This window comes from Azospirillum griseum (genome assembly GCF_003966125.1).
Classification (GTDB): domain Bacteria; phylum Pseudomonadota; class Alphaproteobacteria; order Azospirillales; family Azospirillaceae; genus Azospirillum; species Azospirillum griseum.
The window spans coordinates 1-49,911 of the sequence record NZ_RXMA01000031.1; the positions used below are offsets into that span (position 1 = coordinate 1).

At 65.4% G+C, this 49,911-nt stretch carries 36 protein-coding genes; 18 read left to right on the forward strand and 18 right to left on the reverse strand.

The genetic code is table 11. The features are described 5' to 3' along the window. Together EJ903_RS22295 and EJ903_RS22300 are read right to left on the reverse strand one after the other, a co-directional pair. On the reverse strand, positions 1–7,345 hold a 7,345-nt coding region (locus tag EJ903_RS22295; protein ID WP_148105297.1), incomplete at its 3' end, for a calcium-binding protein. A 6-nt stretch (positions 7,346–7,351) separates the two neighbouring features. After that, positions 7,352–8,416 carry a TIGR03032 family protein gene (locus EJ903_RS22300; protein ID WP_158627982.1) on the reverse strand — a complete coding sequence of 355 codons (1,065 nt, stop codon included), beginning with the start codon at positions 8,414–8,416 and terminating at the stop codon, positions 7,352–7,354. A 311-nt stretch (positions 8,417–8,727) separates the two neighbouring features. On the opposite strand from EJ903_RS22300, the gene EJ903_RS22305 reads away from it, so the two are divergent. Next, positions 8,728–10,548: a tetratricopeptide repeat protein gene (locus EJ903_RS22305; RefSeq protein WP_126619625.1), complete on the forward strand. Its 1,821-nt coding sequence runs from the start codon at positions 8,728–8,730 to the stop codon at positions 10,546–10,548. Between the two features lie 228 nt (positions 10,549–10,776). On the opposite strand, the gene EJ903_RS28115 is transcribed toward EJ903_RS22305, so the two are convergent. The 3 genes from EJ903_RS28115 to EJ903_RS22320 all read right to left on the reverse strand — a co-directional run bounded on the left by EJ903_RS28115 (position 10,777) and on the right by EJ903_RS22320 (position 13,451). Next, positions 10,777–10,971, reverse strand: coding sequence for a hypothetical protein (locus EJ903_RS28115; protein WP_210211510.1), 195 nt, complete (start codon positions 10,969–10,971; stop codon positions 10,777–10,779). A gap of 38 nt (positions 10,972–11,009) precedes the next feature. Continuing rightward, positions 11,010–12,347 carry a class-II fumarase/aspartase family protein gene (locus tag EJ903_RS22315; RefSeq protein ID WP_210211511.1) on the reverse strand — a complete coding sequence of 446 codons (1,338 nt, stop codon included), beginning with the start codon at positions 12,345–12,347 and terminating at the stop codon, positions 11,010–11,012. A 132-nt stretch (positions 12,348–12,479) separates the two neighbouring features. Continuing rightward, complete coding sequence (locus EJ903_RS22320; RefSeq protein WP_126619629.1) at positions 12,480–13,451, reverse strand: Bug family tripartite tricarboxylate transporter substrate binding protein; 972 nt, start codon at positions 13,449–13,451, stop codon at positions 12,480–12,482. Positions 13,452–13,592: 141 nt separating this feature from the next. Between EJ903_RS22320 and EJ903_RS22325 the strand changes: the two genes are divergently transcribed. The 3 genes from EJ903_RS22325 to EJ903_RS22335 all read left to right on the forward strand — a co-directional run bounded on the left by EJ903_RS22325 (position 13,593) and on the right by EJ903_RS22335 (position 16,787). Next, positions 13,593–14,699, forward strand: a complete 1,107-nt coding sequence (locus EJ903_RS22325; protein ID WP_126619631.1) for a GntR family transcriptional regulator — start codon at positions 13,593–13,595, stop codon at positions 14,697–14,699. Between the two features lie 102 nt (positions 14,700–14,801). Further along, the gene (locus EJ903_RS22330; protein WP_158627983.1) at positions 14,802–15,272 is read left to right on the forward strand and encodes a tripartite tricarboxylate transporter TctB family protein; all 471 of its coding nucleotides are present in this window, start codon (positions 14,802–14,804) and stop codon (positions 15,270–15,272) included. 12 nt (positions 15,273–15,284) lie between these two features. Further along, positions 15,285–16,787: a tripartite tricarboxylate transporter permease gene (locus EJ903_RS22335; protein ID WP_126619635.1), complete on the forward strand. Its 1,503-nt coding sequence runs from the start codon at positions 15,285–15,287 to the stop codon at positions 16,785–16,787. 601 nt (positions 16,788–17,388) lie between these two features. Here the strand turns inward: EJ903_RS22335 and EJ903_RS22345 are convergent. Together EJ903_RS22345 and EJ903_RS22350 are read right to left on the reverse strand one after the other, a co-directional pair. Beyond that, the gene (locus tag EJ903_RS22345) at positions 17,389–17,742 is read right to left on the reverse strand and encodes a hypothetical protein (protein WP_126619639.1); all 354 of its coding nucleotides are present in this window, start codon (positions 17,740–17,742) and stop codon (positions 17,389–17,391) included. Positions 17,743–17,881: 139 nt separating this feature from the next. After that, complete coding sequence (locus EJ903_RS22350; protein WP_126619641.1) at positions 17,882–18,145, reverse strand: hypothetical protein; 264 nt, start codon at positions 18,143–18,145, stop codon at positions 17,882–17,884. A 328-nt stretch (positions 18,146–18,473) separates the two neighbouring features. Here EJ903_RS22350 and EJ903_RS22355 point away from each other — a divergent pair, with 328 nt between their 5' ends. After that, the gene (locus EJ903_RS22355) at positions 18,474–19,253 is read left to right on the forward strand and encodes an SDR family NAD(P)-dependent oxidoreductase (protein WP_174237347.1); all 780 of its coding nucleotides are present in this window, start codon (positions 18,474–18,476) and stop codon (positions 19,251–19,253) included. 234 nt (positions 19,254–19,487) lie between these two features. Continuing rightward, entirely contained in the window at positions 19,488–21,536 is a 2,049-nt protein-coding gene (locus tag EJ903_RS22360; protein WP_126619645.1) for a methyl-accepting chemotaxis protein, read from the forward strand. 81 nt (positions 21,537–21,617) lie between these two features. Here the strand turns inward: EJ903_RS22360 and EJ903_RS22365 are convergent, their stop codons facing one another. Next, positions 21,618–22,049 carry an Lrp/AsnC family transcriptional regulator gene (locus EJ903_RS22365; RefSeq protein ID WP_126619647.1) on the reverse strand — a complete coding sequence of 144 codons (432 nt, stop codon included), beginning with the start codon at positions 22,047–22,049 and terminating at the stop codon, positions 21,618–21,620. 154 nt (positions 22,050–22,203) lie between these two features. Between EJ903_RS22365 and rocF the strand changes: the two genes are divergently transcribed. From rocF to EJ903_RS22380, 3 genes are all read left to right on the forward strand, one after another. Next, a complete protein-coding gene (rocF, locus tag EJ903_RS22370) occupies positions 22,204–23,142 on the forward strand; it encodes an arginase (protein ID WP_174237348.1) in 939 nt (312 codons plus the stop codon). Between the two features lie 3 nt (positions 23,143–23,145). Next, positions 23,146–24,207, forward strand: a complete 1,062-nt coding sequence (locus tag EJ903_RS22375; protein ID WP_126619649.1) for an ornithine cyclodeaminase — start codon at positions 23,146–23,148, stop codon at positions 24,205–24,207. Between the two features lie 172 nt (positions 24,208–24,379). Beyond that, positions 24,380–26,113 (forward strand): caspase family protein, encoded by a 1,734-nt coding sequence (locus tag EJ903_RS22380; RefSeq protein WP_210211512.1) that lies wholly within the window; start codon positions 24,380–24,382, stop codon positions 26,111–26,113. Positions 26,114–26,139: 26 nt separating this feature from the next. Here EJ903_RS22380 and EJ903_RS22385 read toward each other — a convergent pair whose 3' ends face one another. Beyond that, entirely contained in the window at positions 26,140–27,681 is a 1,542-nt protein-coding gene (locus tag EJ903_RS22385; RefSeq protein ID WP_126619651.1) for a sigma 54-interacting transcriptional regulator, read from the reverse strand. Between the two features lie 206 nt (positions 27,682–27,887). On the opposite strand from EJ903_RS22385, the gene EJ903_RS22390 reads away from it, so the two are divergent. Together EJ903_RS22390 and EJ903_RS22395 are read left to right on the forward strand one after the other, a co-directional pair. After that, positions 27,888–29,114, forward strand: a complete 1,227-nt coding sequence (locus EJ903_RS22390) for a methionine gamma-lyase (RefSeq protein WP_126619653.1) — start codon at positions 27,888–27,890, stop codon at positions 29,112–29,114. A 415-nt stretch (positions 29,115–29,529) separates the two neighbouring features. After that, positions 29,530–30,021 (forward strand): RT0821/Lpp0805 family surface protein, encoded by a 492-nt coding sequence (locus tag EJ903_RS22395; RefSeq protein WP_126619655.1) that lies wholly within the window; start codon positions 29,530–29,532, stop codon positions 30,019–30,021. 31 nt (positions 30,022–30,052) lie between these two features. On the opposite strand, the gene EJ903_RS22400 is transcribed toward EJ903_RS22395, so the two are convergent. The 8 genes from EJ903_RS22400 to EJ903_RS22435 form a co-directional block, all read right to left on the reverse strand. After that, complete coding sequence (locus tag EJ903_RS22400) at positions 30,053–31,438, reverse strand: MmgE/PrpD family protein (RefSeq protein ID WP_126619657.1); 1,386 nt, start codon at positions 31,436–31,438, stop codon at positions 30,053–30,055. A 15-nt stretch (positions 31,439–31,453) separates the two neighbouring features. Next, a complete protein-coding gene (locus EJ903_RS22405; RefSeq protein WP_246015849.1) occupies positions 31,454–33,397 on the reverse strand; it encodes a CocE/NonD family hydrolase in 1,944 nt (647 codons plus the stop codon). Positions 33,398–33,482: 85 nt separating this feature from the next. Beyond that, on the reverse strand, positions 33,483–35,231 hold the full coding sequence (locus tag EJ903_RS22410; RefSeq protein ID WP_246015851.1) for a M28 family peptidase: 1,749 nt from the start codon (positions 35,229–35,231) through the stop codon (positions 33,483–33,485). 23 nt (positions 35,232–35,254) lie between these two features. Further along, entirely contained in the window at positions 35,255–36,277 is a 1,023-nt protein-coding gene (locus EJ903_RS22415; protein WP_126619659.1) for an ABC transporter ATP-binding protein, read from the reverse strand. 65 nt (positions 36,278–36,342) lie between these two features. After that, entirely contained in the window at positions 36,343–37,314 is a 972-nt protein-coding gene (locus EJ903_RS22420; RefSeq protein ID WP_246015852.1) for an ABC transporter ATP-binding protein, read from the reverse strand. Continuing rightward, a complete protein-coding gene (locus tag EJ903_RS27790; protein WP_126619662.1) occupies positions 37,311–38,243 on the reverse strand; it encodes an ABC transporter permease in 933 nt (310 codons plus the stop codon). The genes EJ903_RS22420 and EJ903_RS27790 overlap by 4 nt, the downstream gene beginning before the upstream one ends. A gap of 3 nt (positions 38,244–38,246) precedes the next feature. Next, positions 38,247–39,221: an ABC transporter permease gene (locus EJ903_RS22430; RefSeq protein ID WP_126619664.1), complete on the reverse strand. Its 975-nt coding sequence runs from the start codon at positions 39,219–39,221 to the stop codon at positions 38,247–38,249. Continuing rightward, the gene (locus EJ903_RS22435; RefSeq protein ID WP_246015854.1) at positions 39,218–40,189 is read right to left on the reverse strand and encodes an alpha/beta hydrolase family protein; all 972 of its coding nucleotides are present in this window, start codon (positions 40,187–40,189) and stop codon (positions 39,218–39,220) included. Before EJ903_RS22435 ends, EJ903_RS22430 begins: the two co-directional genes overlap by 4 nt. A gap of 315 nt (positions 40,190–40,504) precedes the next feature. On the opposite strand from EJ903_RS22435, the gene EJ903_RS22440 reads away from it, so the two are divergent. From EJ903_RS22440 to EJ903_RS22455, 4 genes are all read left to right on the forward strand, one after another. Beyond that, positions 40,505–41,332, forward strand: coding sequence for an IclR family transcriptional regulator (locus tag EJ903_RS22440; protein ID WP_126619666.1), 828 nt, complete (start codon positions 40,505–40,507; stop codon positions 41,330–41,332). 220 nt (positions 41,333–41,552) lie between these two features. Further along, a complete protein-coding gene (locus tag EJ903_RS22445; RefSeq protein WP_126619668.1) occupies positions 41,553–43,154 on the forward strand; it encodes an ABC transporter substrate-binding protein in 1,602 nt (533 codons plus the stop codon). A gap of 65 nt (positions 43,155–43,219) precedes the next feature. After that, positions 43,220–44,509 carry an MFS transporter gene (locus EJ903_RS22450; protein ID WP_126619670.1) on the forward strand — a complete coding sequence of 430 codons (1,290 nt, stop codon included), beginning with the start codon at positions 43,220–43,222 and terminating at the stop codon, positions 44,507–44,509. A gap of 332 nt (positions 44,510–44,841) precedes the next feature. Beyond that, complete coding sequence (locus EJ903_RS22455) at positions 44,842–46,032, forward strand: porin (RefSeq protein ID WP_126619672.1); 1,191 nt, start codon at positions 44,842–44,844, stop codon at positions 46,030–46,032. Positions 46,033–46,117: 85 nt separating this feature from the next. Here the strand turns inward: EJ903_RS22455 and EJ903_RS22460 are convergent, their stop codons facing one another. Then, on the reverse strand, positions 46,118–47,032 hold the full coding sequence (locus EJ903_RS22460) for a LysR family transcriptional regulator (RefSeq protein ID WP_126619674.1): 915 nt from the start codon (positions 47,030–47,032) through the stop codon (positions 46,118–46,120). A 184-nt stretch (positions 47,033–47,216) separates the two neighbouring features. On the opposite strand from EJ903_RS22460, the gene EJ903_RS22465 reads away from it, so the two are divergent. The 3 genes from EJ903_RS22465 to EJ903_RS22475 all read left to right on the forward strand — a co-directional run. Beyond that, the gene (locus tag EJ903_RS22465; protein ID WP_246015856.1) at positions 47,217–48,455 is read left to right on the forward strand and encodes an alpha-hydroxy acid oxidase; all 1,239 of its coding nucleotides are present in this window, start codon (positions 47,217–47,219) and stop codon (positions 48,453–48,455) included. Between the two features lie 95 nt (positions 48,456–48,550). Continuing rightward, positions 48,551–49,525 (forward strand): ABC transporter substrate-binding protein, encoded by a 975-nt coding sequence (locus EJ903_RS22470; RefSeq protein ID WP_126619678.1) that lies wholly within the window; start codon positions 48,551–48,553, stop codon positions 49,523–49,525. A gap of 19 nt (positions 49,526–49,544) precedes the next feature. Beyond that, positions 49,545–49,911: ABC transporter permease (locus EJ903_RS22475; protein WP_425455515.1), on the forward strand; the 367-nt coding region annotated here is incomplete at its 3' end.

Genomic DNA, 49,911 nt, shown 5'->3' on the forward strand with positions numbered 1-49,911 from the left:
ACGACCCCAGGAACACCGTGTCAAAGCCGCTGGACCCCACCAGCGTCTCCAGCCCGGACGCCAGCAGCGTGTTCCCGGACGACCCGCCGAGCGTCATCGCATCGATCCCGGCGGCGCCGGTCACGGTCTCCACCAACGACATCCGCAGGGTGGTCCCGCCGGTTCCCAGCGTCACCACATCGGTTCCGGTGCCGCCGGTGAGCGTCTCCAACAGCACCGCCAGCAGCGTGGCACCCGCCGATCCGAGTGTTGCCACGTCCGTGCCTGTTCCGCCGATGAGCGTTTCCAACAGCGCCGCTGCAAGCGTGTTGCCCGTCGATCCCAACGACACCACGTCGGTGCCAGCGTCTCCGGTCACTGTTTCGAAGAGGGTGACGGACACCGTGCTGCCGCCGCTGTCCAGTCGGAGAGCATCGGTCCCGGCCCCACCGATCAGCGTTTCCAGCGCCAGCAGAGTGACCGTGTTGCCCTGAGGGTTGGCGAGCGTCACCACATCGGTGCCAGCGCCGCCGGTGAGCGTCTCCAGACCGCTGACCTGCAGCGTGTTGCCGGTTGTCCCGAGCGTCACCACGTCGGTGCCGCTGCCGCCGGTGAGCGTTTCCAGCAACGTGGCCAGCAGGGTGCTGCCTGCCGTGCCGAGCGTCACGGCGTCGGTTCCGGTCCCGCCGGTGAGCGTTTCCAACAACGATGCCGATAGCGTGTTGCCGGTCGTGCCGAGCGCCACCACATCGACGCCATCCCCACCGGTCAGCGTTTCGAAAAGGGCGACGGACACCGTGGCGCCAGCGGTGCCGAGCTGAAGAACGTCGGTTCCGGCATCGCCGAAGAGCGTCTCCAACCCTTGCAGCGTGACCGTGTTGCCTTGGGTGTTGGCGAGCGTCACCACATCGGTGCCAGTTCCGCCGGTCAGCGTCTCCAGACCGCTGACGTTCAGCGTGTTGCCCGCCGTGCCGAGCGTCACCACGTCGGTTCCGCTGCCGCCGACCAGCGTTTCCAAACCGCCGACCAACAGCGTGGTGCCCGCCGTACCGAGCGTCACCATGTCGGTTCCGCTGCCGCCGACCAGCGTTTCCAAACCGCCGACCAGCAACGTGTTGCCCGCCGTGCCGAGCGTCACCGCGTCGGTGCCGGTGCCACCGGTCAGCGTTTCCAGGCCGCTGACCAGCAGCGTGTTGCCCGCCGTGCCGAGCGTCACCGCGTCGGTGCCGGTGCTGCCGGTGAGCGTCTCCAACAGCGATGCCAGCAGCGTGTTGCCGGTCGTGCCGAGCGTCACCACGTCGGTCCCAACACCACCGGTCAGCGTTTCGAAGAGGGAAATCGACACCGTGCCGCCAGCGGTGCCGAGTTGAAGAACATCGGTTCCGGCATCGCCGATGAGTGTTTCCAGACCTTGCAGCGTGACTGTGTTGCCCTGGGTGTTGGCGAGCGTCACCACATCGGTGCCAACGCCGCCCGTCAGCGTTTCCAAACCGCTGACCAACAGCGTGTTGCCGGTCGTGCCGAGCGTCACAACATCGGTCCCGGTGCCGCCGGTGAGGGTTTCCAGGCCGCTGACCAGCAGCGTGTTCCCCGCCGTGTCGAGCGTCACCACATCGGTGCCAGCCGCGCCGGTCAAGGTTTCCAGACCGCTGACCTGCAGCGTGCTGCCGGTCGTGCCAAGCGTCACAACGTCGGTGCCAACGCCGCCGGAGAGCGTCTCCAGCAGCGACACGATCATGGTTGTGCCAGCCGCTCCAAACATCACCACGTCGGTCGCGGTGCCACCGATCAATGTCTCCACACCGGCAATGGCCAGTGTTCCGCCGGTCGTGCCAAGCGTCACCACATCGGTGCCGACCCCACCGGTCAGCGTTTCGAAGAGGGAAATCGACACCGTGCCGCCAGCGGTGCCGAGTTGAAGAACGTCGGTTCCGGCATCGCCGATGAGTGTTTCCAGACCTTGCAGCGTGACCGTGTTGCCCTGGGTGTTGGCGAGCGTCACCACATCGGTGCCAACGCCGCCCGTCAGCGTTTCCAAACCGCTGACCAACAGCGTGGTGCCCGCCGTGCCGAGCGTCACAACGTCGGTTCCGCTGCCGCCGACCACCGTTTCCAGGCCACTGACCAGCAACGTGTTGCCCGCAGTGCCGAGCGTCACCGCGTCGGTGCCGGTGCCACCGGTCAGCGTTTCCAGGCCACTGACCAGCAGCGTGGTGCCCGCCGTGCCGAGCGTCACCGCGTCGGTGCCGTTGCCGCCGGTGAGCGTCTCCAACAGCGATGCCAGCAGCGTGTTGCCGGTCGTGCCGAGCGTCACCACGTCGGTGCCAACGCCCCCGGTCAGCGTTTCAAAAAGGGCGACGGACACCGTGCCGCCAGCGGTGCCGAGCTGAAGAACATCGGTTCCGGCATCGCCGATGAGTGTTTCCAGACCTTGCAGCGTGACCGTGTTGCCCTGGGTGTTGGCGAGCGTCACCACATCGGTGCCAACGCCGCCCGTCAGCGTTTCCAAACCGCTGACCAACAGCGTGTTGCCCGCCGTGCCGAGCGTCACCACGTCGGTTCCGCTGCCACCGGTCAACGTCTCAAGGCCGCTGACCTGCAGCGTGCTGCCCACCGTGCCGAGCGTCACCACGTCGGTCCCGGTGCCGCCGGTGAGGGTTTCCAGGCCGCTGACCAACAGCGTGCTGCCCACCGTGCCGAGCGTCACCACGTCGGTTCCACTGCCACCGGTCAGCGTCTCCAGGCCGCTGACCTGCAACGTGTTGCCCAATGTGCCGAGCGTCACGACATCGGTGCCGCTGCCACCGGTCAGCGTCTCCAAGCCGCTGACCAACAGCGTGCTGCCCACCGTGCCGAGCGTCACGACGTCGGTGCCGCTGCCACCGGTCAGTGTTTCCAGGCCGCTGACCTGCAGCGTGCTGCCCACCGTGCCGAGCGTCACGACGTCGGTGCCGGTGCCACCGGTCAGCGTCTCCAGGCCGCTGACCTGCAGCGTGCTGCCCACCGTGCCGAGCGTCACGATGTCAGTGCCAGCGCCACCGGTCAGCGTTTCCAGGCCGGACAGCAGCAGGGTGCTGCCGGTCGCGCTGAACGTTGCAACGTCGGTGCCAACGCCGCCGGTCAGCGTTTCTAGGCCGGACAGCAGCAGGGTGCTGCCGGTCGTGCTGAACGTTACAACGTCGGTGCCAGCATCGCCAGAGAGCGTTTCCAGGCCGGACAGCAGCAGGGTGTTGCCCACCGTGCCGAGCGTCACCACATCGGTGCCAACACCCCCGGTCAGCGTTTCCAGGCCGCTGACCTGCAGCGTGTTCCCCGCCGTGCTGAGCGTCACCACATCGGTGCCAACACCCCCGGTCAGCGTTTCAAAAAGGGCGATGGACACCGTGCCGCCAGCGGTGCCGAGCTGAAGAACATCGGTTCCGGCATCGCCGATGAGTGTTTCCAGACCTTGCAGCGTGACCGTGTTGCCCTGGGTGTTGGCGAACGTCACCACATCGGTGCCAGCGCCGCCCGTCAGGGTTTCCAGACCGCTGACCTGCAGCGTGTTGCCGGTCGTGCCGAGCGTCACAACGTCGGTCCCGGTGCCGCCGGTGAGGGTTTCCAGGCCGCTGACCTGCAGCGTGTTGCCCGCCGTGCCGAGCGTCACCGCATCGGTGCCAGCCGCGCCGGTCAAGGTTTCCAGACCACTGACCTGCAGCGTGCTGCCGGTCGTGCCAAGCGTCACAACGTCGGTCCCGGTGCCGCCGGTGAGGGTTTCCAGGCCGCTGACCAGCAGCGTGTTCCCCGCTGTGCCGAGCGCCACCGCATCGGTGCCGGTGCCGCCGGTCAAGGTTTCCAGCCCGTTGACCTGCAGCGTGTTGCCCGCGCCGAGTGTCACAACGTCGGTGCCGCTGCCGCCGGTGAGGGTTTCCAGGCCGCTGACCTGCAGCGTGTTGCCCGCCGTGCCAAGCGTCACGGTGTCGGTGCCTGCGCCGCCGGTCAGAGTCTCCAGGCCACTGACCAGCATCGTGTTGCCGGTCGTGCCGAGCGTCACCACATCGGTGCCAGCTGCGCCGGTCAGCGTTTCCAGCAACGACACCATCGTCGTCGCGCCGGTCGTACCGAGCGTCACCACATCCGTACCGCTGGCACCCGCCAGAGTCTCCAGCCCGCTCACCAGCAGCGTCGCGCCGACTGACCCCAGCGTCACCACATCGGTGCCGCTCCCGCCGATCAGCGTCTCAAGCAACGACGCCATCATCGTCGCGCCGGTTGTGGCGAGCGTCACCACATCCGTACCACTGGCACCCGTCAGGGTCTCCAGCCCGCTCACCAGCAGCGTCGCGCCGGCTGACCCCAGTTTCACCACATCGGTGCCAATGCCGCCGGTCAGCGTCTCCAGCAGCGACAGCACCATTGTCGACCCGCTGGAACCACTGGTGATCACGTCAGTGCCGATGCCACCGATCAGCGTCTCCATTGCGGCAACCAGCATCGTGTTGCCGTTGGTTCCAAGGACGACCGAGTGATCGACGGAGTTCGTGCCGATCAGGGTTTCGACATCGGAAACGCCGATGATGTAAGTCCCTGAAAGCGTGATGACGTCGGTGCCGGTCGAACCGGTCACATAATCAAGATTACCAACCGACAGGGTCCCGCCGGCCGTTCCGATCTGGACGGTGAGCGTTCCGCTTCCCGACGCGGTGATCGATTCAATGTTGTTGACCGTGATGGTTTCGGTGCTGGTCAACACATCCACGATGACGTCGGAACCTGAGCCGCCAAACAGCGTGTCAACCTGTTTGATCGACAGGGTGTTGCCCGCGTCGTGCAGGGTGATGACGTCGGTGCCGGACGCGTCGCCGAACAGGGTTTCCAGCAGCGATACCGTCATGGACGTGCCGCCGGTCCCGACGGTGATGACGTCGGTGCCGGCCCCGCCGGTCAGGGATTCCAGAAACCGCACCGCCATGGTTCCGCCGGCGCTTCCCAGGGTGACGACGTCGGTCCCGACCCCACCGGTCAGCGACTCCACGTGCGACACCGTCATCGTTCCGCCAGCGGTGTCGAAGGTGATGACATCGGTGCCGGTCGCGTTCCCGAACAGGGTTTCCACCAGCGACACCATCATGGTTGTGCCGCCGGTACCGATGGTGATGACGTCGGTGCCGATCCCGCCGGTCAAGGTCTCCACCAATCGCACCGACATGGTGGAACCGGCGGAGTTGATCGTGACAACGTCCTTGCCGGATCCACCAACCAGCGTTTCCGCCAGCGACACCATGATCGACGCGCCGCCGCTGCCAAGGGTGGTGACGTCGGTGGCGTCACTGCCGATCAAGGTCTCCAGCAGCCGAACCCACAAGGTGCTGCCTGCGGTTCCCACAGAGATGACGTCGGTGCCGACACCGCCGATCACGCTTTCGATCTGGGACACCAGCATGGTCGTGCCGGTGGAGAAAATCGTCACGACGTCTTTGCTGACGCTGCCGGTCAGCGTCTCAAAACCCGACACTGAGGCGGTGGTGCCGCCCGAAGCCAGCGTGATGATGTCGGTGCCGACACCGCCAATCAAACTCGAAAACAGCGACACTGTGGTGGTGTTGCCCTGGGTCCCGAATTGGGCGACCGAGGTGCCGCCAGCGCCCCCCGCCGTGAGGCTTTCGACACCCCAGACAGAGAACCGCACGCCATTGGAGCCGAAGACCACCCTGTCGGTTCCGGCCCCGCCGATGATGGTTTCGGTTGAGTAAATCGCGATCGTGTTGCCCGCGTCATGCAGGGTGACGACGTCGGTGGCGGTCCCCCCCAAGAGGGTTTCCAGACCGATCACGGCAACCGTGTTGCCGCCGGTGCCCAACGTGAGGACTTCCGTTCCAGCGCCGCCGATCAGGGTTTCAACCAGCACCAGCGTCATGGTGCTGCCCCCCGTCCCGAATGCGATGACGTCGGTCCCGACGTTGCCGGTCAGCGTCCGCAGCGACGACACGGTGATGGTGTTGCCGGAGGTGCCCCCCAACGTGATGATGTTGGTGCCGCCGCTGCCGATCAGCGTTTCCAGCGCGGTCGCCCGCATGGTCGATCCGCCGGTGCCAAGCGTAACGACGTCGGTGCCGACATCGCCGGTCAGCGTCTCCAGCAGGCGCACCAGTGTCGTTGATCCGCCGCTCCCCAGCGCAATGATATCCGTGCCGCTGGCACCGATCAGCGTTTCCAACGCGTTGACCTGCATCGTCGTCCCGCCGGAGGCCAACGTAACGACGTCGGTGCCGACGTTGCCGGTCAGCGTCTCCAGCAGTCGCGTCACCATCGTCGATCCGCCGGTGCCCAGCGTGACAACGTCGGTGCCGACGTTGCCGATCAGCGTCTCGACCTGGGAGATGGTCAGCGTGGTCCCCGCCGCTGCAATTGTGAGCATGTCGGTACCGAGACCGCCAACCAGCGTTTCGACCGCGCTGGCGGTGAAGGTCGCCCCGATGTCGCCCAACGTGACGACGTCGGTGCCCGCGCCCCCCGTCAGCGTGTTGATTTGCGACAGAGTCAGCGTGTTGCCGGCATCGCTCAACGTCCGGATGACCGGGGTGACGTTCCGGAAGACCTCGATGTTGCCATCGCTGTTGCCGAACAGCAGGTCAATGTCGCCGTCGCCGTCAAGGTCGCCCAGGGCTGGCCTGGGATACCCACCGTTCGGGGTGAATCCGAACACGCTTGTCCCAACCAGCGAAAAGGTCGGCGAGTCGGTCGTGCCGGTGTTGATGAAGGCGATGTTCTTGTTCACCAGATCCAGATCGCCGTCACCGTCGAGATCCACCAGGACCGGCGCGCTCATTCGGTCGGCCGCCGTCATGCCGAAGGCGTTGGTCCCCGTCAGCGTGAAGGTGGGGGACGTGGATGTTCCGGTGTTGAGGTAGAATTGCAGGTTGCCGTTCGAGCCGCCGATCAGGGCATCGACATCGCCATCACCATCGATGTCCGCAAAGGTCGGGCTTGAATAGGTTGCGGCGTTGGACAGGCCGAAAAGATTGGTGCCCTGCAGGGAAAAGGCTGGAGCCGTGGACGTGCCGGTGTTTTGGAAAATGAGCAGATCACTGGACTGGGTGCCGATGACCAGATCGTAGTCACCATCGCCGTCAAGGTCGACCAGGCTGGGGGCCGCATAGCCATTGACGTTGCTGAGGCCGAACGAATTGCTGCCCTGCAGCGAATAGGTTGGTGCCAGCGTTGTCCCGATGTTCATGAAGAACAGGGTGTCGCCAGCGGCATTGCCGACCAGCAAATCCAGATCGCCGTCGCCGTCCAGATCCTGGAGAACCGGCGAGGCGTAGGAGCCGACATCGGAAAGATCGTAGCTGTTGGTGCCGACCGACGTGAAGGTGGGATTTGCCATGATCGTTCAGTCCTTCAGGTCCTTCGGCGTGGCCACCGCGTCGGCCAACGCGCGCGCATCGAGCAAGCCAAGCGCTTCAACCCGGCGCGCGCCGGGAAGAATGGCGACGTCATACAGTTCGTTCACCGTGTGGTGCAGCCACAACATGTGGGCGAGTGTGCCGGTTTCAATGTCCACCACAGCCAGCCCGCAACGGGCGACGGTCCCGGCGCGCTCCAGCGCAGCGTCCAGTGGCAACGCGCCCAGGGTCCCGTGCCCCTCGCGCGGCCGCGACAACCCGACAACCGCCCATTTCCCGTGAAAGGCCAAGCCACGGGCGAAACCCGGGCAGAAGCAGACCGGCTCGAACCGACCGGTGGGGAGATCCACCGTCCCCAACTCCCCCGTGCCGGAATTGAGCAGCCACAGCCGCCCGCGATGCCAGCGCGGGGAGTGCGGCATCGACAGGCCACCGCAGGCCACATTTCCGGATGGAACGTCAATCAGCACGCCGCCGCCGACCCGGTGCTCGCGCCATCCCTCGATGACGTCGCTGCGTCCCAACGCCGTCACCACGCTTGGCCGCCCCGCCGAATCGAGCGCCAACCCATTCAGATGGCAGCGGTCCTCGTTTCGCAGGGCCGAGATGAAGCCGGGCCGCCAGATCGGGCGGAATCCACGGTCGGCGTCGGGAACAGCCAGACAACTGAACCGGGTGTTGACGAAGACCGGCACCCCGTCCGGCCCGACAGCGATGTCGTGAATGTCGATGTCACCGGTCAGATAGCTCAGGCGCGGTACATAGAAGCGATCGGCCCCCGAAGGGGTGCGTTCGTCGGGCGTCAGCCCGTTGACAAACCGCCAGAGATGCGATTGCGCGCCAACCCACAGGGCGGCCCCGTCGGCGCAGAGGCCCTGACAACGGGGAACCATGCGTTCATGGGCCTTGAGCCGTCCGCCGTCTCCGAGACCAAGAAAGAAAAGCCTATGCGTTTCATAGGTGGAAAAGGCGATGGCGCAGCCCGTCGCCTCCAGCCAGTCCGGAAGATTCGGCGTCCCTTCCAGCAACGAACGGGACTGCTCTGTTGGCATCAACCACCGCTCCGGCATGAACGCATTGACGATCAGGCGTTGTATAGCCGACCCTGTGGACACACTCACAATGACTGTGTTCCAAACATTAAGAGTAAATACGAAATCGTAGGAATCCCAAATGTTTTCGTGAACTTTAGATATTTCTTATGAAGTGAAGAATTGTTGCTGACGCTGGGGGTGATGGTGCGTTGTGCCATGACGCCGTCGTTGACACATGCCTTCCAATTTTCCCGCTTGCCGATGGTTGAGACCAGGGCGATCTTTCCGCTGCCTGATTGTTTCTGGAAGGGAATACGGATGGACAGAGCATGACGGCCACGCCGTCCACCGGGGGCACCGATATGGCCATCGCCCTCAACCACCGTGGCGTTGCGGCGTTGCAGGACGGGCGGGCGGCCCCGGCGGCTGTCTGCTTCGCCATGGCGGCCGTGCTCGCCCCGCACCGGGCAAGCGTCTGGCACAACAGCGGCGAGGCGCAGCGCGCGCTGGGACGGACGGTTGTTGCCGAACGCGCCTATCGTCGGGCACTGCGGCTGCGTCCGTCCTATCCCAAGGCGCTGGTGGGCTTGGCCGTTCTGCTGCGCGCAACCCATCGCCCCAAAATGGCGGCGCGGGCGCTGGCGCGGGCATTGGTGGTCGATCCGGCTTTTGCCGAAGGTTGGTCCATTCTGGCACCCCTCCTGCGGGAACGGCGGGCGATGAGCCGCTTGACCACCGTGCTGCGCCGGGTTGTCCGTCTGACCCCCACGAACGCGGCGGCGTGGAGCGCCCTGGCCAGTGGCCTCGACGAAACCGGGGAACCGCAGGAAGCCGTGGCCTGTCTGCACCGCGCGCTGGCGCTTTCTCCCGACCAGCCAATCTGCCATGTCAGCCACGCCGGTGTTCTCATCCGTCAGGGCAACCTTGACACAGCCCGGAGAATCCACGCGCGTTTGCGCTGTCTGGTCCCGCTGGACGGCGACGCGGACGCCGGTGACAGCGTCATCGCCACCCTGTGCGGAGACGTTCGGCAGGCCCTCGCTCTCGCACGCCGGGCGCTGGCCTTGCAACCGAACGCGGCGTCCGGTCACATCAACCTGGCGCTGGCCGAGCATGATGACGGTCAATCGGCGCGTGCGCGGCGCAGCAACGAACGGGCGCTGGCGCTCCAACCCGGCAGCGACGTGGCCCGCTTCAACCTCTCCATGGTGCTCCTCGCGCTTGGTGACTACGTGGAGGGGTGGCGGCTCTACGAGGCGCGCTGGCGGATGGAGGGTGCGGCGTATCCCACCCACGCCCCACCCTGGTCGGGAGGCGATCCGGCTGGACGGTCCTTCCTGCTGGTCGCTGAACAGGGGCAGGGCGACACGCTGCAGTTCGTCCGCTATGCCCCGCTGCTGGCGGCGCTTGGTGCGCGCGTCCACCTGATGGTGCAACCCTCGCTGGTTCGCCTGCTGTCGGGGCTTCCCGGCGTCGCCTCGGTCCGTTCGCCCGCCGACCCTCCGCCCGCCTGCGACGCCTGCGTGCCGTTGCTCAGCCTGCCGCGCCTGTTCGGCACCTCGCTCGCCACCGTTCCGGCGTCGGTTCCCTATCTCCGGGCCACCGAGGCGGATCGCCGCGCCTGGGGCGGGCGGTTGGCGGGCGAGCGGCGTCTGAAGGTTGGCTTGACCTGGGCGGGGTCTCCGCACGACGACCAGATCATCGCGCACATGGTCGACCGCCGCCGCAGCCTGCCGCTGTCCGCCTTCGCTCCGCTGGCAGATCTTCCAGGAGTGGTGTTTTACAGCCTTCAGAAGGGACCACCAGCGGCCGAGGCCGCATCACCCCCGCCGAATCTGACCCTGATCGATTGGATGGACGAGGTTCGGGATTTCGCCGGCACGGCGGCACTGATCGAACAGCTCGATCTTGTCATCAGTGTCGACACCGCCGTGTGCCATCTGGCCGGTGCCCTGGCCCGACCGGTTTGGGTGCTGTCGCGGTCTGACGCCTGCTGGCGCTGGCTGCGCAACCGGTCTGACAGCCCATGGTACCCGACACTGCGCCTGTTCCGACAGGAGTCGCCCGGTGACTGGGGGCCCGTGATGCACGCCGTGAAGCACGCTCTGCAAGAAGAGTTCGGCTCGAAACGAGGAAGAAGTGTTGGTTGAGTAGCCGTGCTGCATGGATGTGGCCGGTGGGCATCGTCAACGTGTCGACAGGCTGGCAGAGCCAGGTCACAGCGGACGGTAGCGGTCTTCGGATCACGCGGCCAACGGCGCGCCAACGACCGGCCGCAGACCGAGATCGGCGTCGCCGTCCTGGTCCTGAACCGCATGCTCGACCTCGGACGCCTGGACTCCGCCCGCATCGCGCAATCAACAGCGTCGGCCACGCCGTCAGAAGTTCCACCGCCTCGATGCAACAACGTCCCCGCGATCTCCGCCGCCGCCGCGATGATCGCGTTGCTTCTGCACCGCCAAGGCCCGGATGAGCGCGTCCGGCATCCGTTCGTCGCCGATGCGGAAGTTGCGGCGGGATCGTTCCATCTGCGCCCCCCACCAACGATCGGCGGGCACGTCGACCGGGTCCATGCTGTCGGTTTCCAGACGGGGCGATCGCGGGGCATCCATCACGCGACCTCCGGGGATGGGGTCGGACGCGCGGCGTCCTCGGCCAAGGCGGCGGAATCACCCAGATAGCCAGCGGGATCGAGCGGCAGATCCACGTCCTTGAAGTCCCGCATCGCCGCGTGCTCGCGGATCGCGCGGGCGAAGGGCACCCCCTCCATCACCGAGCGTTGGGCGGCGTCGTAGAGCAGATGGTGGGCGTGATGCCGCCCCATGGCGTTGGACAGGCGCATCATCACCGCTTCCGACACGATGAGACCGTTGGTGAGGTCGAGATTGCGCCGCATGGCGTCGGCGTGGACGACCAAGCCCGTGACCAAAGCCTCCAGCGTCTGGGCGACCGAGACGCCCAACACGCCCAAGGTGGGGTACAGCGCGTCGGCGACATTGGTGGCGGAGGAGTCGCCCTCGTCCATCCGAACCATCGAGTCCAACGCCAGGCCCACATGGGCGTTCGTCATCCGGCACAGGCTGATCAACGTCAGCGCGGTCGAGGGGTTGCGTTTTTGGGCCATGGTGGAACTGCCCACCTTGCCCATGTGGAACGCCTCCTCCACCTCCGCGATCTCCGTTCGTTGCATGAACACGACGTCGCCGGCGATCTTTCGCGCCGTTCCCGCCAGCAACCCCAGCGCGGTCATGTAGTCGGCGGCTCGGTCGAACGAGCCGCGCATCGGCAGACCGGATGGCTCCAGACCCAGGATGCGCGCGGCCAACGCCTCAACCTCCCGGCCCCTGCCCTCCATCGCGGCGAAGGTGCCGACCGCGCCGCCGAAACAGGCGACGAAGGATCCGGCGATCCGTTCCTCCAACCGGGCGCGGTCGCGGCGCGTCTCCTCCAGCCACCCGGCGACCTTGAAGCCGAAGGTGATGGGCAGAGCGTGCTGACCGTGGGTGCGCCCCGCCTGCGGCGTGTCGCGGTGATCGTGGGCCAGACGGGCCAACGCCGTCTCTGCCCGGTTCAGGCGTTCGACGATCATGGCGTGCGTGCGCCGCATCTGAAGCGCCGCCGCCGTGTCGAAGATGTTTTGCGTCGTGGCGCCCCAATGAATGAAACCCGCCGCCGGATCGCCGCACATCTCCTCGAACTGGCGCAGCACCGGCACGAAGGGATGCTGCGCGTGAAGGACGTCGCGCGCCAGACGATCGAGATCGAGACGGTCGGCGTCGGCGGCCTCGGCTACGCGTCGCGCGGCCTCGGTTGGGATCATGCCCAACTCGGCCTGCGCCCGCGCCAACGCCGCCTCGACGTCGAGCCAAGCCTGAAGCGTCGCCCGGTCGCTCCAGACGCCGCGCGCCTCGGCGCTGAACCAATGGCGCGTGACCAGGGATTCGAACATGCCCACGGACATTTTCAACCTGTCTGTTGATTGTGTTGAAGCCCCGTCGTCGGGAAAGCGGCGGGACGCGCGGACCCGATCGGGGAACCCCAAGGCCCCTCGTCGCGTCGCTGGTCGCGAAGACGTCAACCGTCACTCAAGTTTGATGGCGGCCGTCTCGATGATGTAACGATAGGTCTTGGCCTGGGTCTTGATGAAGTCGGTGAAGGGTTTGGAATCCATCGGCGCCGCGTTGAAGCCCGCGTCCTCGAAACGCTTCTTGACCGCCGGATCGGCCAGACCGTCGCGAATGGCGGTCTCCAGCTTTTGCGTGAAGGCGGCGGAGGTGCCCGCCTTGACGAAGATGCCCTGCCAAATCGGCAGCGACAGCCCGTCGAAGCCCGCCAACTCGGACAAGGTGGGAACGTCGGGCATCAGCGGCGAACGCTGGGTGTCGGTGGTCAGGATCGCGCGCAGCTTGCCGTCCTTCACGAAGGGAAGCGCGGTCGACAAGGTGAGCGCGGCGGTGTCGAGAACCCCGCCCAGAATATCGTTCGACACCTGCGCCCCGCCGCGATAGGGCGTGTGGACGAACTTCACCCCACCCTTGGCCGACAGCACCTCGCACAGGAAATGCTGAATGGTGCCGATGCCGGGGGAACCGAACGTCACCTGCCCGGAATTGTTCTTCGCCATGCTCATCAAGGCCGCGATGTCGCGGTTGGGCGACGCCTCCGGTACCACGAGCGCCATGGAGGTGACCGCGGTCCGGCCGACGGCGATCGTGTCCTTTTCCCAATCGACCTTCACCTTGGGATTGGCCATGGGCACCACGACGGTGTCGAAGCCGCCGTAGTAGATGGTGGAGGTGTCGGGCGCGCTGTTGGTCAGCTTCATCAACGCGATCATGCCGGAAGCGCCCGTCGCGTTCTCCACCACCACCGGGCGGCCGAGACGGGAGGAAATCTCCGGCGCCATGACGCGAGCCGCGAAATCCGCGCTTCCACCCGCCGAATAGCCGACCAGCAGGGTGATCGGACCGTTTGAGTCGGCGGCGGCCGCCGCCGACACCATGAGAGTGGACGCCAGAAGGCCGACGGCCAAACGCCCGAGAGTCTTCGTCATTTTGGTTTCCTCCGCGTCGCGCGGTCGCTGCCGCGCGGGGTATTTCGGGATCTCGTTCGAAAACAACGTCTTGCACCGATACAATCATATAATACAAAAAATACATTGCTGATACAATGAGTATATTGTATTGTACGGCACATGAGCGAGACCACCCCCCTCCACAAGCACCTGCGGGACCTGGCGGCGCGGTCGCGCCCCGGCGATCGCCTGCCCCCGATCCGCAAGCTGATGAGCGACTTCGGCGTGTCCCAGGTCGCGGTGCAGCGGGCGATGGAGGAGCTGAAGGCGGAGGGGTTGGTCGATGCGCATGTCGGTCGGGGAACCTTCTTTCGCGGGGCCTTGAACGAGACGGCGGCGGATGATCCCACCGAGACGCGGGGCAAACCCCGCAGCGTTTTGATTTTGCACCGCGACTCCCCCGGTCCCAGACGGCGCGCGCGCGTGGTGTTGGATAACGTGCTGGCGGCGTTTCGCGACAACGGCGGGCGGACGATGGAAATTTCCTATTCCGATCCCGAGCACGCGCGTCAGGTGCTGCACGGCTTGCCCAAGTTCGACGCCTGCGTGGTTCAGAACGCCTTTCAGGAGATGCCGATAGAGATGCTGGCGGCCATCCGCCGCAAGACCGACAACATCATCGTCGACGGCACATGGTTGGTCGGCTCGGATGTCGACGCCGTGGGCTTCGAGTGGGGGGAGCCGCTGGAACGCGCGATCGACGCCTTGGTCGAGGCCGGGCACGAGCGCGTGGTCTATGTCGCGACGACGCACCCGTTCCTCGCCAACGAGCTGGGGCGGCGGCGCTACGCCGCGATGGGCGAACGACCGAGATACGCCGGGAAACTCGCCCCTCCGGTCCTGCTGCCCGAACCGGCCCTGATCGATTATGAGCGGCGTGTGGTGGATCAACTGTGTCGGCTGCGGGAGGCGAACGGTCGGCTTCCCTTCACCGGCGCCGCCGTGTGGGGGATCGAGTCCGGTTCGCTGTTCCTGGACACCCTGGAGCGAGCCGGGATCAAGGTTCCGGACACGCTGTCGATCATCCTGTTGGGGCGGACCGATATCGAAACGGAACACGAAGGGTTTTTTGAAACGATCGGGTACGCTGCGGCGGAACAATCCGCAGCGTTGCGAGAGATGATCCGCTCGCGCTGGCGCGAACCCGACGCCCCGCACGGCTTGGTGCTGACACCCACGCGGCATCTGGTCGGGCGTTCGATCGGAAGGCCGACGGAAAGCGTTTGACGACGGGCGGAAGCTCGCCGGTTGCTAAAAATCACAATGAACACAACGGTGTCGCCCGCGAAGCGGCGGCGAACGCCGGGACACGCCCAGGAGGGAGCGCAGATGTCGACACGTATGTTGGAGTCGAAAGACTTCTGGATCGGCTGCGTCTATTTCGCGGCCGGTGCCGCCGGTTGGTGGATCGCGCGGGAATACTCGTCGGGTACGGCGGGCCGCATGGGGCCGGGATACTTCCCCAACGTCGTCTCCTTCGCCTTGATGTTTTTCGGCTGCGCGTCCTGGGTCGCTGCGGCGCGACGCGACGGCGCGCGCGTCGAACGGCTCAACCTCAAGGGGTTGGTTCTGGTCGCGGGATCGGTGGCGGCCTTCGCCTTCCTGCTTCCCTTGGCGGGGTTCGTGCCCGCGACGGCGGCGATGGCGCTGATGAGCGCCGCCGCCTCGGCCAAGTTCAAGTTGGGTGTTCTTCCGGTCGCGGCGCTGGCGGCGTTGATCGCCTTTTGCGCCTTGATCTTCATCTTCGGGTTGGGGATCCCCATGCCGATGATGGGATCCCTGTTCACCCCCGTGGAATGAGGGCTGGGCGTCATGGACATGATCAACCATCTGGCGCTCGGCTTCTCCGTCGCGCTGTCGCTGCAAAACCTGGGATACTGTTTCATCGGCGTGCTTTTGGGCACCGCGATCGGCGTTCTGCCCGGATTGGGGCCGGTGGCGACCATCGCCATGCTTTTGCCGATCACCTTCGGATTGCCCCCGGAAAGCGCACTCATCATGCTGGCCGGCATCTATTACGGCGCGCAGTACGGCGGTTCGACGACGGCCATTCTCGTCAACCTGCCGGGCGAACCGTCCTCGGTCGTCACCTCGCTCGACGGTCACCAAATGGCGCGTCAGGGCAAGGCCGGGCGCGCGTTGGCGACGGCGGCCATCGGATCCTTCGCGGCGGGCAGCGCCTCCACGCTGCTCATCGCCATGTTCGCGCCGATTCTGGCGGCGGTGGCGCTGAAGTTCGGGCCGGCCGAGTATTTCTCTTTGATGGTGTTGGGCCTCGTCGCCTCGATCGTCATGGCGTCGGGATCCTTGCTTCACGCGCTCGGCATGATCTTCATCGGATTGCTGTTGGGTTTGATCGGAACCGATGTGAATTCCGCCGTGCCCCGCTACACTTTCGACAGTCCCCAATTGTCGGACGGAATCAACTTCGTGGTTCTGGCCATGGGCGTGTTCGGCGTGGGCGAGATCGTCGCAGATCTGGAAAAGGAAACCTCACGGTCGGCGATGTCGATGCGGATCACCGGCCTGATGCCGACCAGGGAGGATTGGCGCCGCATCATCGGTCCCATCATCCGCGGCACCATCCTGGGTTCGGTGATCGGGGTGTTGCCCGGCGGCGGCGCGGCCTTGGCCTCCTTCGGCTCCTACACGCTGGAAAAGAAGATCTCCAAGACGCCGGAAGAGTTCGGCAAGGGCGCCATCGAGGGCGTGGCCGGACCGGAATCCGCCAACAACGCGGGCGCGCAAACCTCCTTCGTGCCGATGCTGACCCTGGGCATTCCGTCCAACTCGGTCATGGCGTTGATGATCGGGGCGATGATCATGCAGGGCGTTCAGCCCGGTCCGTCGGTGATGACCACGCAGCCCGCGCTGTTCTGGGGCCTGATCGCGTCGATGTGGATCGGCAATCTGATGCTGCTGGTGCTTAATCTTCCGTTGGTCGGGCTGTGGGTCAAAATGATCTCCATCCCCTACCACTATCTATTCCCGATCATCGTGACCTTCTGTGTGATCGGCGTGTTCAGCGTCAACAACTCCACCTTCGACATTTACCTGATGGCGATCTTCGGTGTCTTCGGTTACGTCATGCGAAAGCTGGACGGCGAACCGACGCCGATGTTGTTGGCCTTTATCCTTGGCCCGATGATGGAGGAGTTCCTGCGGCGTTCGCTGTTGCTGTCGCGCGGTGATCCCCTTGTGTTGTTAAGCCGTCCCATCAGCGCCGTGTTGCTGGCGGTCGCGGCCGGGTTGCTGGTGATGGTTCTCCTGCCCAACGTGCGCAAAACGCGCGAGGTCGCCTTCCAAGAGGACTGACGAGGCCTCCACTCGACGCCGGAGCCGGGTCGCCCGGTCCCGGCGTTTTTTCCATTCTGCAGGGACGACGATGAACGACACCCGCCCCCGCCGTGACGGACGAGGACGCGCTGGCCCTGCACGCGGGCGGACGCCCCGGCAAATGCGAGATCCACGCGACCAAGCCCCTGGAGACGGCGCGCGGTGACGTTGTTGCAGCGAGGCGGGGATTGCGGATGGCGAGGCGGCATCGTAGGGGAGGCGCCGTTGATCATTCCCTGTTCTGATCCAGCCGATGCCGTTCAAAGTCAACGCCGCCATCACATCCCCAAGCAACGATACAGGGTTCGCAACTGGCAAGAGTATGATGCCGCGCTGCTGGTGCGTGGCAGCCTGACCGTGTGGTTCAGCGACGAGGCGGTGGAGCGCTGGCGGGGGCATCGTCAACTTGTCGACAGGCTGGCAGAGCCAGGGCACAGTGGATGGTAGCGGTCTTCTGATCAGGCGGCCAACGGCGCGCCGACGACCTCGGCCCAGGGGCGTTCGAGGGCAAACCGCGCACGTCGGGTGTGAGCGTGCGCGGTTGACCTCAGCCGATGCTGTGACTTCGGCGTCTGTGACCTCAGCGGGTGGTGCCGTCGCCGATCACCGCGCTGACCTCGAAAGAGGCCGGGCCGCTGTCCGTGCGGCCGACCACCTCCACGCCCGTCGGCGCGGACAGGCCCAGCTTGGCGCGGGCAAAGGTCAGAAAGGACAAGGCCTTGGCTTCATCGCCCTGCGCGGCGATGGACTGGGCCATGGCGATGTAGTTGTTGACCAGATCGCGGTCGGTGCGATCCACCTGCGCCGACGCGGTGGCAGCGGCGGTTTTGGTGTCGGTCAACAGGCTGTCGAACCCGGCGGCGGAGGCCGACGCGGCAACGGCGGTCAGGAGGGCAGCCGACAGGGTGGCGGCGGAGATGATGCGCGCAAACATGGTGATGTCCTTTTCAAAGAAACGGCGTGTCACGCCGAAGAGGGAAGGGTCAAAGACGGAAGGGTTGTGGCGCGGTGCGCCGGTGAAACGCGACGGATCGGTCCGCCGTGATGGGACGGCCTGAAGACACAGGCCGGTGTCAGCGCAGCAGGCCCAGCTTGCCGCGCGCAAAGGTCAGAAGATCAAGCGCCTTGGCGCGGTCGCCCTGGCGGTTCAACGAGTCCGCCATGACAATGTATTGGTTGGCGAGGTCGCGCTCGCTGCGGTCGGCCTGGGTGGCGCTGACGGTCCGAGCGGCGGCCTTGGTTTCGGCCAGAAGGCTGTCAAAGCTCTGGGCCGACGCGCCGCCGCCGACCAAAGCGGCAAGCGACAGGGTGGCCGCGAAGAGCGTGCGAACGAACATGATGCTATCCTTTGCAACACAACGCTCCAATCGGTGGAGCGGTTTTCTTGCCCGCCGGTGGGGAAGGCGCGGGCCGTTCACCGTGGCGATGAATGCAGATTTAGGTGTTGATCCCGCAGGAATAACCCCGCGTTCATCGATAAGACTGTTCTGTTTTGAGCAATAATTCCGGCGCGCGTTGACGGAAGGGAGGCGCCCCCTCTATGATCGTCAGCGAACACAATGCGACGCACTGAATGTTTGATTTGGAACATAACACATCGATCATCACAGATCGTCTGCGATTCGTTTCGGCCCCCGCACTCCACTGTTGAGGATGTTCCCGACCATGACCGAACCGACTTGGCCCGCCGACGCGCTGGCGCAGGACTTCTCCGGCAAACGCGTGCTGGTGACGGGCAGCAGCCGGGGCATTGGCGCGGCGGTGGCCGGGGCCTTTGCCGATCTGGGCGCAACGGTGGTGGTGCACGGTCGCGACGACGCGGCGGTGACGGCCACCGCCCGGCGCATCGGCGGCAACGTCATCCCGCTCACCGCCGATTTCGCCGATCGCGCCCAGGTGCGCGGGCTGGTGGAACGCGCGGTCGCTGCGCTGGGCGGGCTGGACATCCTGATCAACAACGCCGGGACCATGCTCGGGCGGGTCACGTTGGCCGACATCGACGATGATTTCCTGCAAACCCAGTTCGATCTGAACGCGGCCTCGGCCTTGATCGCCAGCCGCACGGCATTGCCCGCCCTGATCGCGTCGCGCGGCAGCATCGTCAACACCGGCTCGATTTCCGGGCGGACGGGCGGCAGCCCCGGTTCGTCGCTCTACAGCGCGGCGAAGGCGTTCCAGGCCAGCCTCGCCCGCTCGCTGGCGACCGAACTGGCCCCGCACGGCATCCGCGTCAACGCGGTGTCGCCGGGAACCATCGCCACCGACTTCCACGACCGCTATTCCACCCCGGAAAAGCTGGCGCAGACGGCGGCGCGCATCCCGTTGAAGCGGTTGGGCAGCGCCGAGGATTGCGTCGGAGCCTATCTCTTTCTCGCCTCCAACCGTTTGGCGGGCTACATCACCGGGCAGGTGATCGAGGTGAATGGCGGGCAGTTTTTCGGCTGATTTCCCGGCTTGTGCCGGGTGCGCCCGCCCGTGCGCGCCTTGCAGATTGCGAATCCACCCAACGCCGCCGTCGCATTTCGCCACGGGCGAAGGGCGCGCCCGTTCCCAAATTGCGACTCCCAACCATTGCGGTGACGGATTTTGTGGTGTCCGACGGTGGCATCAATCTTGAACAGTAGCCTTCAATGATATGAGCAGACCGACCGTCCAGGGTCGGCGTGAAAGGCCGCGACCATGACCACAACCGCCCCATCCTCCACCGCAAGCCCGTTCGGTTTCCGCAATCTGCGGACGGCGACCAAGATTTACATCGGCTTCGGCACCACCCTGTGCCTTCTGGTCGGTTTGGGGGCCGTATCATGGAACGGTCTGCAAAACAGCGACGTGGCCTTGAAGCAATTTGCCGTTCAATCACAGATCACCACCGTGCTGGGTGAGGCCGACACCCACATGTCGGACGCCATGGCGGGCGCGCAGGATTTCACCGGCACAGGCGACCAGCAGGCCGCCGCCAACGCGAAAAAACACCTTGGCGGCTTTCTCGACCGTCTGAAGGCGGCGCAAAACCTGATGCAATTGCCGGAAAATCGTCAGCTGACGGCCGAACTGATCGAGTTGGAAGGGCAGTTTGAGCGCAGCTTTGAGGAATTGATCGCGACCCGGAACGAACGGTCGGCTCTGGTCGCCTCCCATGTCAACGGCAAGGGCGCGGAGATCCGCACCCTGTTCAGCGAGGCGGTGCAGCAGGAAAAGCGCGGCGGCAATCTGGAACGCACCATCGTGATCGCCGGAATGAGCGAACAGTTCCTGTTGAGCCGGGTTCTGGTCGCCCGCTTCGTTGCGGAAAACAAACCGGAGGATTTGGCACGTCTTCGCTCCGACCTCAACAGCCTGCGCACGCGCGTCAACACGCTGATGACGGGTGTTGATGATTCGCCAGCCAAGGCCAAATTGACCGAGGCCGCCGCCGGGTTGCCCGATTTCATCGCGGCGATGGAAAAGATCGCGGCGCTGAACGACAAACTGCGCCAACTGAACGACAGTGTGCTGGAGGGCTTGGGCCGGACCGTGACGGAGAAGATCGGAGCCATCCGCCAGAACGCCACGACCGCCCAAAAGGCGCTGGAAGCATCGGCGGATGAAGCGGTGTCCTCGGCCAAACGCGCGGGGTTGCTGTTGTCGGTGGCAGCGCTGGTTTTGGCCTCCCTGTTCGCCTGGGTGATCGCCCGCGCCATCACCCAACCGCTGAAGGGCATCACCCACGCCATGGGCCGCCTGTCGCAAGGCGACCTGACCATCGACGTCACCGGCACGGACCGCCGCGACGAAATCGGCGAACTGGCCAACGCCCTGGCAATCTTCAAGACCAACGCGCAGGAGATGAAGCGTTTGGAAGCGGAGCAGGCCGCCGCCGAACAGCGCGCAAGCGCCGACCGCAAACAGGCGATGCTGCGCTTGGCCGACAATTTCGAGGGGGCGGTCCAGGGCATCGTCGAAACGGTGGCGACCGCCGCCACCGGGATGCAGCGCGCCGCCACCGCCCTGTCCACCACCGCCACCCAGGCCAGCGAGCGGTCGACCATCGTTGCGGCGGCGTCGGAACAGGCGTCGGTCAACGTGCAGACGGTCGCGTCGGCCACCGAAGAGCTGTCGGCGTCGATCAGCGAAATCGGCCATCAGGTCGAATCCTCCACCCGCATCGCCCAACAGGCGGTTGGCGACGCCGAACGCGCCAACAGCACCATCCAGGGGCTGGTTGTGGCCGCCGAACAGATCGGCCAGGTGGTGGATCTCATCAGCGGCATCGCCGCGCAAACCAACCTGCTGGCCCTGAACGCCACCATCGAGGCCGCAAGGGCCGGGGAAGCGGGCAAGGGCTTCGCCGTCGTCGCCAGCGAGGTGAAGGCGCTGGCCACGCAAACCTCGCGCGCCACCGACGAGATCCAAACCAAGGTGCAGGAAATCCAATCGGCCACCGGCGGTGCCCGCACCGCGATCGGCAACATCGGCCAGACCATCGGGCGGATGAACGAAATCGCCGCCGCCATCGCCGCCGCCATCGAGGAGCAGGGGGCCGCCACCCGCGACATCGCCGTCAACGTCAGCCAGGCCGCGCATGGGACCGGCGAAGTGTCGTCCAACATCGTCGGTGTGTCCAACGCGGTGCGCCAGACCGGCACAGCCGCCAGCGAGGTGCGCACCACGTCGGAATCCCTGGCGACCGAAGCCGATCGCCTGCGCCGCGAAGTGACCGCCTTCATCGCCACGGTGCGCAGCGCCTGACCGGCGCGACGCCACTCGGGCCGCCACGATCAACCGCTCCCAGAAACCCCACCGGTGCGCCGTCACCGGTGGGGTTTGCCGTTATCCGACGGTGGATTTGCGGGCGGACAGCAGGATGCTGGTTTCGGTGGAGGCGATGCCGGGGATCAGCCGCATCCGGCGCAGGGTGTTGTCGAAGCCTTCCAGCGTGTCGGTTTCGATCTCCGCGATGATGTCCCAGCGCCCGTTGGTGGTGTAGAGCGTCCGCACCTCCGGAAAGCCGTTCAGCCGGGCAACCACGCTTTCCGCCGCGCGGCCTTCCACCTCGATCATGGTGATGGCGCGCAACGCCTGCCCCTGCGCGCCCGACCGGACGGTGACGGTGAAGCCCAGAATCACATGATCCTCGACCAGCCGGTCGATGCGGGCGCGCACGGTGGCGCGCGACACGTCCAGCTCGTCAGCCAGACTGGCGACGGAGCGGCGGGAGTCGGCGCGCAGCAGGGACAGCAGGCGGTGATCAAGGTCATCCATGCCATTTTGGTACATGATGCTTATCAGACTGTCAAAACGCATGCGCGTTTTTATCAGTTTCCCGGCTTTTTATCGCCTCTTCCGACCGCGATACTGTGGGGCAGACGAACCAAGCGCCCGCAGCGGCGGCGCACCACCGATAAGGACCCGGACCATGACGGACAGCAGCCTGCCCCCCCCGATCCAGCTTCTGGGCGTGCCGGTTGATGTCGGCGCCGGGCAGAAAGGGGCCTCGATGGGGCCGGCAGCCCTGCGTCTGGTTGGTCTGGTCGACACGCTGGAGGAGCTGGGGTTCTCCGTGCGCGATCTGGGCGATGTGACGCCCAAGCCGCTGCCCGCCGACGCCGATCCCAAGGACCGCCGCGCCCAGATCGCCGGCTGGTGCCACGCGCTGGCCGAACGCTCCTATGGCATGATGCGCGACGGGGCCTTTCCGATCTTTCTGGGCGGCGATCACAGCCTGTCCATCGGGTCGGTGTCCGGCGTCGCCCGCCATTGCGCCGAACAGGGCCGTCCGCTGTTCGTGCTGTGGCTTGACGCGCATGGGGATTTCAACACGCCCAGCACCTCGCCCTCGGGCAACATCCATGGCATGCCCGCCGCCTTCCTGTGCGGGGAGGAGGGGTTTGACGGCATCGTGCCCGACGCCTACCGCACACCGGTCGATCCGACACGGGTGCATCTGTTCGGCATCCGCTCGCTGGACCAGGGCGAACGGGTGTTGCTGCGGGCGCGCGGTGTTGACGTTGCCGACATGCGGTTGATCGACGAGTATGGCGTGGCCGCGCTGATGCGCCGGATCATCGAAAAGGTCCAGGCGGTGGGCGGGCACCTGCATGTCAGCCTCGACATCGATTTCCTCGACCCCTCCTTCGCCCCCGCCGTCGGCACCGCCGTGCCGGGTGGAGCGACCTACCGCGAGGCGCACCTCATCATGGAGATGCTGCACGACGCGGGAGTCGTCGGCTCGCTGGACATTGTCGAACTGAATCCGATCCTCGACGAGCGGGGCAAGAGCGCCCATGCGCTGGTCGATCTCGTGGCGAGCCTGCTGGGCCGCCGCATCCTGGACCACCCCACGCGGAGCCTGTGAGCCATGATTCCCAACCTGAACATCGTCCCCTTCGTCAGCGTCGATCACATGATGAAGCTGGTTCTGAAGATCGGGGTCGAACGGTTCCTGTCGGATCTCGCGGCCTACATTGAGGAGGATTTCCGCCGCTGGCCGGTGTTCGACAAGACCCCGCGAGTCGCCTCCCACAGCGCCGACGGGGTGATTGAGCTGATGCCGACCAGCGACAACCGCAACTACGGCTTCAAATACGTCAACGGCCACCCGAAGAACACGCGCGAAGGACGCCAGACCGTCACCGCCTTTGGTGTGCTGTCGGACGTCGCCACCGGCTATCCGGTGCTGATGACCGAGATGACCATTCTGACGGCGCTGCGCACGGCGGCGACCTCGGCGGTGGCGGCCAAGGCGCTGGCCCCGCGCGGGGCCTCCTGCATGGCGATCATCGGCAACGGCGCGCAATCGGAATTCCAGGCGCTGGCCTTCAAGGCGCTGTTGGGGATTCGCGAGCTGCGCCTGTACGACATCGACCCCGACGCCACCGCCAAATGCGCCCGCAACCTCGCCGGGTTGGGCTTTGCCATCACCACGTGCCACAGCGCGCAGGAGGCGGTCGAGGGCGCGCACATCATCACCACGGTGACGGCGGACAAACAATACGCCACCATCCTGACCGACAACATGGTCGGGGCCGGGGTCCACATCAACGCGGTCGGCGGCGATTGCCCCGGCAAGACGGAGTTGCACCGCGACATCCTGCTGCGCTCGGACATCTTCGTCGAATACCCGCCGCAGACCCGGATCGAGGGCGAAATCCAGCAATTGCCCGCCGACTACCCGGTGACGGAGCTGTGGCAGGTGCTGACCGGTGCTGCGGTGGGGCGGCGCGACGCCCGCCAGATCACCCTGTTCGATTCGGTCGGCTTCGCGACGGAGGATTTCTCCGCCCTGCGCTACGTCCGCGACCAGCTTCAGGGAACCGGCCTGTACCAGGAACTGGACATGCTGGCCGACCCGGATGAGCCGCGCGACCTGTTCGGCATGCTGCTGCGGGCAGCGTCCCCGCCGGGGGCGGTGGCGGCGTAAGACGACCCTCCCGGTTCGCGGACCGCGTTGCCGATGGTCTGGTTGCGGCGGCGGATAATCCGGTTGGAGAATCCGCCGCCCGCATACGCCGGGCTGTCATTTTCTCCAGCCATGGGCCATTGGAATTTGGCAGAATGCCGCCGAAACCGTTTGATCCAGGGGTGATGCGGCCGTGCGGAGATGGAAACAGGTTGCGGCGCTGGTGCTGCCGCTGCTGGTGATCGGCCTGTCACCAGTCTGGGCGGAGGGGCGGCGCGTCGCCCTCATCCTGGGCAACAGCGCCTATCAGCACGCCCCGCCCTTGACCAACCCGGTCAACGACGCGCGGGTGATTGCGGAGTCGCTGACCAAGGCCGGATTCGAGCTGATCGGCGGCGGCGCGCAACTGGATCTGGACAAGGCGGGGACCGAGCAGGCGATCCGCAAATTCGGCACCCGGCTGGCCGGGGCCGATGTCGGGCTGTTCTATTACGCCGGGCATGGCGTGCAGGTGCGCGGCAGCAACTATCTGCTGCCGACCTCGGCCAACCTGACCAAGGAGGCCGACGTCCGCTATGAGCTGATCGACGTCAACGTCGTGCTGGAAGAGATGACGATCGCCGAAAGCCGGTTGAACATCATCATCCTCGACGCCTGCCGCAACAACCCGTTTGGCGGGCGCGGCCTGCGCTCGGTCGGGGCCGGTCTGGCGCAGATGCAGGCCCCGGCGGGAACCATCATCGCCTACGCCACCCAGCCGGGGGCGGTGGCCGCCGACGGCGAGGGGGCCAACAGCCCCTACACCGACGCGTTGGCCAAGGCGGTGTCCAAGCCGGGCGACACTGTGTTCGACGTGTTCAACGATGTCGGCGTGACGGTGAAGCGCAACACCGGCGGGGCACAACAGCCCTGGGTGTCGGCTTCGCCCATCGAGGGGCGCTTCTATTTCCTGGGGCCGACCACGGTCGTCACCGCTTCCACTCCTGCCTCCGTCCCGCCGACGGCGGACAAGGAGATGGCCTTCTGGGACAGCGTGAAGACCAGCAGCAACCCCCGCCTGTTCGAAGCCTATCTGCGCCAGTTCCCGCAAGGCACCTTCGCCGCCATCGCCGAGGCCAGGATCACGGAGCTGGGCGGCAACCCGGCCGCCGCGCGGGTGGCAACCGTGCCGATGATTCCAACCAATCCCCCCGCTCCCTCCCCCGTCGCCCCCAGCCCGCCCCCAGCGGTCCCCGCGCCGACTCCTGCGGCTCCCGCTCCCACGGTCGACCTGTCCACGCCCGCCAGCCCGCCGGGGCCATCCGGCACCAAGACCCAGACGGCGGGGTTGGCCGCCCCCCCTGCCCCGCCGCCGGTTGCCCCCCTTCCGGGTGGCCCGGCGCGACCGCTCGACGCGTCGGCCATTCCCTATGTGTCCAGCAAGGCGCGGGAGACGCTGAGCCGCTACGCCGAATGGCCCAGCCCCAAGGCGCTGGCCATTTCCCAACAGGGCAATTACGCCTACTTCACCAACCGCACCGGCACCCGCAGCGCGGAGGATGTGAAGCGCAGCGCGCTGCAATATTGCCAGTTCAACGCGGAGGAACCCTGCGCCCTCTACGCGGTGGACGATGCGGTGGTGTTCGAGGGGAAGGCCGGATTCAAGGCGACCCCAGTCGATATTCCTGGCAGCGGGCGGTTCGATCCGGCTCTGGTTCCTTTCGTTTCCGACCGCACGCGCGAGGTTGCCATGGCCAACTACGCCCGCAACCCCACCAACAAGGCGATCGCCCTGACCGCCAGCGGCATCTGGGCGGCGGTGTGGGGGAAGGACACGGAGGAGACGGCCCGCGACGCGGCGCTGGAGCAATGCCAGTCCCGCAGCCAGAAGGAGGATTGCTATCTCTACGCCGTCAACGGCGAGGTGGTGTTTGACGAGGAGCACTGACACCGGCGCGATTGATGGCCTGTGGTTTACGGTGTGATCCCGGCCGCCTTCAGCTTTTGCGCGATGGTGGTGTGTGACACCCCCAGCCGGGCGGCCAGCTTGCGGCTGGACGGGTAGAGCGGCCACAGGCGGCGCAGCAGGTCGGCTTCGAACCGGCGCTGCGCCGTGTGCCAATCCGGCGGCAACACGTCGTCCTCGCCCGCGCTTTTGGGATCGCCTCCGCCGTCCCGGCTCAAATCCAGATGCTCCAGCCCGATCACCGGGCCGTCGGCCAGCGTCAGGGTGCGGAACACCACATTCTGCAATTGCCGGACGTTGCCGGGCCAGGGGTGGCTGGTCAGCCGCTCCAGCGCGTCCGCCGTCAGGCGCGGCGTTGGGCGACCGATCTGCGCCGCCGCCCCGCTGAGGAAGCGGTCGATCAGGCGGGGAATGTCCTGCCGCCGTTCGCGCAAGGCCGGAACATCGACCCGCAACACCGACAGGCGGTAGAGCAGATCCTCACGGAAGCGGCCATCGCCGCACAGGCGGGCCAGATCGCGATGGGTGGCGGACAGGATGCGCACCGACACCCGCCGCTCCTGCTTGCCACCGACCCGGCGAAACGCTCCATCCTCCAGGAACCGCAACAGCTTGGATTGGACATAGGGCGACATTTCGCCGATTTCGTCGAGGAACAGCACGCCGCCGTCGGCCAGTTCCAGCAGCCCGAGCTTGCCGTCGCGCGTCGCCCCGCTGAAGGCACCGGGGGCGTAGCCGAACAGCTCGCTTTCCACCAGATTTTCCGGCAGCGCCGCGCAGTTCAACGCCAGAAAGGGGGCGCTGCGGCGTGGCCCCGCCCCGTGGATGGCGCGCGCCACCAGCTCCTTGCCCACCCCGGTCTCGCCGCCGATCAACACCGGGGCGTCCACCTCGGCAAAGCGGCGGATGCGGTCCTTGACCTGGGCGATCAGTGATGAGTCCCCGACGATGCGGTCCAGCGTGCCGCTTTCCCCCGGCCCGACCAACGCCAATTCCCGACCGATGCGTTGGGAGGCGCGGAAGATGACCAGCCAGCCCGGGCCGCCGTCGCCCTTGGCCGTCCCGCCGATTGCCCCGGTCGCCATCATCTCCACCAGATAGGCCCGACCGTTGACGGTCAGGGTCAGCGTGCCGTCGCCGCTGCCGCCACCATTGTTGCCGCCTTTGCCGCGCAAACGGGACGCGATGGCGGCGGGAAGCGCCGCCGTCGGGCCAAGGATCGCCTGGGCCGCCGCGTTGGCCGCCGTGATGCCGCCGTCGGCGGCCACCACGAGCAGCGGGTCGGGGAAGGACGCCACCAGCGTTTCCAGCGCCTCCCGCCGCCGGTCGCCGGGCAGCGCGTCGATCACCGCCACCGCCTGCACGCCAGGGATCCACTCCAACCCCATGCGCAGGCCCGGCAAGTCCGCCGCGCGCAGGCCCGGCACATGGGCATAGACATGGCCAGTCTCCACCTCCAGCCGCCGCAGGTCGAAACCGGCGCGGGCGATGACCGCCAGAATGTCGCTGGTGATGCCCACACGGTTTTCGCCACGGATGTCGAGCATCATCGTCAGAAATTCCTTACAGTGTCAGAAAAATCTTACACCCGCGTCCTCCTTGTGAAAAGCGGGGTTGGTGTGGATGCCCGGCAAAGGGTGTAAGAAATTCCTTACAAGACTCACGGATGATTTCATGCAAGCTGTTGATTTATAATGATTGGCCTGTCCCTTGCGATGACACGGGCAACACAGCCCCCGAACCACGAGGTTGCCCCATGCCGTCGTCGCCGAAGTCCGGTTTCGCCACCCGCGCCATCCATCACGGCTATGACCCGATGGAGCACAACGGCGCGCTGGTCCCGCCGGTCTACATGACCTCGACCTTCGCCTTCCCCGACGCCGCCACCGGTGGCCAGCGCTTCGCCGGAGAGGGCAAGGGCTACATCTACACCCGCCTTGGCAACCCGACGCTGAATTTGCTGGAAAACCGGCTGGCGGTGCTGGAAGGGGGCGAGGCCGCGCTCGTCACCTCCTCCGGCATGGGGGCGATCACCTCGGCCCTGTGGACGCTGGTCCAACCGGGCGACGAGGTGATCGTCGACAAGACGCTGTACGGCTGCACCTTCTCCTTTCTGCGCCATGGGCTGGCCCGCTTCGGCGTGACCGTCACCCACGTCGATCTGACCGACGGTGCCGCGCTCGACGCCGCGCTGTCCGCCAAGACCCGCGTGGTCTATTTCGAAAGCCCGGCCAACCCGAACATGCGGGTGGTGGACATCGCCGCCGTGTCGGTCGCCGCCCACCGGGTTGGCGCGCTGGTGATGGTCGACAACACCTATTGCACGCCGCTGCTGCAACGGCCGTTGGAGCTGGGGGCCGATCTGGTCGTGCATTCCGCCACCAAATATCTGGGCGGCCATGGCGATCTGACGGCGGGCGCGGTGATCGGTGGGGTGGAGCTGCTGGGCCGCATCCGCATGGTCGGGCTGAAGGACATGACCGGGGCCGTGCTGTCGGCGGCGGACGCCAACCTGATTTTGCGCGGGCTGAAGACGCTGGAACTGCGCATGGAGCGTCATTGCGCCACCGCCCGTCTGGCGGCGGACCTCATCGCCGCGCACCCGGCGGTCAAGACCGTCCATTTCCCCGGCCTGCCCAGCCACCCGCAGCACGCCGTGGCCAAGCGGCAGATGAGCGATTTCGGTGGGATGATCGCTTTTGAGCTGCACGACGGCTACAGCGGCGGTTTGCGCTTCATGGACGCGCTGCGGCTTGTCACCCGCGCGGTCAGCCTGGGCGATGCCGAAACGCTGGTCCAGCACCCGGCCAGCATGACCCACTCCACCTACAGCCCGGAAGAACGCGCGATGTACGGCATTTCCGACGGTCTGGTCCGCCTGTCCATCGGGCTGGAAACACCCGCCGATCTGCTGGCCGACCTGTCACAGGCGCTCGACCATGCGCTGAGCCACGCCGGGATTGTCGTTGGCCATTGTTCGTGAACCAGGCCGCTATGAGCACGGTTTGGAGCGCCGGGCCTGAAATGTGGCTCTGCACGGCGCTCTAAGCTTTCATTGATCGAGCAGATTCACGCGTGAAATCGATTCCGATTTAACACGATCTGCTCTAAATCAATTCTGACTTAACGCGATCCGCTCTGACACGGTCGATGACCGGGCAGCGCAAAGGCGCAGTGACCTGGACGGGATCCTTGACGCGCCTTCGCTGCCGTGCGCGCCGCCGGTTGGCGTGGAGGAAGTTCCCGGTCCGGTTTGTTCAGCCCCTTAGCGCTGGCGATGCTCCGAACGGTCTCGTCGATGGGCCATGCGCAACGGCAGAGGGAAGGAGGGCTGCACAAGCGGTTCCGTTTGCGCTATGATCGCAGGAAGCCTTTTGGCAAAGAAAGAGATCACAATCATGCGTGTTCATACCCGTCCGGTCCGTTTTGCCGCCGTCGCGGTGCTTCTGCTGTCCACGACGCTGGTCGGCTGCCAGACCGGTTCCATGGGATCAAAGGAGGGGCTTGGAACCGTTGGCGGTGCGGTGGCCGGCGGTCTGATCGGCTCACGTTTCGGGGGCGGTTCGGGCAAGCTGGTGGCGGTGGGGGTCGGCACGTTGTTGGGGGCCTTCGTCGGGCGCGAGATCGGTTCCTCCCTGGACAAGGCCGATCAGACTTACGCCGAACAGGCGGCAACCCGCGCGTACAGCGCCCCCATCGGACAGCCCATTCGTTGGAACAACCCCCAATCGGGCAATCAGGGGACCATCGTGCCGATCCGCGACGGCTACGCCGATGGCGGGGCCTATTGCCGAGAGTTTCAGCAGACCATCGTGGTCGGCGGGCGCACCGAACAGGCCCATGGCACGGCTTGTCGCCAACCTGATGGATCATGGAAAATCATGGGGTGACGTTGGTGCAAAACGGTTGGTGTGGTGGTGTCTATGCTGTGGCTGCGCGCCCTGGAAAGGCAAAGTCGGCCATGGACTGCCGGTCGTGGTTGGCAAACGCCTCCAGCCACGCGAACAGCGCCTCGGCCTGTCCTGGCAAGACACCACCGAAATCAGCGCAGTCGGCGAATTTCCGCCAGCGCTCCACATCGCTGAACGGCAGGCTGGCGTCACCGCGCGCAGTCTGACGGATGTCAAGAAAATGACCGCCGTTGTTCAGCACCAGCGTGATGCGGTGGGGCAAGCGCCCGCTGGCCGATCGTTCTTCCGCCGGATCATAAACCGACAGCTCGGTCAGCGGCAGCAAAGCACGCAACTCGGCGCGATCAACCGCCGTTTGCGTGAAATCGGTCAGCCGCAGCGTGTCCTGCCGAAGCGCCAACGCCAGAGCGTAGGGCATGGAAAAACGCGCCTGCATCTCGTTGACCGGGCGAGCGTATGACAGGTTGTTGGCGTGGGCCTGCGTCACCTGCACGCGGATCGCCGCCACATCCTCCGCCGCAAACCCATGGTGACGGCGCAGGTCAAGCACAGCGTCGATGGCCCGGTGCGTGGCACCGCAGCAAGGGTGCCGTTTGGCCGTCAGCCCGATGGTCTCAATGGCGAGTGCGCCATCTTCAGGCCCACCTTCGGGAACCGGCCATCCGCGCGGGTGTGCGCCACCGCACAGGCCAAGGAAACCGTCGGGCGCTTCCAGAATGTCCGCACGCCCCGCCATCCCGGCAGCGGCCAGCGATGCCGCCTCAACGGCGTTCCGCGCCGCCAAACCGGCGTGGAGCGGCTTGACCGGCGTGCCGAACTGCCCCTTTGGCCCACCGCACAGGCTGACGGCGATGGTCATAGCCGCCGCGATGGACGGTTGATCCAAGCCGATCAGACGGGCGACGGCCGCCGCCGCGCCGATGCAGCCAACCGTGGAGGTTGAATGCCATCCGGCGGTGTAGTGGGATGGATTGACCCCTCGACCAACCCAGGCCTGCGCCTCCAGACCGATGATGTAGGCCGCCACCACCTCCGCCCCGCTGCGGCCATGGGCCTGAGCGGCCGCCAGCAGAGCCGGGACCAACACCGCCGAGGCGTGGGTCGTGGCCCCGTGGAAATTGTCGTCGAAATCCAGCGCGTGCGCCGCCGTTCCATTCACCAGCGCGGCAATCCCCGCGCCCACCCGCTGACCCGACACGGTCGCACAACCCGGACCGCCGGTCTGCTGGCCCGTCATCGCGCAAGCCTGAGCCACGGCGCGCGTCGCCGGATCGTCACGCCCGGCGATGATGCAGCCAAAGGTGTCGGTGATGGCCGCGCGGGCGCGTGCAACCGCCAGCGGGCTGAAGGACGCGGCCCCCACCGCCCAGGCCGCGATCTGTTCGGCAACGGTCATGATTGGCAGCCTCCCTTACAGGACCGGTGTCAACGCCGATGGCGCGACCAGCGGCAGGACGAGTTTGGAACTGTGTGTGCCGGACAGATGGACCGTGTTGCGCGCCACGTTGAACGCCCCGCCCACCCCTTCCGGTGCACCGGTGTTCGGGTTGACATCGAATTTCGGAAAGTTGGAGGAGGAGATGTCCAGCCGAATGCGGTGTCCCGCCTTGAACAGATTGGCGGTGGCGAACAGCTCCACACGGATGGGCACGATCACGCCCGGCTCCATCAGGCTGGGCGTTTCCCAGGAGTCGCGGTAGCGGCACCGAAGGATTCCGTCGCTGAGATTCATCGCAAAACCGGTCGGGTAATCGTCGGATGGCGGATGGACGTCGATCAGTTTGGCGGTGAAATCGGTGTCCGGCGCGTCGGAGGACACCCACAATTCCACCACGATCGGCCCGACCACCGCCACCGCCTCGGTCAGCGGATCGGTTTCGAACATCAGCACGTCCTGGCGCGACGACAACGGCAGCCCCGGCGTCGTGCAACCGAAAAACCGCGCGTCTTCGCGCTGGTCGTGCGCCCCGCCCTCAAAAACCGGACGCCCGCTGGTCAACGCCCCGCCAATGGTCGGCACCGGGGCGCGCGGATCGAAATCATAGGTCAGACAGGCGTCCGTTTCGGTCGGTCGATCGGTGGACAGCGCCCCGGACCGGTGCAGGTAGAATTCGGTCGTCCGCGCCGCCGGAAGCGGCCATTCCGGGGCCTCGACCCAACAGCCGCCATGGTCCAGATGGCCTTGCGGTGTCTGCCGCCCGGAACCGCCCCCCATCAGGAAGAGGCGCACCGGCTGTTCGTCCCGCGCGGGCGCTTCACCCTTCAGCCACTGGTCGAAACAGGCAATGCGGAAGACGGTCCAACTGTCCGCCACATTGCCGTCAAACGTCGCCTGCGGGCCAAAGTCGACATCGCCGAACACGGTCTTGGTCCGGTTGCCGTGGGTCCACGGCCCCATGATCACCCTCGGCTCGTGCGACCGGCCACGCAACCCGGTGTAATTTTCAAAGGTTGACGGCACATAGACATCGTACCAGCTCGACATCAGCACGACCGGAATGTCGGGGATGTCGTGGTAATAACCGGCGGCGTACAGACCGACCTTCTTCCAATACTCGTCAAACACACCGTGCTGCCATTGATCGAGCAGATAGCGCTCGTAATCAGGATCCCAGCGCAGCGGCGAGTTGCCGGTTGACCAGGGCATGCGCTTGAACCACAGCTTGACGTCCTCCGCCGCCAACGCGTCGCGCACCCGGTCGTCGTCGTCGGTGCGCCCGTCCTGGGCATAGTTCCAGGCCCAGGTCGCCTGCTTGAGTTCAAAGGCTCCACCCTGGCGGATGCCGCAGCGGTGCGCGTTGGAGAACCCGCCGGAATCGAGGATCATCCCAGCCAACCCCGGCGGCGACAGGCAGGCGGCGGCCAATTGCGTGTGCGCGGCGTAGGAGAGGCCGATGGTTCCAATCTTTCCCGAACACCAGGGTTGGTCGTTGATCCACGCGATGGTGTCGTAGCCGTCCGGCCCTTCCGCCACATATTTGGTGAAGCGCCCTTCCGAGTCATGCCGCCCCCGGCAATCCTGGTACACCATGATGTATCCCGCCGCGCAGAACGCGTGCGCCAGCGCCTCGCGCGAGCAGGGCACATCTGAGCCGACGCTCAATTCGGAGCGGGACGGTTTGCGTTTGCCGTAGGGTGTGCGCTCCAGGACCACAGGAAATGGCCCCGCCCCGTGGGCCGGAACGTAAATGTCGGTCGCCAGATGGACGCCGTCGCGCGTGCGGATCATCACATTCGGGTACCGCCGCATCGTGTCGCTCAGCCATTCCGGCGAGGGCAAACCCGCAAACCGATCGAAAGAAGCCGCGCCGTCCGGCGTGCACACGGAATCAAACAGAGTGTGTGTGGTGGGCATGACGTCTCCATGGGCGGCCCCAACCGTGTTCGGGTTGGCCCCGCCGTATGCTTCAATGTTTCAAACGCCGCCGACTTCGGGCGGGTCAATCTCCGAACCGTTCTCCGGCCCCACCAAGCGCCGCGTCCACGGCGAGAACCGCTTGCCGCAGGCCGTGCACCAGCCGGTTGCGGGATCGGACGGCGTCGACCTTGGCGAACCGCTCCGCGTCGGTCCTGGGCTGGGTTGCGGCGAGCTTGCGGATCGGCTCCAGCACCGGCCACGCGGGCAAGGGCAGCGCCGGATCATGGGCAAAGCGGTTGCCCGTTGTGTAATCCAGCGGAACCAAGGCGCGGCAGACCGCCACGATGCCACGGTTGATGGTGTCGGAATCGATTCCGCCCCCGGAGGCGGCGTGCAGTTGGTCCAAGCGCTGACGCAGTCGCCGCAGCATGGCGTCCGCATCCTGGAGATCGAAGCGCGAGGACAGCCGGTCGGACAGGGATTCCAGCTCCTGCGCCAGATCGGCAACCTGCCGCCGGTAATCGAGCGGCAACGGATCGCAACACAGCAATCCCCAGACGACGCGCAGGACGACACGGGCGTCGCGCACCAGATGAACCGGGTCGATCTTGTCGATGCGGTCGTGCTCGGTGTGCCACCACCATCCCAATTCGTTGCGCAGCTTCAGCGCGCCGGGTTCCTGCATGCTGAGGCTGCCGAACACGGATGGAATGCCCAGACCGGGAAAGGAATCGTCGGCGGAGCGGGCCTTGCGCCGCCCGAGCAGGGTTTGCCCGGTCTCCTCCCGGATCGCGTCCGCCGCCAGATCGAACAGCGCCCCCGCCGACCCGGTGCGGGTGAGGTTCAGCGCGCCAACCGCCCCCGGACTGTCGAGATTGACATGGGCGACGCAGCGGGCCTCCAACTCCAACCAATTCTGATCGGCGTACCAGGCCGAGCCGGAATAGCGCCCCTGGGAGTGACCGGACCACAGGCACAACCGCAAGCCACGCCGCCACCGGTCACGCACACTGGCCAGGATCCGCACCACCTCGATCATCGCGACGTTGGCGGTTCCATTGTCCATCACCCCTTCAAACCACGTGTCCACATGGCAGGAGACCAGCACAAAGGCCCCATCCGGCGACCCCGGTCCGGCGGTGGGCGGCAGATCGGCGACCAGCAGCGGGGTTTTGCGCCAACCGGTGTCGACCGTCGCGTGCAGCGTGACGGTGCAGCGCCCTTCGGCCAGATGGCGGCGCAACCCGGCCCCAACCGCGTCCGCCACCGTCACGACCACCACCGTCGGCAGATCGTCGATCGTCGTTGCCGACGGGCTGCCCCACACCGGGGACACGCACATCTCGTGACACAGGCCGTGGGGGCTGACATGAACGACCCCGACCGCCCCCGCCTGGCTGGCCCGCAGCGCCACCCCCGGATCGGCGATGCCATCGACCAGCACCACCCGCCCGGCCAGATCGGCCTGCGCAAAGTCGGCGGCGGAACCGTTGCCGAGATCAACCAGATCACCGGTGCAACCCTCCGGCCCGGAGGAACGCGCCATCGAATGGGTGATCGCCGCGAACCGCTCCCCCCCACAGGTCAGATGCGCCGACAGCGGCACGCTGATGTAGGCGTCGTGGTGGATCAAGCTGGCGGGAACGCCCATCGCGTCGAGGTGATCCTTGAGGGCGCGGAAGCATTCACGCTCCGTTTCCGTGCCGCCGACCTTGGTCCAGCGCGCCATCCGGCCCAGCAGCTCCATCATCCGCTCGCCGGACACCGCCGCCAGCGGCGGGCCGCTCGCCGCCGCCGCGTTTGTCCTGTCCATGGCGTGTGTGCGCATCATGACCTCCTTTGCGGACCCGACGGTCAACCAACGTCGTTCAGATGGCAGGCCGATGTGTGGCCAGGAGCAACGCTTTTCAGCCTTGGCCGCTCCACCGTGCAGCGGGCGACCGCGTGCGGGCAGCGCGGGTGGAAATGGCAACCGGAGGGCGGGTTCAAGGGCGACGGCAGTTCCCCCTTGATGGACGAGAAGGACCGCCGCGTCAGCTCGATCCGGGGAACCTCCGCCAACAAGGCCTGGGTGTAGGGGTGGTTGGGGCGGGCGAACACCTCCTCCGTCGGGGCTTCTTCGATGATGCGACCGAGATACATGATCGCAACCCGGTCGGAGAGATGCTCGACCACGCCCAGATCGTGGCTGATGAAAAGATAGGTCAGGTTCAACTGTTCGCGCAGGTCCATGAACAGGTTCAGGATCTGCGCCTGGATCGACACGTCGAGCGCGGCGACGGCTTCGTCGCACACCAGCATGTCGGGTTGCACCGCCAGCGCGCGGGCAATGCCGATGCGTTGGCGTTGCCCGCCGGAAAACTGATGAGCGTAGCGCCCCTTCAAGGAAGGATCGAGGCCCGCCCGCAACAGCTGTTCGTCGACATAGGCGGCCTGCGCCGCGCGGTCCCCCCGGACGATGCCGTGGATTCGCGGCGCTTCGCCCACGATTTCCGCTACGGGCAAGCGGGGGTTGATCGACGCGAACGGGTTCTGGAACACCATCTGCGTGCGCAGCTTGCCGGTGCGCCGTTCGTCGTCCGACAGGGTGTCAACGTCGCGCCCGTTCCAATAGAGCTTGCCAGCCGTGGGCGGCAGGATGCCCGCCACCATGCGGCCCAGGGTCGATTTCCCGCAGCCCGATTCCCCGACCAGACCAACCACCTCGCCCTTGCGGATGACAAGATCGACCTCGTCCACGGCGCGCACCACGGACGGCGGCTTGGCCAGCCCGACCGACACCAGACCCCGGTCCACCCAATCCAACTTGCGCCCGAAACGGCGCGACACCCCCTGCACCTCGACAATGGGCGCGGGCGGCCCTGCCCAGTCGGACATGACATCCGTCCCGCCCTGCTTCACCGGCTCCATTGCGCCCCCGATCCTGCTTGTCATCAGCCCGTTCATGCCAGCACCTGCGTGTTGGGATGGACACAGCGGTGCCAATGCGCGCCCTGCCCCGTCAGCTCCGGCATCACGGCGCAATCCCCGTCCGCCCGCGCGCAACGGGTGCGGAAGGCGCAGCCGTCCGGCAAGGTCAGCAACGACGGCGTCATGCCCGGAATTTGGGCCAACCGGCTGCCCCGCCGGTTGCGGCTGGGCACGGACCCGATCAGACCGGCGGTGTAGTGATGGTGGGGTTTCCCGATAACCTCGGCCACATCGCCGTATTCAACGATCCGTCCGGCGTACATCACCGCGATGCGGTCGGCCAATCGCGACACCACCGACAGATCGTGCGTGATCCAGATCAGCGCCGTTCCCTGCTCCGCCGTCAGCTTCTGCACCTCCGCCAGGATCTGCGCCTGGATGGTGACGTCGAGCGCGGTCGTCGGCTCGTCCGCCACGATCAGGTCCGGCTTGTTCAGCAACGCGATCGCGATGGCAACGCGCTGACGCATCCCGCCGGAGAATTGGTGCGGGTAGGCGTTCAACCGCTCCTCCGGGCTTGGGATGCCCACCTGCCCCAGCGCGTCGCGCGCCAGGGCGCGGGCCTCCGCCTTGGACACCGGACGATGGGCCGTGACCGCCTCGATCATCTGGGTGTCGATCCGCAGCACCGGATTCAGCGTCATCATCGGGTCCTGGAAGATCATGGCGATGCGCCGTCCGCGCAATCGCCGCATCTCCTCCTGGCCCAGCTTGGTCAGGTCGGTGCCGTCGAACAGGATTTGGCCACCGGTGATCCGGCCGGGCGGTTCCAACAGCCCCATGATCGAGAAACCGGTGACGGACTTGCCCGAACCCGATTCACCGACCAGACCCAGCACCTCGCCGCGTCCCAGGGTGAACGACACGTCGTTGACCGCCTTGATCTGCCCGGCACCGACCGGAAAGGTGGTCTTGAGACCACGCACGTCGAGAAGAACGCTCACGAGTGGCTCCTCGGATTCAGGACATCGCGAAGATGGTCGCCGACCAGATTGATGGCGACGATGGTGATGAGCAGGGCCACGCCGGGGTAGAAGCTCATCCAGAATTTGCCGGACAGCATGTATTGATAGCCGTTGGCGATCAGCATGCCGAGCGACGGTTCCGTCACCGGAACGCCCAACCCCAGGAAGGACAGGGTTGCCTCCAGCGCGATCGCCCGCGCGATCTGGACGGTGACGATGACGATCAGGGGCGGCAGGCAGTTGGGCAGCAGATGGCGGAACAGGATCCGCCAGCGCGGGATCGCCAGACATTCCGCCGCCTCGATGTACTCCTTGCGCCGCTCGACCAGCGCCGTGCCTCGGGCGGTGCGGGCGTAGGCGGCCCATTCCACGATGATGAGCGCCAGCACCACATTCGTGACGCCCTTGCCCAGAAAGGCCAGGATCATCAGAGCGACCAGGATCGACGGAAAGGACAGTTGCAAATCGACGAGGCGCATGATCGCCGTTTCGGTCCGGCCACCGGCGTAGGCGGCGATCAGCCCCAAACTCGCCCCCACCAGCGCCGCCGTCACCGCCGAGGCCACCCCGACCCCCAACGAAATCCGCAGGCCGTACAGGATGCCCGACAGCATGTCGCGCCCCTGCTCATCCGTGCCCAGCCAATAGGTCATGCCGCTGGCGGCGGAGGAGCCGGGTGGCAAGCGGCTGTCGAGAATGTCGAGCTGCATCAGATCGTACGGATTTTGCGGCGCGATCAGCGACGCCGCCAGCGCGGCCAGAACAACCAGACTCAGAACGACCAGTCCGAACATGGCGAGCCAGGATCGCGAGAACTCCCGGATGACGCGCTGCGTTGGTGTTTCGACCGGTGCCAGCCTTTGGACCGGTGCCGCAGGTTGGTCGGCGGTTGGAGCGGACAGGTTCATGGCTCAACCCTCGCCGTTGTGCTGAACCCGGGGGTCGAGCACGGTGTACAGGAGATCCACCACCAGATTGATGGTGACGAACAGGAAGACGATCAGGATCAGGTAGGCGACGATCATCGGCCGATCGAGCAGATTGATGCTGTCGATGATCAGCTTGCCCATCCCTGGCCACGCGAAGATCGATTCCGTGACCACCGAAAACGCGATGGTGGATCCGAATTCCAGGCCGATGACCGTCACCACCGGAATCATGATGTTTTTCAACACATGAACGAAGATCACCCGCCGTTCGGTCAGCCCCTTGGCGCGGGCGAACTTGACATACTCCTGCGGCAGGACCTCGCGCACCCCGGCGCGGACCAGCCGCATCACCAAAGACACCTTGAACAGGGCCAGATTGCAGGCGGGCAGGATGAGATGCGTCAAGCCATCAAGGGTCAGGAAGGACCAGTGAATGCCCAGAAACTCCCGCGTCATTCCGCGACCGCTCGACGGCAGCCAGCCCAGTTGCACACCGAACACCATGATGAGCAACAGCCCGACCCAAAAGCTGGGCAGCGAAAACCCGAAGATCGACCCGGCCATCACCGTCTTGGCCAGAATGGAGCGCGGACGCAACCCAGCGTACAGCCCAAGCGGAATGCCGATCACCACCGCCAGGAACACGGCGCAGAAGGCAAGCTCCAGGGTCGCCGGCATCCGTTCCAAAATGATCTGGAGCGCGGGTTGCCCAAACACGAAGCTCTTGCCAAAGTCACCTTGCAGCGCGCCATAGAGGAAACGCCCGTACTGCTCCCACAGCGGCCGGTCCAACCCCAGGCTTTGCACCACCTGCAAACGTTCGGCCTGGTCGGCGTCCGGCGCGATCAAGATCGCCACCGGATCACCGATCACATTGACGCCGACAAAGACGATGACGGTCATCGCGACGATCACGAACACCGACTGAAGGAGTCGGCGGACAAACCAGCCAATCATCGGGCCACCTCCGCCGACGCACGCGGCCCGGCTCCGGCGTGCCGCCGCTCCTCCGATCCGCCATGGTCTTCCGATTGTTTCACATCATCCTCTTGTCTGTGGCCATGGCCACGCTTTTGGGCGATCGCATCGGACAGGAAATCCTTCACACGGTCCAGGAACCGCAAACGATCGTGCGCGACGCCCGGAAGCCGATCGAACCGCACCGTCACCCCAGCTTGCGCGAAGGAGCGCTTCAGCGCAGCCAGACGATCCGGCCGGGTGCGTCCGGCGTCGTTCGCCCCCTCCATCCAATGGAGACCGCCAGGCGTGTGGGTGATTTCCCAAGTTTCCAGGTCGGCGTCACCGACCAGCATCTGAACCGGAAGTCGCGCCAGGGCCGCCGCGTCGAAGGCAACACCGAAGCGATCCCCGATGTCCCTTATCCCAACCCACCAGTCTTTTGTCGGATCCAGCATCGTCACCGATCCCGGCGCGCCAATCGACACGGCCCACAGCCGATCCGGATGAAGGATCGCGAAGCGATGGGCGAATTGTCCACCCCCCGAAAACCCGAACAGGGCAAAGCGCGACCAATCCTGACCGTATGTGGCGGCTGTCTCCGCCACCATCGCCAGGACCAGCCGGTCATAGCGGATGTCGCCGTCCACCAGATATTTGTAGCCGCTGCGGTCAGAGGTTCCACCCATCCCGATGGGAAAGAGCGGACACAACACGGCGCAGTCGTGCCAGCGCCCAAACTCGGCAAAGCCGTCACGAAACTCCAGGAAGGAGGTGCGCCCGGTGCCGTGCATGGCGACCAGCAGATCCACGCGCCGCCCATCGGCGACACTCGGGGGCACATACAGGCAATATTGGGCGCGCGGGTCGGCGGCGCAGGCAAAGATCGCGGTCTTGCCGAAATTGTAGGTGTTGCGCGCCCGGGTTGCGGGCGGAGCGTCTGCGGATCGGGAGGGACTCTCGGCCATCGTGTTCCTGCTCGGCTGAAAGGCCTTTCGGCGGTCAATGGACATTGTGCAAGAGTCGGGTGACACGCGGTTGGGCAATCCCCAACCGGCGGCGTCCCCCGCGTCGTTGCCCGCGAGCAAGACCGTGGTCATGCTCATGGCGACCGCAGCGGTGCGTTTGCTCAACGATTCAACAAACGGTTTGATGCGCTGGTCACTGACCTGTTGATAGGTCCATGCTAGGTCTGCTCTTCTTGACGGAAGTCCGTTTTACTGTCAACCATAAAAAACCATCGGTTCATTAGACGAACCAAATCCCGGAGTGAATGATCAGCCATGGCAAAGACTGTCGAGGAGTCGGAGGATGACACCGGCAAACAAGGGGCCTACACGGTCCAGGCGTTGGACAACGCCATTTCCCTGTTGATGCTGGTCGCCGACAACCCGGATTTGGGCCTTTCGGATCTGTCGCGAAAGCTCGGGGCCGGCAAGGCGCGGGTCTACCGCCAGCTCAAGACCCTGGAGGATCGGGGGCTGGTCAGTTGCAGCGAGCCTCACCGCACCTACCGGCTGGGCTACGCCGCCCTGCTGCTGGGGGCCAAGGCGTCGGCGCAGATCGATCTGGTGCAAAGCGCCAAACCCTTTCTGGACCGGCTCGGCAAAGCTTTGCAGGAAACCGTCCAGCTGCGCGTTCTGGATGGGCAGGAGTCGGTCTGTGTGGCCAACTGGGTGCCAGACCGCGATTTGCGCGTTCAAACACCGGTTGGCTCGCGCACCCCACTGTACGCCGGTTCGGGCAAGATTCTGCTGGCCTACATGCCCGAGGCGGAACAGGCTCACATCCTCTCGCTGCCTCGCAAACGCTTCACCGATGGCACGATGGTGGATGAGGGCGCGCTGAAGGCCATCTTGAGCCAGATCCGCCACGATGGTTACGGCGTGAGTCGGGGTGAAATGGAAGCCGCGCTGATTTCCGCCGCCGCTCCGATCTTTGGGCAAGGCAGCCGAATTGTCGGTGTTCTGGTCGTTGGTGCCCCTGCCACCCGGATGGACAATGAGCGGCTCCAGCACACCCTTGATCTTGTCTGTGCAGCGGCACGCGAGCTGACCGCCGTGATCGGTGGAAGCCCGCCATCGTCGGTTGTCCGTCCCGGCTCCTTCTGAGATTGACGCGCGATCGGTTTGTCTAACGAAACAATGGTTCATCTTGGTTGACAGAAGGCCCCTGCCCTCCCCACACTCACCACAGGACGGGGGAAGCGATTGCGACCGCGATGAGGCCGGGGCCTTGAGCCGCACACGCGCACAACCACCGCCCGACGAACGGCCAGCCCACAGGCAGGGAGGCACCCGTTCGCAGACCCTGAACCGCTGGGAGGCTTGGATGTACAAGATGGTCCTGACGCGCCGCGCTCTGTTTTCCGGTGCGGTGGGGGCGTTGACCGTTGCGCCGGGGCTTGGCTGGCCAAGGCTGGCCGCTGCCCAGGACACCGACCGGTTGCGGATCGGCATGGCGACACCGCCGACCACGCTCGATCCGCATTTCCAAAGCAACGCGCCGAACAACGCCATCGCCATGCACCTGTTCGACGCGCTCGTCACCAACGACGAAAACGCCCGCCCTACCCCGTGTCTGGCAACCTCCTGGCGCCCCCTGGATGACACGCATTGGGAGTTCGTCCTCCGCCCCGGCGTGACCTATTCAGACGGCACCCCCTTCACCCCGGCGGACGTCATCGCGTCGGTGGAGCGCGTCAACAGCCTGCAAAGCCCGGCCTCCTACCGGACCTACACCCGGACGATCAAGGCGATCACCACGCCGGATCCCGGTCGGATCATCATCGAAACCAAGGCCCCGGATCCCCTGCTGCCCGTGGCGATGGGGCGCATCCGGATCATCAGCGCCCAGCACAAGGACGCCCCCACCGCAAACTACAACGCCGGGCGCGCCGTGATCGGCACCGGCCCCTATCTGCTGAAAGAGTTCAGCCAGGGCAGCCATCTGATCCTGACGCGCAACGAGGGCTATTGGGGGCCAAAGCCGGAGTGGAAAGAGGTGCTGATCCGCCTGATCGGCGACGACGGCGCACGCACCGCCGGCCTGTTGTCGGGGGATCTCGATGTCATCGAGGAGGTTCCGTTCGAAGCGGTGGAGCGGGTGGCCAAGGACCAGCGGTTCCACATCATTCGCGGCCTGTCGAGCCGCATCGTCTATTTCGGCTTCGATCACGCCCGCGAGGTGACGCCCTTCGCCACCGACCTGGACGGCAAGCCGCTGCCCCGCAACCCGATGAAGGATCTCCGGGTCCGCCAGGCCCTGAGTCTGGCAATCAACCGCAAGGCCATCGTGGCGCAGGTCATGTCCGGCAACGCGGAGGTGGCCACGCAATATCTGCCAAAGGGCGCGCCCGGCACCTCGGCCACCCTGGAACCCATTCCCTATGACCCGGAACGGGCAAAGAAGCTGTTGGCCGAAGCGGGCTACCCGAACGGCTTCCGCCTGGTGATCCATGGCCCCAACGACCGTTACATCAACGACGCCAAGGTGGTGCAGGCCGTGGCCCAAATGTTGAGCCGGATCGGCGTGCAAACCAAGGTCGAGGTGATGCCCTGGTCGGTCTATTCGGGCAAGAGCAACAGCAACGAGTTCACCCTCAACCTCATGTCCTGGGGGGTGAACACCGGCGAAACCTCCAACCCGCTGATCGCGCTCAACGCCACATACGACAAGGAGCGTGGGAACGGTTCCAGCAACGGGGGGCGCTACTCAAACCCGGACCTCGACAAAAAGCTGCAGGTCGCAACCCAGACCATGAACGACGACACCCGCAACCGTCTGCTCGCCGAAGCCAGTGAGATGGTGTTCAACGACTGCGCCATCATGCCGCTCTATCACGAGGTCGTGCAGTTGGCCGCCCGCAAGACCGTCGGGTACCGCACCAGAAACGACCAATACACTCTGGCGATGGGCATTCGCAAAATCTGATCGCGCTCTTCTCGGCTCCCTCCTGACCTTCACGCCCCGCCGCACAGGGCGGGGCGTGCTTTGTCATGACCAGCGCGCCCTCGCTGCCACCCTCCGCAGGAGACATGATGGCACCGCCCAGCAACCCGGTGCGCCGCGCGTTCCGGAACCGGAACTATGCCCTCTACACCCTGGGGAACGGGGTGTCGCTGGTCGGCACCTGGGTGCAACGGATCGCCGTGGGCTGGCTGATGTGGCGGATGACCCAATCCGAAGGGTGGCTGGGTGCCATCGCTTTTGCGGATCTGTTCCCCACGGTTCTGGTCGGCCCCTTCGGCGGGGTTCTGGCCGACCGGCTCGATCGTTTGCGGTTGTTGAAGACAAGTCAGGTGTTGATGCTGGTGCAATCCGTTGCGCTGTTCCTGCTGACCGTCGCCGATGGCATCACCCCCGTGTCGCTGTTTGTGCTGACCGCCATCGGCGGTGTCTTCAACGCCTTGAACCAACCCGCGCGCCTGGCGTTGATTTCCCGTCTGGTGGACCGCGACACGATGGCTGCGGCGGTGGCCATTAACGCCACCGTGTTCAACATCGCCCGCTTCCTTGGGCCGGCCCTGGCCGGGATCATCATCGTGGTCAGCGATGTGGCACCAGCCTTTGCCATCAACGCCACCAGCTTTGTCGTCTATCTTGCCATCCTGGCGCGGTTCCGGTTGCCGCCACAACCACCCTCCTTGCCGCGATCCCCCCGGATCCTGGCCGAAATCGGCGAAGGCATCCTCTACGCCGCTCGCCATCCGGGGATGGGGCCGCTGTTCCATTTGCTGATGGTCGGCTGCATCGCCGCCCGCCCAGTGGCTGAATTGCTGCCCGGTTTTGCCGATCGCGTGTTCCACGCGGGAGCAACCGGGTTGGCCATGATGACCGCAGCGGTTGGTGTCGGTGCGGTCGCGGGGGGGATCTGGATGGCCGGGCGGGCGAGGCCCGAGGGGTTGATCGACCTCGTCTTTGCCGGAACCACGGTGATGGGGATTTCCATCATTCTGTTCGCGCTGGCGGACCGCCTTGTGGTTGCGCTCTGCACGCTGGTTGTGGCGGGCGCTGCGATGGTGGTGAGCAGCATTGGCACCCAGACCTTGATCCAGCTTTCGGTCGAACCCAACGTGCGCGGCCGGGTTCTCAGCCTGTATGGCCTGATCTATCGCGGCGGCCCGGCCTTGGGTGCCCTCGTCGCCGGACTCGTGGCCGAACACACGGAATTGACATGGCCGATCATGGTTGGTGCCGGGGTGTCCACCGCTTGCGGCCTGTGGCTTTGGCGGCGGCGACGCATCATGGTCCGATCACTGGTGCCACCCCGCCACAGTCTGGATTGACGATGGATCGCCACGGCGGTCGGCGGAATCCCCACCAAGATCGGTTCGACTGATAAACCGTTGGTTTGTTTTGTTGACAGGGGGACCTGCTCCCCGTATCAGGGCGATCAAGACGATGAGAGAAAACCTCAAACAGTCTGATCATCATTACAAAAATTGATCTCTGAAATCAGAAATGATCAGGATGAAATTCCTGCATTCCTAAGTATTGCTCAAACAAAACTCGTCCTAAGCGCGCATCAGTCACCGCAACAAAACATTATTTTGGCAATTTCCCTGGATTGGGATCGTCGCCGCTGTCCCAACACAAAAAATTAAGGAGATGGTAAACCATGAAACATGCATCATGGGGAAAAATCGCGACCGGCGTGGCCATTGCGGCCAGCCTGGAGTGCGGCAGCGCCAGCGCTCAGAAATTCGACTTGAAGATCAGCGGCGATGTGTACAGCGAATTCGCCTTTGTCTCTTCGGATAAGGATTCCGGTCTGCGCGCAACGGAAATGACCAACCGGTTCCGTTTGGTCTTCCAACCGATCGCCAAAGCCGACAACGGTCTTGAATACGGGGCGCGGTTGCGCATCCGTGCGGCCGCAGCGGATCGAACCATCGACAACGATCGAGCCTTTTTGTTTGCCAACGGATCGTTCGGCACGATCCAGGCGGGCTTGAACAGTGGTTTGGGGGGCGCAACGCTGCTCTACTATCAGGCACCGCTCGACTATCAGCTTCTGACGCTGACCGACGACGCCATCAGCTTCATTTCTGCGCAAACCGTGACCGGCAACGTGGTGCGGGGGGCGGACACGGCATCGGCGCTGACCTTCAACACCTTGACGGCACGCTACCCGTCGCCCAACGGCACCACGACCAAACTGACCTACTATTCCCCCAGCTTCTCCGGGGTCCAGGCCGCCTTCACCTACACCCCGCGTTCCGACAGTTCCAACACCGACGTGAACCGCGTCAAAACGGTGGACGCAGGCCCCACCGCCGCGCAGCGTGTCTTCATGGACATCGTGGAATCCGCGCTGATCTATGATGGCAAGTGGGACAACTGGTATGTGAAGGCCAACGCCCACATGGCGTTCGGGCGGCCAGCCGACAGCAGCACCAACCCGGCCGGCTTCAAACCCCTGCGCGTTTGGGAAATGGGTGGTCAGGTTGGCTATGGCCCCTGGTCGGTTGGCGGTGGCTATCTGAGTTCCGGGGAGAGCGGCCAGTCAAAGGCGTCGGCAGCGCGCCGTGCCAATGGCAGTGTCTGGCACGCCGCCGCGCAATACAGCGCGGCCCCATGGACGGTTGGCTTCGGGTATCAGCGCGGCGTCGATGCGGGCAGCCTCGCCGTGGCGGGCAGCCGGAAACTGGATCTGTATGACGTGGGCTTCATGTACCAGATCGCCCCGGGCCTGCGGGCCGGTGCCCAATACAACTACTACAAAGCGGTGTCTGACCAGACAACACGCACGCTGGATCGCAACGACAAAGGGTCAGTCGTCATGATCCGCTCCGCTCTGACCTTCTGATCGCGCGCCTACGTCCGCGTCGTTCCCTCGGTTCCTGGCAAAGTCTGGCGGTGGGCGTGGCTTTGGCGCCCGCCGTCTCTTTGCGTCAGCGCTTGGCCACACGCTCGTCCGTTGACGGCCGCTCGAACCGGACCTCCGCCTGCACCAGTTCCCGCATCGCGTCAAGAATGGCGCGGTAGTCGTCGCTGCGCCAGTGAAAGAAATAGGCCAGGCTCGACAATTCGGGTTCACTGCGCAGCCGCCGCAACCGTTGCGAACCGACAAAGCCGTCAGCCCAGCCGCGCGGCAGCAACCCAAAGCCAAGCCCTTCACGGATCAGTCCGGCAACCGCCTCCCAATGGTTGCAGACGATCCGCTCACCAGGCACAACACCGCGTTCGCGCAGCCAGTCGTGCAGCAAACGGGTCGCTCCCGACCCTGCGGGAAGACAGACCAGCGGCATCGTTTCAAACAGGCGCTGGTCCACCTCCTGGACATCCGGCGCGGCCTCCGTCGCCGCGTACCATGTGAACCCCGCCTCGCCGATCCAGCGCGAGGAAATCGCGCTGTTGGAAGAGCGCCCCGCAACCACGGCGAAATCCAACTCCCCATCCACCAGCCGCTGCTCCAGCAATTGGCCGATCCCGATGAACAGCTCGACCGTCAGCCGGGGGTGATGCGTCTTGATGCTGCGCACCAGATGTGGAAGCCAGGTCAGGGCGGTCAGTTCGCCGACACCGATCCGGCAGGTTCCCTCCAGATCCAGGGCTTGGCGCATATCGCTCCTGAGCTTCTCCGCTGCGGTGAGCAATTCCCGCGCCCTGGGGACCAGAACGGTTCCGGCATCGGTCAGGACCGCACGGTTCCGGCTGCGGTCGAACAACTCCTGGCCCAACGACGCCTCAAGCTCTGCAATGCGTTTGGACAGCGACGACACCGAGAGGTGCACCTTGCGCGCCGCCATCGCAAAGCTGGTGCAGGTGGCCGCCCAATAGAACGCTTCGAGCTGTTTCAACGTCATCGTCTTCCCAACCTCCCCTGCATGGTCCACCGTCGCCCCAATGTTCGATTTAAGCGAACATATGAGCCGAAGTAAATTCGCTATACCGAAAAATTGGAACCGCCAATAATGGGCGCATCGACCCATTCATGGTATCCCACCCATGCCCGACGCAGCCCCCCGGACCGGCAGATCGCACACGCGCATGCTGGCCTTGAACGATTTTGAAATCGCCGCGAAACGCCTGCTCCCCCGCACGATTTTCGGCTATGTCTCCGGCGGTGTGGAGGACAACCAGTCGCTTCGCGACAACCGGGCGGCCTTTGCCGAACACGGTCTGGTTCCCCGCGTCCTGGTTGATGTGTCGCAGCGCAGCCAATCGGTCACGCTGTTTGGCCGGACCTATGACAGCCCTTTCGGGATCGCGCCCATGGGATTGTCGGCGCTGTCGGCCTATCGCGGTGACATCGCCATGGCCTGCGCCGCCCGCGCCACCAACGTCCCGATGATCCTCAGCGGCTCTTCCCTGATCCCGCTTGAGGATGTCATCAGGGCGGCTCCGGAAACCTGGTTCCAGGCCTACCTGCCCGGCAACGCGGAACGGATCGACGCCCTGCTCGACCGGGTTGGCGCCGCCGGGGTCCGCACGCTGGTGCTGACCGTCGATATCCCGGTCTATGGCAACCGCGAGAACAACATTCGCAACGGCTTCTCAACACCGCTGCGCCCCAGCCTGCGGTTGGCCTGGGATGGGGTCACGCATCCGCGCTGGCTCCTCGGCACCTTTCTGCACACGCTGGTGCGCCATGGCATGCCGCATTTTGAGAATTCCTTTGCGGAGCGTGGCGCGCCGGTGCTGTCACCCAATGTGTTGCGCGACTTCACAGGACGCGATCACCTGAACTGGCGGCACGTCGATCAGATTCGCCGCCGCTGGAAAGGGGAGTTGATTCTCAAGGGCGTGCTGAACGTCGCCGACGCGCGGATGGCGCGCGAGCATGGTGCCGATGGCGTCATCGTCTCCAACCATGGGGGGCGACAGCTGGATGGCGCGCTGTCGCCGCTGCGGGTCTTGCCGGACATCGTGTCAGCGCTCGGCGCGTATCCCGTCATGATGGATGGTGGCATCCGCCGAGGCACCGATGTCGTCAAGGCGTTGGCGCTGGGGGCAACGTTCGTCTTTGTCGGTCGTCCCTTCGCCTATGCGGCGGCCATCGGTGGCCAGGCGGGTGTGGAGCACGCCATCCGCCTGCTGCGCGAGGAGGTTGATCGCGACATGGCGCTGCTCGGCGTCAGCGGCTGTGGCGAGCTGGGACCTGAACTGCTGTTCCGCGCCACCCCTGGTGCCATCCACCCGGCGACGCCACCGGTTTCCGACACGTCCATGCCCGCGCGCATCAACGGGTCGACCGCCTGCCTTGCGGCCACCTCGGCCCCTGTGTAGCGGACGAACGACGCTCCAACAGCAACCGCATCATCGCATCAACCGCCCGAACCGGGCGGCATGAAGAAGCATTTCCGAGTTACAGGGAGAGAATCATGGTCAAAAACAGACTGTTGACCGTTGCTGTCGCAGCGGCGGTTGTCACGTCATCCCCCGTGGCGGCGGCGGATTTGGTCCGCTTGGGCAATCTCAAATTCGCGCATTTCGGGGCCATCGCCTACATGAAGGAAATTGCCCCGAAATATGACCTGCGGATCGACGAACGCCTGTTCGCAAAGGGCATCGACATCCTGCCGGCCATTGTCGCGGGCGAGATCGACATGGCGGCGAGCGGGGCGGACGCCGCCGTGGCCGGTCGCGCTTCGGGCGTGCCAATCTATGCGGTGGCCGGGTTCGCAAAAGGCGGTGCCCGCATCGTCGCCCGCCCGGACGCCGGGATCAAAAGCATCGCCGACCTGAAGGGCAAGAAGGTCGGTGTGGCCCGTGGTGGGGCGCAGGAGTTGTTGCTGCTGGCCGAACTGGCCAAGCATGGCTTGAGCTGGTCTGATCGGACGGGAAAGGACGTGCAGATCATCTACATGGCCTTTCCCGATCTCAACCAGGCGATCGCGGCGGGCAGCATCGACGCGATGTCCCAGTCCGAGCCGCAGTCAAGTCAGGCGATCAACAAGGGGTTCGGTGTCGAGGTGATCAAGCCCTACGACACCGAACTCGGTTCGCCGGTGCGAACCCTGGTGCTCACCGAAAGCCTCTACAAGACCAGGCCCGACGTGGCGGAGCGGGTGCTGCGATGCTTCGTCGAGGCAACCGCAACCTTCATCGCCAATCCCGATCTGGCGCAAGCCTATGTCGTTGACAAGATATTCAAGGGGCAAATCACCAAACAGGATTACCAGGACGCCATCGGCAATTCGGAATTCACGTATGATTTGACGGTGGAACACATCCAAATCACCACGGATCTGATGCAGAAATACGGTGTCGGTCGGATGGAAAAGCCACCCAAGGCCGAGGAGTGGGTCAAGCTTGACCTTCTGGCCAAAGCCAAAGCCGCGCTCCACGTCAACTGAACATCCGGAACCCGCGACCATGGCCAACCTCTCGTCACGTCCATTGACACCCTTCACCATTCTTCGTGGCGCGGTGGTCCCGCTCCTCTTCGTCGCCTTCTGGCAGGCGCTGTCCTCCTCCGGCCTGATCAACCCGGTGGTGCTGCCCTCCCCGGTGGCGGTGGTGGTGCGCTGGTGGGCCTATCTGCTGCCATCCGAAGCCTATGATCCGGCGCAATCGGGCTGGTTCCTGTGGGCGCTGTCGGGCGAGATGCTGACCGACGCCTGGTCCAGCCTCTACCGCGTCGTGCTGGGATTTGCCGTCGGGGCCGGGCTGGCCCTGCCGCTGGGGCTGGTGATGGGAACCAGCGAGCGCGCCTATGGGCTGATGGACCCGCTGTTGCAGG

Bases quoted from the DNA above. Each gene is read 5' to 3' on its own strand.
- EJ903_RS22300 (WP_158627982.1), bottom strand. From the start codon at position 8,416: ATGCCAACAGAGCAGTCCCGTTCGTTGCTGGAAGGGACGCCGAATCTT.
- EJ903_RS22305 (WP_126619625.1), top strand. From the start codon at position 8,728: ATGACGGCCACGCCGTCCACCGGGGGCACCGATATGGCCATCGCCCTC.
- EJ903_RS28115 (WP_210211510.1), bottom strand. From the start codon at position 10,971: ATGGACCCGGTCGACGTGCCCGCCGATCGTTGGTGGGGGGCGCAGATG.
- EJ903_RS22315 (WP_210211511.1), bottom strand. From the start codon at position 12,347: ATGTTCGAATCCCTGGTCACGCGCCATTGGTTCAGCGCCGAGGCGCGC.
- EJ903_RS22320 (WP_126619629.1), bottom strand. From the start codon at position 13,451: ATGACGAAGACTCTCGGGCGTTTGGCCGTCGGCCTTCTGGCGTCCACT.
- EJ903_RS22325 (WP_126619631.1), top strand. From the start codon at position 13,593: ATGAGCGAGACCACCCCCCTCCACAAGCACCTGCGGGACCTGGCGGCG.
- EJ903_RS22330 (WP_158627983.1), top strand. From the start codon at position 14,802: ATGTCGACACGTATGTTGGAGTCGAAAGACTTCTGGATCGGCTGCGTC.
- EJ903_RS22335 (WP_126619635.1), top strand. From the start codon at position 15,285: ATGGACATGATCAACCATCTGGCGCTCGGCTTCTCCGTCGCGCTGTCG.
- EJ903_RS22345 (WP_126619639.1), bottom strand. From the start codon at position 17,742: ATGTTTGCGCGCATCATCTCCGCCGCCACCCTGTCGGCTGCCCTCCTG.
- EJ903_RS22350 (WP_126619641.1), bottom strand. From the start codon at position 18,145: ATGTTCGTTCGCACGCTCTTCGCGGCCACCCTGTCGCTTGCCGCTTTG.
- EJ903_RS22355 (WP_174237347.1), top strand. From the start codon at position 18,474: ATGACCGAACCGACTTGGCCCGCCGACGCGCTGGCGCAGGACTTCTCC.
- EJ903_RS22360 (WP_126619645.1), top strand. From the start codon at position 19,488: ATGACCACAACCGCCCCATCCTCCACCGCAAGCCCGTTCGGTTTCCGC.
- EJ903_RS22365 (WP_126619647.1), bottom strand. From the start codon at position 22,049: ATGGATGACCTTGATCACCGCCTGCTGTCCCTGCTGCGCGCCGACTCC.
- rocF (WP_174237348.1), top strand. From the start codon at position 22,204: ATGACGGACAGCAGCCTGCCCCCCCCGATCCAGCTTCTGGGCGTGCCG.
- EJ903_RS22375 (WP_126619649.1), top strand. From the start codon at position 23,146: ATGATTCCCAACCTGAACATCGTCCCCTTCGTCAGCGTCGATCACATG.
- EJ903_RS22385 (WP_126619651.1), bottom strand. From the start codon at position 27,681: ATGATGCTCGACATCCGTGGCGAAAACCGTGTGGGCATCACCAGCGAC.
- EJ903_RS22390 (WP_126619653.1), top strand. From the start codon at position 27,888: ATGCCGTCGTCGCCGAAGTCCGGTTTCGCCACCCGCGCCATCCATCAC.
- EJ903_RS22395 (WP_126619655.1), top strand. From the start codon at position 29,530: ATGCGTGTTCATACCCGTCCGGTCCGTTTTGCCGCCGTCGCGGTGCTT.
- EJ903_RS22400 (WP_126619657.1), bottom strand. From the start codon at position 31,438: ATGACCGTTGCCGAACAGATCGCGGCCTGGGCGGTGGGGGCCGCGTCC.
- EJ903_RS22405 (WP_246015849.1), bottom strand. From the start codon at position 33,397: ATGCCCACCACACACACTCTGTTTGATTCCGTGTGCACGCCGGACGGC.
- EJ903_RS22410 (WP_246015851.1), bottom strand. From the start codon at position 35,231: ATGATGCGCACACACGCCATGGACAGGACAAACGCGGCGGCGGCGAGC.
- EJ903_RS22415 (WP_126619659.1), bottom strand. From the start codon at position 36,277: ATGTCCGACTGGGCAGGGCCGCCCGCGCCCATTGTCGAGGTGCAGGGG.
- EJ903_RS27790 (WP_126619662.1), bottom strand. From the start codon at position 38,243: ATGAACCTGTCCGCTCCAACCGCCGACCAACCTGCGGCACCGGTCCAA.
- EJ903_RS22430 (WP_126619664.1), bottom strand. From the start codon at position 39,221: ATGATTGGCTGGTTTGTCCGCCGACTCCTTCAGTCGGTGTTCGTGATC.
- EJ903_RS22435 (WP_246015854.1), bottom strand. From the start codon at position 40,189: ATGGCCGAGAGTCCCTCCCGATCCGCAGACGCTCCGCCCGCAACCCGG.
- EJ903_RS22440 (WP_126619666.1), top strand. From the start codon at position 40,505: ATGGCAAAGACTGTCGAGGAGTCGGAGGATGACACCGGCAAACAAGGG.
- EJ903_RS22445 (WP_126619668.1), top strand. From the start codon at position 41,553: ATGTACAAGATGGTCCTGACGCGCCGCGCTCTGTTTTCCGGTGCGGTG.
- EJ903_RS22450 (WP_126619670.1), top strand. From the start codon at position 43,220: ATGACCAGCGCGCCCTCGCTGCCACCCTCCGCAGGAGACATGATGGCA.
- EJ903_RS22455 (WP_126619672.1), top strand. From the start codon at position 44,842: ATGAAACATGCATCATGGGGAAAAATCGCGACCGGCGTGGCCATTGCG.
- EJ903_RS22460 (WP_126619674.1), bottom strand. From the start codon at position 47,032: ATGACGTTGAAACAGCTCGAAGCGTTCTATTGGGCGGCCACCTGCACC.
- EJ903_RS22465 (WP_246015856.1), top strand. From the start codon at position 47,217: ATGCTGGCCTTGAACGATTTTGAAATCGCCGCGAAACGCCTGCTCCCC.
- EJ903_RS22470 (WP_126619678.1), top strand. From the start codon at position 48,551: ATGGTCAAAAACAGACTGTTGACCGTTGCTGTCGCAGCGGCGGTTGTC.